General features: G+C 75.3%; 50 protein-coding genes (1 of these 50 running past the window's edge). 20 read left to right on the forward strand and 30 right to left on the reverse strand.

Annotation, left to right across the window (positions count from 1 at the left end; genetic code table 11):
- Positions 1–107: 107 nt before the first annotated feature.
- The 3 genes from ABZ493_RS04355 to mraZ all read right to left on the reverse strand — a co-directional run bounded on the left by ABZ493_RS04355 (position 108) and on the right by mraZ (position 2251).
- Positions 108–542, reverse strand: a complete 435-nt coding sequence (locus ABZ493_RS04355) for a hypothetical protein (protein ID WP_430580958.1) — start codon at positions 540–542, stop codon at positions 108–110.
- Positions 539–1591: a 16S rRNA (cytosine(1402)-N(4))-methyltransferase RsmH gene (gene rsmH / locus ABZ493_RS04360; RefSeq protein ID WP_430580959.1), complete on the reverse strand. Its 1053-nt coding sequence runs from the start codon at positions 1589–1591 to the stop codon at positions 539–541. Before rsmH ends, ABZ493_RS04355 begins: the two co-directional genes overlap by 4 nt.
- A gap of 225 nt (positions 1592–1816) precedes the next feature.
- A complete protein-coding gene (gene mraZ, locus ABZ493_RS04365) occupies positions 1817–2251 on the reverse strand; it encodes a division/cell wall cluster transcriptional repressor MraZ (RefSeq protein WP_429762671.1) in 435 nt (144 codons plus the stop codon).
- 505 nt (positions 2252–2756) lie between these two features.
- On the opposite strand from mraZ, the gene ABZ493_RS04370 reads away from it, so the two are divergent.
- From ABZ493_RS04370 to ABZ493_RS04380, 3 genes are read left to right on the forward strand one after another with little or no spacing between them, the layout of a single operon-like run.
- Positions 2757–3761, forward strand: a complete 1005-nt coding sequence (locus ABZ493_RS04370) for a MoxR family ATPase (RefSeq protein WP_430581129.1) — start codon at positions 2757–2759, stop codon at positions 3759–3761.
- A gap of 8 nt (positions 3762–3769) precedes the next feature.
- Positions 3770–5173, forward strand: a complete 1404-nt coding sequence (locus ABZ493_RS04375) for a DUF58 domain-containing protein (protein WP_430580960.1) — start codon at positions 3770–3772, stop codon at positions 5171–5173.
- Complete coding sequence (locus tag ABZ493_RS04380; RefSeq protein ID WP_430580961.1) at positions 5170–7410, forward strand: transglutaminaseTgpA domain-containing protein; 2241 nt, start codon at positions 5170–5172, stop codon at positions 7408–7410. Before ABZ493_RS04375 ends, ABZ493_RS04380 begins: the two co-directional genes overlap by 4 nt.
- Before the next feature lie 297 nt (positions 7411–7707).
- On the opposite strand, the gene ABZ493_RS04385 is transcribed toward ABZ493_RS04380, so the two are convergent.
- The 3 genes from ABZ493_RS04385 to ABZ493_RS04395 are packed head-to-tail and all read right to left on the reverse strand — an operon-like array spanning position 7708 to position 9955.
- Positions 7708–8136 carry a DUF3040 domain-containing protein gene (locus ABZ493_RS04385; RefSeq protein WP_430580962.1) on the reverse strand — a complete coding sequence of 143 codons (429 nt, stop codon included), beginning with the start codon at positions 8134–8136 and terminating at the stop codon, positions 7708–7710.
- A 38-nt stretch (positions 8137–8174) separates the two neighbouring features.
- Positions 8175–9452 carry a DNA polymerase IV gene (locus tag ABZ493_RS04390; protein WP_430580963.1) on the reverse strand — a complete coding sequence of 426 codons (1278 nt, stop codon included), beginning with the start codon at positions 9450–9452 and terminating at the stop codon, positions 8175–8177.
- A complete protein-coding gene (locus ABZ493_RS04395) occupies positions 9449–9955 on the reverse strand; it encodes an SAV_6107 family HEPN domain-containing protein (RefSeq protein ID WP_430580964.1) in 507 nt (168 codons plus the stop codon). Before ABZ493_RS04395 ends, ABZ493_RS04390 begins: the two co-directional genes overlap by 4 nt.
- Before the next feature lie 268 nt (positions 9956–10223).
- Between ABZ493_RS04395 and ABZ493_RS04400 the strand changes: the two genes are divergently transcribed.
- Complete coding sequence (locus ABZ493_RS04400; protein ID WP_430580965.1) at positions 10224–11063, forward strand: fused MFS/spermidine synthase; 840 nt, start codon at positions 10224–10226, stop codon at positions 11061–11063.
- 86 nt (positions 11064–11149) lie between these two features.
- On the opposite strand, the gene ABZ493_RS04405 is transcribed toward ABZ493_RS04400, so the two are convergent.
- The 5 genes from ABZ493_RS04405 to ABZ493_RS04425 all read right to left on the reverse strand — a co-directional run bounded on the left by ABZ493_RS04405 (position 11150) and on the right by ABZ493_RS04425 (position 15811).
- Positions 11150–11353 carry a cold-shock protein gene (locus ABZ493_RS04405; RefSeq protein WP_380327144.1) on the reverse strand — a complete coding sequence of 68 codons (204 nt, stop codon included), beginning with the start codon at positions 11351–11353 and terminating at the stop codon, positions 11150–11152.
- A 246-nt stretch (positions 11354–11599) separates the two neighbouring features.
- Positions 11600–12538, reverse strand: a complete 939-nt coding sequence (locus tag ABZ493_RS04410; protein WP_430580966.1) for a PAC2 family protein — start codon at positions 12536–12538, stop codon at positions 11600–11602.
- A 102-nt stretch (positions 12539–12640) separates the two neighbouring features.
- Entirely contained in the window at positions 12641–13081 is a 441-nt protein-coding gene (locus tag ABZ493_RS04415) for a response regulator (RefSeq protein WP_430580967.1), read from the reverse strand.
- 94 nt (positions 13082–13175) lie between these two features.
- Positions 13176–14387 carry an ATP-binding protein gene (locus ABZ493_RS04420; RefSeq protein WP_430580968.1) on the reverse strand — a complete coding sequence of 404 codons (1212 nt, stop codon included), beginning with the start codon at positions 14385–14387 and terminating at the stop codon, positions 13176–13178.
- Positions 14384–15811 carry a SpoIIE family protein phosphatase gene (locus ABZ493_RS04425; RefSeq protein ID WP_430580969.1) on the reverse strand — a complete coding sequence of 476 codons (1428 nt, stop codon included), beginning with the start codon at positions 15809–15811 and terminating at the stop codon, positions 14384–14386. Before ABZ493_RS04425 ends, ABZ493_RS04420 begins: the two co-directional genes overlap by 4 nt.
- A 170-nt stretch (positions 15812–15981) precedes the next feature.
- Here ABZ493_RS04425 and ABZ493_RS04430 point away from each other — a divergent pair, with 170 nt between their 5' ends.
- Positions 15982–18291 carry an AAA family ATPase gene (locus tag ABZ493_RS04430; protein ID WP_430580970.1) on the forward strand — a complete coding sequence of 770 codons (2310 nt, stop codon included), beginning with the start codon at positions 15982–15984 and terminating at the stop codon, positions 18289–18291.
- A gap of 122 nt (positions 18292–18413) precedes the next feature.
- The gene (serA, locus tag ABZ493_RS04435) at positions 18414–19652 is read left to right on the forward strand and encodes a phosphoglycerate dehydrogenase (RefSeq protein WP_430580971.1); all 1239 of its coding nucleotides are present in this window, start codon (positions 18414–18416) and stop codon (positions 19650–19652) included.
- A gap of 77 nt (positions 19653–19729) precedes the next feature.
- Here the strand turns inward: serA and ABZ493_RS04440 are convergent, their stop codons facing one another.
- The 3 genes from ABZ493_RS04440 to ABZ493_RS04450 form a co-directional block, all read right to left on the reverse strand.
- Complete coding sequence (locus tag ABZ493_RS04440; RefSeq protein ID WP_430580972.1) at positions 19730–19912, reverse strand: DUF5302 domain-containing protein; 183 nt, start codon at positions 19910–19912, stop codon at positions 19730–19732.
- A 123-nt stretch (positions 19913–20035) separates the two neighbouring features.
- Complete coding sequence (gene nrdR, locus ABZ493_RS04445) at positions 20036–20518, reverse strand: transcriptional regulator NrdR (RefSeq protein WP_430580973.1); 483 nt, start codon at positions 20516–20518, stop codon at positions 20036–20038.
- A 102-nt stretch (positions 20519–20620) separates the two neighbouring features.
- A complete protein-coding gene (locus ABZ493_RS04450) occupies positions 20621–20959 on the reverse strand; it encodes a LysM peptidoglycan-binding domain-containing protein (RefSeq protein ID WP_430580974.1) in 339 nt (112 codons plus the stop codon).
- A 231-nt stretch (positions 20960–21190) separates the two neighbouring features.
- Here ABZ493_RS04450 and lexA point away from each other — a divergent pair, with 231 nt between their 5' ends.
- Positions 21191–22024 (forward strand): transcriptional repressor LexA, encoded by an 834-nt coding sequence (lexA, locus tag ABZ493_RS04455; RefSeq protein WP_430580975.1) that lies wholly within the window; start codon positions 21191–21193, stop codon positions 22022–22024.
- Between the two features lie 48 nt (positions 22025–22072).
- On the opposite strand, the gene ABZ493_RS04460 is transcribed toward lexA, so the two are convergent.
- From ABZ493_RS04460 to hflX, 3 genes are all read right to left on the reverse strand, one after another.
- A complete protein-coding gene (locus tag ABZ493_RS04460; RefSeq protein WP_430580976.1) occupies positions 22073–23032 on the reverse strand; it encodes an L-lactate dehydrogenase in 960 nt (319 codons plus the stop codon).
- Between the two features lie 9 nt (positions 23033–23041).
- Positions 23042–25111, reverse strand: a complete 2070-nt coding sequence (locus ABZ493_RS04465) for an ATP-dependent DNA helicase (RefSeq protein ID WP_430580977.1) — start codon at positions 25109–25111, stop codon at positions 23042–23044.
- A gap of 94 nt (positions 25112–25205) precedes the next feature.
- Positions 25206–26666: a GTPase HflX gene (hflX, locus tag ABZ493_RS04470; protein ID WP_430581130.1), complete on the reverse strand. Its 1461-nt coding sequence runs from the start codon at positions 26664–26666 to the stop codon at positions 25206–25208.
- 307 nt (positions 26667–26973) lie between these two features.
- Here hflX and ABZ493_RS04475 point away from each other — a divergent pair, with 307 nt between their 5' ends.
- A complete protein-coding gene (locus ABZ493_RS04475; protein WP_430580978.1) occupies positions 26974–27576 on the forward strand; it encodes a methyltransferase in 603 nt (200 codons plus the stop codon).
- A gap of 23 nt (positions 27577–27599) precedes the next feature.
- On the opposite strand, the gene dapF is transcribed toward ABZ493_RS04475, so the two are convergent.
- Together dapF and miaA are read right to left on the reverse strand one after the other, a co-directional pair.
- On the reverse strand, positions 27600–28535 hold the full coding sequence (gene dapF / locus ABZ493_RS04480) for a diaminopimelate epimerase (protein WP_430580979.1): 936 nt from the start codon (positions 28533–28535) through the stop codon (positions 27600–27602).
- On the reverse strand, positions 28532–29605 hold the full coding sequence (miaA, locus tag ABZ493_RS04485) for a tRNA (adenosine(37)-N6)-dimethylallyltransferase MiaA (RefSeq protein ID WP_430580980.1): 1074 nt from the start codon (positions 29603–29605) through the stop codon (positions 28532–28534). Before miaA ends, dapF begins: the two co-directional genes overlap by 4 nt.
- A gap of 118 nt (positions 29606–29723) precedes the next feature.
- On the opposite strand from miaA, the gene ABZ493_RS04490 reads away from it, so the two are divergent.
- Genes ABZ493_RS04490 through ABZ493_RS04500 form a run of 3 tightly spaced genes read left to right on the forward strand, consistent with a single transcriptional unit; the run spans position 29724 to position 34185 of the window.
- Positions 29724–30224, forward strand: coding sequence for a YbjN domain-containing protein (locus ABZ493_RS04490; protein WP_430580981.1), 501 nt, complete (start codon positions 29724–29726; stop codon positions 30222–30224).
- The gene (locus tag ABZ493_RS04495) at positions 30221–32182 is read left to right on the forward strand and encodes an HSP90 family protein (protein ID WP_430580982.1); all 1962 of its coding nucleotides are present in this window, start codon (positions 30221–30223) and stop codon (positions 32180–32182) included. The genes ABZ493_RS04490 and ABZ493_RS04495 overlap by 4 nt, the downstream gene beginning before the upstream one ends.
- Positions 32179–34185, forward strand: coding sequence for a hypothetical protein (locus tag ABZ493_RS04500; RefSeq protein ID WP_430580983.1), 2007 nt, complete (start codon positions 32179–32181; stop codon positions 34183–34185). The genes ABZ493_RS04495 and ABZ493_RS04500 overlap by 4 nt, the downstream gene beginning before the upstream one ends.
- A 56-nt stretch (positions 34186–34241) precedes the next feature.
- Here ABZ493_RS04500 and ABZ493_RS04505 read toward each other — a convergent pair whose 3' ends face one another.
- On the reverse strand, positions 34242–34931 hold the full coding sequence (locus tag ABZ493_RS04505) for a hypothetical protein (protein ID WP_430580984.1): 690 nt from the start codon (positions 34929–34931) through the stop codon (positions 34242–34244).
- 142 nt (positions 34932–35073) lie between these two features.
- Between ABZ493_RS04505 and ABZ493_RS04510 the strand changes: the two genes are divergently transcribed.
- The gene (locus tag ABZ493_RS04510) at positions 35074–35649 is read left to right on the forward strand and encodes a YbjN domain-containing protein (RefSeq protein WP_430580985.1); all 576 of its coding nucleotides are present in this window, start codon (positions 35074–35076) and stop codon (positions 35647–35649) included.
- Positions 35650–35762: 113 nt separating this feature from the next.
- On the forward strand, positions 35763–36239 hold the full coding sequence (locus ABZ493_RS04515; RefSeq protein ID WP_430581131.1) for a YbjN domain-containing protein: 477 nt from the start codon (positions 35763–35765) through the stop codon (positions 36237–36239).
- Between the two features lie 19 nt (positions 36240–36258).
- Here ABZ493_RS04515 and miaB read toward each other — a convergent pair whose 3' ends face one another.
- The gene (gene miaB / locus ABZ493_RS04520; RefSeq protein ID WP_430580986.1) at positions 36259–37926 is read right to left on the reverse strand and encodes a tRNA (N6-isopentenyl adenosine(37)-C2)-methylthiotransferase MiaB; all 1668 of its coding nucleotides are present in this window, start codon (positions 37924–37926) and stop codon (positions 36259–36261) included.
- A gap of 235 nt (positions 37927–38161) precedes the next feature.
- Between miaB and ABZ493_RS04525 the strand changes: the two genes are divergently transcribed.
- From ABZ493_RS04525 to ABZ493_RS04540, 4 genes are all read left to right on the forward strand, one after another.
- Positions 38162–38956 (forward strand): amino acid ABC transporter ATP-binding protein, encoded by a 795-nt coding sequence (locus tag ABZ493_RS04525; protein ID WP_430580987.1) that lies wholly within the window; start codon positions 38162–38164, stop codon positions 38954–38956.
- 128 nt (positions 38957–39084) lie between these two features.
- Positions 39085–39939: a glutamate ABC transporter substrate-binding protein gene (locus ABZ493_RS04530; RefSeq protein WP_430580988.1), complete on the forward strand. Its 855-nt coding sequence runs from the start codon at positions 39085–39087 to the stop codon at positions 39937–39939.
- Between the two features lie 125 nt (positions 39940–40064).
- A complete protein-coding gene (locus tag ABZ493_RS04535; protein ID WP_430580989.1) occupies positions 40065–40754 on the forward strand; it encodes an amino acid ABC transporter permease in 690 nt (229 codons plus the stop codon).
- Positions 40751–41683, forward strand: coding sequence for an amino acid ABC transporter permease (locus ABZ493_RS04540; RefSeq protein WP_430580990.1), 933 nt, complete (start codon positions 40751–40753; stop codon positions 41681–41683). Before ABZ493_RS04535 ends, ABZ493_RS04540 begins: the two co-directional genes overlap by 4 nt.
- 155 nt (positions 41684–41838) lie before the next feature.
- On the opposite strand, the gene ABZ493_RS04545 is transcribed toward ABZ493_RS04540, so the two are convergent.
- From ABZ493_RS04545 to ABZ493_RS04565, 5 genes are all read right to left on the reverse strand, one after another.
- Entirely contained in the window at positions 41839–42516 is a 678-nt protein-coding gene (locus ABZ493_RS04545; protein ID WP_430580991.1) for a regulatory protein RecX, read from the reverse strand.
- Positions 42517–42652: 136 nt separating this feature from the next.
- Positions 42653–43771 carry a recombinase RecA gene (recA, locus tag ABZ493_RS04550; RefSeq protein WP_430580992.1) on the reverse strand — a complete coding sequence of 373 codons (1119 nt, stop codon included), beginning with the start codon at positions 43769–43771 and terminating at the stop codon, positions 42653–42655.
- Between the two features lie 158 nt (positions 43772–43929).
- Positions 43930–44832 carry an MBL fold metallo-hydrolase gene (locus ABZ493_RS04555; RefSeq protein WP_430580993.1) on the reverse strand — a complete coding sequence of 301 codons (903 nt, stop codon included), beginning with the start codon at positions 44830–44832 and terminating at the stop codon, positions 43930–43932.
- Entirely contained in the window at positions 44829–46892 is a 2064-nt protein-coding gene (locus tag ABZ493_RS04560; protein ID WP_430580994.1) for a phosphodiesterase, read from the reverse strand. The genes ABZ493_RS04555 and ABZ493_RS04560 overlap by 4 nt, the downstream gene beginning before the upstream one ends.
- A 48-nt stretch (positions 46893–46940) precedes the next feature.
- Positions 46941–47174, reverse strand: coding sequence for a DUF3046 domain-containing protein (locus ABZ493_RS04565; RefSeq protein WP_430580995.1), 234 nt, complete (start codon positions 47172–47174; stop codon positions 46941–46943).
- 93 nt (positions 47175–47267) lie between these two features.
- On the opposite strand from ABZ493_RS04565, the gene ABZ493_RS04570 reads away from it, so the two are divergent.
- Both ABZ493_RS04570 and ABZ493_RS04575 read left to right on the forward strand, forming a co-directional pair.
- Complete coding sequence (locus ABZ493_RS04570; protein ID WP_430580996.1) at positions 47268–52295, forward strand: DEAD/DEAH box helicase; 5028 nt, start codon at positions 47268–47270, stop codon at positions 52293–52295.
- Positions 52296–52326: 31 nt separating this feature from the next.
- Positions 52327–53133, forward strand: coding sequence for a DNA-formamidopyrimidine glycosylase family protein (locus ABZ493_RS04575; RefSeq protein WP_430580997.1), 807 nt, complete (start codon positions 52327–52329; stop codon positions 53131–53133).
- Between the two features lie 103 nt (positions 53134–53236).
- Here ABZ493_RS04575 and ABZ493_RS04580 read toward each other — a convergent pair whose 3' ends face one another.
- The 3 genes from ABZ493_RS04580 to pgsA all read right to left on the reverse strand — a co-directional run bounded on the left by ABZ493_RS04580 (position 53237) and on the right by pgsA (position 54987).
- On the reverse strand, positions 53237–53584 hold the full coding sequence (locus ABZ493_RS04580; RefSeq protein ID WP_429762229.1) for a helix-turn-helix domain-containing protein: 348 nt from the start codon (positions 53582–53584) through the stop codon (positions 53237–53239).
- A 258-nt stretch (positions 53585–53842) separates the two neighbouring features.
- Positions 53843–54388 (reverse strand): CinA family protein, encoded by a 546-nt coding sequence (locus ABZ493_RS04585; RefSeq protein ID WP_430580998.1) that lies wholly within the window; start codon positions 54386–54388, stop codon positions 53843–53845.
- Complete coding sequence (gene pgsA, locus ABZ493_RS04590; RefSeq protein WP_430580999.1) at positions 54385–54987, reverse strand: CDP-diacylglycerol--glycerol-3-phosphate 3-phosphatidyltransferase; 603 nt, start codon at positions 54985–54987, stop codon at positions 54385–54387. The genes ABZ493_RS04585 and pgsA overlap by 4 nt, the downstream gene beginning before the upstream one ends.
- A gap of 106 nt (positions 54988–55093) precedes the next feature.
- Between pgsA and ABZ493_RS04595 the strand changes: the two genes are divergently transcribed.
- Positions 55094–56404 carry a CapA family protein gene (locus tag ABZ493_RS04595; RefSeq protein ID WP_430581000.1) on the forward strand — a complete coding sequence of 437 codons (1311 nt, stop codon included), beginning with the start codon at positions 55094–55096 and terminating at the stop codon, positions 56402–56404.
- A 41-nt stretch (positions 56405–56445) separates the two neighbouring features.
- Here the strand turns inward: ABZ493_RS04595 and ABZ493_RS04600 are convergent, their stop codons facing one another.
- Positions 56446–57671, reverse strand: the final stretch of a protein-coding gene (locus ABZ493_RS04600) for a DNA translocase FtsK 4TM domain-containing protein (RefSeq protein ID WP_430581001.1). The gene runs 1579 nt beyond the window's last position; 1226 of the gene's 2805 nt are visible here — the last part of the coding sequence; the start codon falls outside the window, past its right edge — the gene reads right to left on this strand; the stop codon is at positions 56446–56448.

Genomic DNA, 57671 nt, shown 5'->3' on the forward strand with positions numbered 1-57671 from the left:
CGACGCGATCGATGCGGCGCTGCCGGATCCGCTCCTTCTGGTCGTCGGACAGACCGCCCGCCGACGAGGCCCTCCGCTTCTCGGCCTCGAGCTGGGCGCCCGCCCGGTCACGGCGTCTCCGTGTCGCCGATCCCGACCTTCGCGCGCTTCTCGACGCTGATCATCGTCGGGTCCTCGGCGGGGACCATGCCGAGCTTCGTCGCGCGCTCCGCCAGCGACGACTCCGCCGAACGGAGCTTCTCCTGCTGGGTCTGGACGTCCTGCGCCACCTGGCCGACCTCGGCCTGCAGCCGCGACGCCTCGTACGAGCCCCGCGCCATCGACGTGTTGAGGAGCAGCGCGGCGAGCAGGGCGCCGACGAGGATCACGGCGCACAGGACGAGGAACGGGACGCCCGACGTCGCCTGGAGGGGCGCGCGGACCGCGTCGAGACGCCGGCCACGGTCGGCGGCGCCGCCCGGCAGCGAGGTCAGCGGGGCACGGCGGGGGGCCGCCGCGGGGCGGCGGGTCCCGGGGCTGGCGGGGGCACGCAGGGCGCTCATCGGCGGTCCTCCTTGTTCTGCGGGCGGGTGTGCGGGCTGGCGTGCGGGCGAGGTGTGGTGGGTCGCATGTGGTCAGGGGTGGGACGCAGGCGCCGGGCGGCCCGCAACCGGACGGACGCGGCCCGCGGGTTGCGCTCGAGCTCCGCCGCGTCCGCGTCCTCGGCGCCCCGCGTCAGGGCCTCGAGGTAGGGCTTGTGCGTCTCCGGCTCGACGGGCAGGCCCGCCGGGGCGCTCGACGTCGTCCCCCGGGCGATGGCCCGCTTGACGATGCGGTCCTCCAGCGACTGGTAGGACTCGACGACGATCCGACCGCCGACGGCCAGCACCTCGATCGCGGCGGGCACGGCACGCTCGAGCACCTCGAGCTCGCCGTTCACCTCGATCCGCAGCGCCTGGAACGTCCGCTTGGACGGGTTGCCGCCGGTCTTGCGGGCGGCGGCCGGGATGGACGCGCGCACCAGGTCCGCGAGCTCGCCCGTCCGCTCCCAGGGCCGCTCCTCGCGGCGCCGCACGATCGCCCGGGCGATGCGCGGGGCGAACCGCTCCTCCCCGTACTCGCGCAGCACGCGGGCCAGCGCGCGCTCGTCGTACGTGTTGAGGACGTCGGCCGCGGTGGCGCCGCGCGTCTGGTCCATGCGCATGTCGAGCGGGGCGTCCTGCGCGTACGCGAAGCCGCGGTCCGCCTCGTCGAGCTGCAGCGACGAGACCCCGAGGTCCATGAGCACGCCCTGGACGCCGTCCAGGCCGAGCTCGGCGACGACGTCGCCGATCTCGTCGTACACCGCGTGCACCGGGGTGAACCGGTCGCCGAAGCGGGCGAGCCGCTCGCCGGCGAGCCGCAGCGCCTCCGTGTCGCGATCGATCCCCACGACGCGGGCCGTCGGGACCTGGTCGAGCACCGCCTCCGTGTGACCGCCCATGCCGAGCGTGCAGTCGACCAGCACGCTGCCCGGCTCACCGAGCGCGGGCGCGAGGAGGTCGACGCACCGCTGCAGCAGCACAGGCAGGTGTCGGTCGCCCGCGCGTCGCGCGTCGTCCGGTGTGCTCATCGGTGCTCCTCCTCTCGTTCCGTGCCGCGCCTCCCGCCGGTTCGTGCCGGCGGCGGGCTCGCCTGGTGCGTGTCGCCGGGGCCCCGCCCGGCCAGGTCTCCCTCCGCGCCGTTCTGGCGCCGGGGAAGTGCGCCAGACCCTCGCGGGAGGAGGCCTCATCGTGCGGGGCCCGCTGCTGCTCGTCTGCTGTGCGGTTGTCGGTGGTGCGAACTGGCTCGAGCTGCTTCAGAACTGCAGGTCCGGGAAGATCTGCTCGGACGTCTCGGAGTACGACGACTCCTGCTCGGCCAGGTAGGTCTCCCAGGTGGTGCGGTCCCAGACCTCCACGCGGGTGCCGGCGCCGATCACGGCGACGTCCCGGTCGAGGCCGGCGTACGCGCGCAGGGCGGCCGGGATGACGACCCGCCCCTGCTTGTCCGGCAGCTCGTCGCTGGCACCCGACAGGAACACGCGCAGGTAGTCGCGCGCCTGCCGGCTGGTCACGGGAGCCTGCCGCACCTGCTCGTACATGCGACCGAACTCGTCCATCGGGAGGAGGAAGAGGCAGCGCTCCTGTCCCCTCGTCATGACGAGGCCGGGAGCGAGTCGGGCGCGGAACTTCGCCGGGAGGATGAGCCGGCCCTTCTCGTCGAGCTTGGGGGTGTAGGTGCCGAGCAGCAGCCCGGCCCCCGGAAACGTGTCCTCCAGACCTGCCACGGCTCGCACCTCCCCTCGCGCTCCCGCAGCCTCCAAACTACTCCACTTTCCTCCACCGGGCGCGGTCAACCATGGGGAGTTCTCCCCATCTCACCCCTTCCCCCCACAGTCCGCTCACATCGCCGCAGGTCACGACGTCGGCGCCCGATGAGCCGCGGCGTGGAGGACGGTGGAGGGGCGCCGCCCGGCGCGTGTCGCGCGACGCCCCGACCGGGCCCCTAGAACGGGTCGGCCGGCGCACACCGCGCGCGGGCACCGCCGCGGGGTGCGGCGTGGAGCGAGGTGGAGCGGGTGATCGTCGTCACGTCGCGCCCCGATTCCACTAGGCTGCGAGAACCGTCACGAGCACGTGAACCGGAGGTCACCCGTGCACCCAGAACCCGTCTCCCCCACGCTGGCCGGCGCGCGCACGGAGACGGAGGACCGCAGGGACCGCACCTCCCCCTCCGCCGGCACCGGCGTCGACGCCCTGACCCGCGACCTCGACGAGCTCGTCACCGCCACCACGCGGGTGCGGCAGGCGATCGACTCGGTGGTGTCGGGGCGCTCCGGCCTCGCCGAGGTCACCGTCGCCGTCCTGCTGGCCGAGGGTCACCTGTTGATCGAGGACGTCCCCGGGGTCGGCAAGACGACGCTGGCGAAGGCCCTCGCCCGCAGCATCGACTGCCGCGTCGGCCGCATCCAGTTCACGCCCGACCTCCTGCCGAGCGACCTCACCGGCGTCAACATCTTCCGCACCGCCACGCACGACTTCGAGTTCCGGCCCGGTCCCGTGTTCAACAACGTGGTGATCGGCGACGAGATCAACCGCGCCTCGCCGAAGACGCAGTCCGCGCTCCTCGAGTGCATGGAGGAGGGGCAGACGACGATCGACGGCACCACCCACACGCTGCCGCGGCCGTTCCTCGTCGTCGCGACGCAGAACCCGGTGGAGATGGAGGGCACGTACCCGCTGCCCGAGGCGCAGCGCGACCGCTTCATGGCCCGCCTCACCGTCGGCTACCCGGACACCGCCGCCGAGCTGCAGATGCTGGACCGGCAGGAGTCCGCCGACCCCCTCGACCACCTCTCCCCCGTCACCACGGGCGCGGACATGGTGCGGTACGCCCAGGCGGTGCGCGCCGTCTACGCGGCGGGACCCGTCAAGCAGTACGTGCTCGATCTCGTCGGCGCGACACGGCAGCACGAGGGCGTCCGGCTCGGCGCGTCGCCGAGGGCCTCGCTCCAGCTGCTCCGAGCAGCCAAGGCCGCGGCCGCCATGGCGGGCCGCGAGCACGTGCTGCCCGACGACGTGCAGTCCCTCGCCGTCCCGGTCCTGGCCCACCGCCTGATCCTCAGCACGGAGTCCCGGCTCGGCGGCGTGACTCCCGAGGACGTGATCTCCGAGATCGTCCAGCGCACCGTCGTGCCCGGTGGCCGTGTCGCCGTCGCCCCGGCGCCCGGGTCGTTCGCGCGGCCCGACCGCGGTCGGTAGTGCCGGCGATGTCCGGTGACGACGAGTCCGGCGCGGCCCCTGCAGCCACCGAGCGCGGGGCCGGGCAGGCCCGCGCGAGGGAGGCCGGCCACCCGGCGCTGCGGCGCCTCGTCCGCGTCCGGCCCACCCGCCGCGGCCTCGCCCTGCTCGTCGCGGGCCTCGTGCTGGTCACGCTCGGCGTGCTGCTCGAGCTGCCCGACGTCGTAGGCCTCGGCGCCGCCGCCGTGCTGGCCGTCCTCGTCGCCTGGGTGCTCATGGGCGTGCAACGGCTCGACGCCGGCCGCGGCGCGCTCGTGGTCTCGCGCGAGCTCACGCCGAACCCCGTGGTGCGGGACCAGACGGCCGCCGTCCGCCTGGTCGTCGGCGCCCGCGCGCGCACCGGCGCGGCGTACGAGCGGCTCGCCCGGCTGCGGCTGTCCGAGCAGGCTGCGCACGAGCTCGCCGGGCCGCACGGCATCCGCGCGCGGGTGACGGCGCACGCGGACCGCATCGCCGTGTCCTATGCGCTCACCCCGGCCCGCCGGGGGCGTTGGGCCCTCGGACCGCTGCTCACCACGCGCACCGACGCCTTCGGGCTGGTCCGCACGACGCAGCCGCTCGGCGCCGCGACGCGCGTCGCCGTGTGGCCGCGCACCGTCGCGCTGCCGACGCGCACGCGGGTCCTCGGCGACGTCGAGCGAGCGGCCACGGGCGCGCGGCTCGCGTCCACGGACGACTCCGTCCTGCGCGAGTACGTCTCCGGCGACGACCCCCGCCGGGTGCACTGGGCGGGGTCGGCACGCCAGGGACGGCTCATGGTCCGGGCCGACGAGAGCGCGGGAGTGCGACCGGTGACCGTGCTGTTCGACCGGTCCCTGCTGCCACCGCCCGTCGACCCCCGCACCGGGGTCTGGCCCTCCACCCGCGGCGCGCGCACCCACGCGGAGGGCGAGCTCGCCGTCGAGCTCGCGGCGTCGGTGGCGACGTCGTTCCTCGACGCCGGCCACCCCGCTCGCCTGGTGCCCTCCGGCTCGGGCCCGGCGCCCGTGCCGTTCGCCGCCGGGGCGCGCACCGGCCGGGCGACGGTCCTCGACCAGACGGTCGACCTGCGCGGGCACCGGGGGGCCGCCGACGCCGAGCGGGCCGTCCTGCAGACGGTCCGCGCCCTGCGCGCCTCGCGCTCGCAGGAGGAGATCGTCGTCGCGGTGCTCGGGCCGCAGCCGGAGACCGCGCTGCGCGAGATGGCCGAGCTCGGCGTGGAGGGCACCTGCTGGGCGCTCGTCGTCGCGCCGGGCGACGCCCCGGGCGCCGGCCCGACGCCGGCAGCCGACACCGTGGGCGCCCTGCGGGCCGCCGGGTGGCGGGTGGCCACCTGCCGCCCCGGCACCGCACCCGACCACGCGTGGGCGCTGCTCGCGGAGGGGGCCGCATGATCCCGGCCCACGCCGGCCCCACGGCCCGCACCGTCGCCTCCGGGGTCCTGGTCGCCGTCGCGGTCGCCGCGTCGATGCTCTCGCTGACGAGCATCGTGGTCCCCGGGGCGTGGACGCGCGCCGGCCTCCTCGGCATCCTCCTCGTCAGCGCGACGACGGTCACGTCCCGGGTGATGATCGGGCGGCGCGCCCGCGCCCGCGGCCTGCGCGCCAAGGAGTCGGGCTCCGCGTGGCCCAGCGTGCTCGGCGCCGTCGTCGCCGCCTGGTTCGTCCTCGCGCGGTACGGCGGTCCCACCGCCGACCCCACGGTCGTCATCACCCCGGAGCACGTGTCGCGCGTCGTGGCGCGGCTCGGCGAGGCCGGCGAGATCGCGCGGTCGGAGGTCGCGCCGGTGACCGGGAGCGTCCCGATCGGCCTGCTCACCGTGGGCGGCACCCTGCTCGTGCTGCTGCTCGCCGACGCGCTCGCCGGCGCCCTCCGCCGGCCCGCCCTGGTCGGCCTGCCGCTCCTCGCGCTCTGGGCCCCGCCGCTCGTGCTCACGGGCCGCGTCCCGTGGGGCGTCTTCGTCGTGACCGTCACGGCGCTGCTGCTGCTGCTCACCCTCGACGGCCCGCTCGTCGCGCGAGCCCGGCGGGCCGAGCGCACGCCCGCGCCCGTGCGACGCGCCGAACGGTCCCGCGCCGTCGCGACGACCGCCGGCGCGGTGGTCCTCGCCGTCGTCGCCGGGCTGGTCGGGACCGCGTCGGCCGCGCTCCCCGGCGGGCCCGCGGGCTGGTACCGGACCTTCACCACGACGGGCGACACCATCCGCCTCGCCGAGGACCTCGACATCCTGCGGAGCCTGACCGAACGGTCCAGCTCGGTCGTGCTGTCCTACGACACCGGCTCCGACGCCGACGTCGGGCCCCTGCGCAGCTACACCGCCACGGCCTTCGACGGGCGCCGGTGGCAGCGCGGCGAGGAGCGCGGGGGCCGGGAGTTCGCCGAGCGCGACGTCCTGTGGCCCGAGGACCTGCCGCCCGGCGCGCAGGCGACCCGCAAGGTCGCGTTCGAGGTCGGCGAGCTCCGCGACGACAAGCTGCCGATCAGCATCGATCCTCGCCAGGTGTCCACCGACGCCGGCGGGTGGGGTTACGACCCGGCCCGGGACGAGGTGGTCGGCGGGCTCACCGACACGGGCGACGCGTACACCCTGACCGTGCACGAGCGCGACCTCGACCCGGACGTCCTCCGGGAGGCGCCCGCGGCCGACCTCGACGAGGTCTACACCCAGGTGCCCGAGAGCGCGCACGCGGCCGACGTCGAGGCCGCCGCGCGTGAGGTCGTGGGCGACGCCGACACCGTCTACGACCAGGCGGTCGACCTCCAGCGCTGGCTGCGCGACCCCACCCGGTTCACCTACTCGACCACCATCCCCCGCGGTGGCACGGGCGACCCCGTCTGGGACTTCCTGCAGCACCGCACGGGCTACTGCATCCAGTTCGCGACGACCATGGTGGTGATGGCGCGGTCGCTCGGCATCCCCGCGCGCCTCGCGGTCGGGTACCTGCCCGGCGACCGCACGGGTGAGACCACCTGGCGGATCACCGGTCAGGACTCGCACGCGTGGCCCGAGATCTACTTCCCCGGCACCGGGTGGGTGCGTTTCGAGCCCACGCCCGCGCAGCAGACCGGGAGCCCGCCCGCCTACACGACGGCGCTCGCCCAGGGCGGCCCGACCGCGGTTCCCACGGCCGCGTCCGACCTGGGCGAGCGCCGCCCCACCGCGGGGAGCACCCCGACCGACGACGCGGCGACCCCCTCGGCCTCGACGGCCGCCTCGCTCACCCCGGTCGTCGACACGGGGCTCCCGGCGTGGGTCTGGATCACCGCGGGCAGCCTCGTCGTCGTCCTCGTGGGCGGTCTGGTGCTGCTGCTCGCCCGCCGACGGCGCGCCTCGCAGGAGCTCGACCCCGAGCTCGCCTGGGAGCAGGTGCTCGCCGCGCTCGCCGCCGAGGGTGTCCGCCTGCCCCCGGCCACCACGCTGCGGCGCGCCCCGGACGCCATCGCGGCGGCGGTGACCACCCGGTCCGGTCGTGAGCTCACGCCCGAGGTGCGCGAGGACCTTGCCTCGCTCGCGCGGGCGGCCGAGATGCACCGGTACGCGCGCGAGCCCCTGGCGCCCGAGGCCGACGAGCTCGAGCGCCTCGCGACGGCCGTGACGTCCGGGCTGGGCGAGTCCCTGTCGACACGGTGACGCTGTCGACGCGTGACGCTGTCGACGCGTGACGCTGTCGACGCGGTGACACCCACCCCGCGAGAGGTGCGGCCGCACGCCCGGCGCGCGAGGCCCCTCGACCTGAGGCACCTCATCCGGAGCGTCGCCCGTCCTGATCTTGCCCGGACGAGCGACGAGCCCGCCCGTCCTGGAGGACGAGCGGGCTCGGTGCGTTCCATGATGGAGCGGCCGTTCCGCTGAGGCGGGACAGCGCCGGTCGTGCCCGGGCGGGCGCGACGAGAGCGCGGTCGGGCCGCGGGCCCGGACCGCGACGGTTCAGCGGCCCTGGTCGCGCCGCCGCTCCCAGCGTTCCTCGAGGCGGGCGAGGAAGCCCTCCTTCTTCGCCGCCGGTGCCGGCCGCGGCGCCGCGCTGCCCGGGCGTGCCCGGTCAGGGTTGGTGACGGGGTCGACCGTGCCGTCGGGTCGGACCACTCCCGTGGGGCCCGAACGACGCGGGGCGGCGAACGCGTACGCCACGCCGGCGAACATGAGGACGAAGCCGACGACGCCGACCCACGCCTGCGACGACGCAGCGCCGACCACGAGCAGCAGCAACCCCGCGACGACTCCGACGCCGGCCAGGACAAAACGCAGGGGCGACCGGCGGCGCGCCTGCTGCAGGGTGTTGGCCAGACGGGGATCGTCGCTGCTCAGCGCGCGCTCCATCTGCTCCAGCACACGCTGCTCGTACTCGGACAGAGGCATCGAGTCCCCCCGGGTCTCGCGGTGGAACGGTAACCCCCTCAGGATATGCCCGCGCCGCCCGGCACGGTAGTCGGCGGGGGTGAACCTCGCCGACGACCGGTCGCCGCGCCGAGGCTGATCGCGGATCGGCCGAAGCGCTCGCGCACCGCGTCGAGCGCGAGCTCGGCCTCGCGACGGGCCTCCTGGCGCGGATCCACGGCCTCCTCGAGGGTCACCTGCTCGGCAAGACCCTCCCTGACCTGCAGGTTCTCCCCACGGACGCCGACCAGCCGCACGGGCAGCCCCCGCAGGTCCGCCGCGCCCAGCAGCTCGCGCGCGACGAGGAAGATGGCGCGCGCCACGTCGGTCGGGCCGTCGAGCGTGCGCGACCGGGTCAGGGTGCGGAAGTCGCTGGTGCGTACCTTGATGGAGACCGTCCGTGCGACGACGCCCTGGTGCCGCAGCCGGGCCGCGACCCGGTCCGCGAGCTCGAGGACACGCTGCTCCACCGCGCCGAGGTCCCACAGGTCGCGCTCGAACGTCGTCTCCGCCCCGACGCTGCGCTCCTCGTGCCCGGGCACGACCGGCCGCGGGTCGCGCCCCCACGCGAGGTCGTGCAGGTGCGCCCCGGAGACCGACCCCACCGCCGCCTGCAGCGTCGGCACGTCGGTGTCCGCGAGCTGGGCGACGGTCGTGATGCCCCAGCGTGCGAGCGCCGCCTCCGTCTTCTCCCCCACGCCCCAGAGCGCCCCGACGGGAAGCGTCCGCAGGAACGGCACGGTCGCGTCGGCCGGCACCAGCATCATCCCGTCCGGCTTGGCGTGGGTGGAGGCCAGCTTGGCCACGAACTTGTTCCGCGCGATCCCGACGGAGCACGTGATCCCGTGCTCGGCGTGGACCTGCTCGCGCAGCCGGGCCCCGATCGTCGTCGGCGCGCCCAGCCGCCGGCGGGCGCCGCTCACGTCGAGGAAAGCCTCGTCGACCGAGATCCGTTCCACCAGCGGGGTGATCGTGGCGAGGATCGCCATCACGGACTCGGACACCTCGTGATACAGCGTGTGGTCGGGCGGCACCACGACGGCCTGCGGGCACAGCCGCAGGCCTGCCGCCATCGACATCGCGGAACGGACTCCGAACGCGCGGGCCTCGTACGTCGCCGCGAGCACGACTCCCCGCTCGCGTCCTCCGACGATCACCGGGCGGCCCCGCAGCTCGGGCCGGCGGGCCAGCTCGCACGACGCGAAGAAGGCGTCCATGTCGACGTGCAGCACGGAGGTGCCGGACTCGTCGCCGCCCCAGTCGCGGAACGCCTCGGCCGACCGCGGGCCGCGGCTCACGACGCCGCCGGCGCCACGGCGAGCGGCCGCGCGAAACCGGCGCGCGGGTCGACGAGGAGACCGACCTCGTCGCGGAAGTCCTCCGCGCACGCCACGAGCTCCGCCGCCCGGCGGGCGTCCACGTCGGGCTCGAGCCCGGCCTCGACCGCCGCCCGGACGCGGGCGCCGGAGGCGAAGTACCCCGACCACGCGGCGAGGTCCGGCTCCACGAGCGCCAGCATGTCCCACACCGAGCGGGCCCGGGTCCGCGTGGACGGCCGGCCCCGCAGCGCGACGACGGCGGCCGCAGCGCGCAGCGCCGCCAGGTGGGCGTGCACGAAACGCTCCGCCGGGTCGGTCTCCGTCGCGGCCGCCGCGAGCTCGGCGTCGGAACGGTCCAGCAACCGGGTCACCTCGGGGCTCGGGGGCAGCACCGCGCCCGCGCCGACATGGCCGACCGCGGCGACGTGGCCTGCCTGGCCACGACCGCCCGTCGCGCCGGCAGATCTCGTGCGAGCCGACATCCTGCACCTCCCGTGCTCCGCGGTCCCCCGCGCCCGTCCAGTGTCGAACACCTGTTCGAACCTGTCAACCATGGCCGGTGCCCGTCCTGCCCGCCGGAGCGGGGACACTGGTCGCATGTCCCGTTCCTCCCGAGGCGGATCGCGCCCCGAGCGCCGGTCCGGTCGACGCACCCCAGCATCCTCCGACGCACCGACACTCCCCGACGACGAGGTCCCGATCGACACCGGCACGGCACGCGTCGAACGGGACCCGGACCACCCCGACCGGGTGACGCTGCACGTCAACGGCGTGCCGAGCTCCGCGCTCGACCTCGCCGACCCCGGGTTCCTCGCCTTCGAGTACATGCAGCAGATGGCCGCGGTGCTGGCCGGCATGCCCGACGGCCCGCTCCGGGTGCTGCACCTCGGGGCGGCGGGGTGCGCGCTCGCGCGGCACGTCGAGCACGAGCGCCCCGACTCGCGCCAGCTGGGCGTCGACGTCGACGCGCGCCTGCTGGAGCTCGTGCGGACCTGGTTCGCGCTGCCACGCTCGCCCCGGCTGCGGCTGCGGGCCGACGACGCCGGCCACGCCCTCGCGTCACTGGCCGCCGGCTCCTTCGACGTCGTCGTCCGCGACGTCTTCGCCGGCGACCGGACTCCCGACCACCTGGCCGACGCCGGGTTCGCGGCGGCCGCGCACCGGGTGCTGCGCCCCGGCGGCGTCCTGCTCGCCAACTGCGCGGACCGGCCCCCGCTGTCGCTCGCACGCCGGGAGACCACGACCCTCGCCGCCGCCTTCGGGCCGGGCGCGGCCGCCGACGGCCGGCTCGGTGTGATCGCGGAGCACGCCGTGCTCAAGGGCCGCCGGTACGGCAACGTGGTGCTCGTCGCCGTGCGAGGCGTGCCCGACGACGACGAGCAACAGCCGGCGCACGCCGCGGACGTCGCCCCCGACGACGCCGCCGCCCCCGACGACGCCGCGGATCGACCAGGCGCCCCCGGCCCGGACGACCTCGACCTGCACGCTCTCGACCTGCACGACGCCGGGCTCGCACGACGGCTGCGCAGCCTCCCCGTCCCGGCACGCCTCCTGGTCGGCGACGAGCTGGTGCGGTTCGCCGGGGCCTGAGAGCCGGGCGTCGTGCCGGCGGTGCCTGGCACGACGACGGCCGCGCCCCCGCCGGGGACGCGGCCGTCGTCAGGCGAGCGAGGTGCTCAGAGCGGCACGACCTGCTCCGCCTGCGGCCCCTTGGGGCCCTGGGTGATCTCGAACTCGACCCGCTGGGCCTCGTCGAGGCTGCGGTATCCCTGACTCTGGATCGCGGAGTAGTGCACGAAGACGTCGGCCCCGCCGTCGTCCTGCGCGATGAAGCCGTAGCCCTTCTCCGAGTTGAACCACTTCACAGAACCTTGCGCCATGCTGATCCTTCGACCTTCCGTCACAACGGGCACGAGCGGGCCGGGCGGCCACCCGTCGCTGCAGGCCGCACCGCCGGTTCGTGCGAAGGAGCGCCTCTGCAACGCGGTCAGTGTGGCACGGACCACACCGACGTGCCACGGATATGCCGCGGAAGCCGCGCATCGGCCATTGCGGACGGCACCGCGGTTCCCACCCGGACGGGTCGCGCCCAGCGGTGCCACGTCCGTCGTCGGGCCAGCGTCAGGTCAGTCGTCGTCCTGCTGCGCCAGGAAGCGCTCGAACTCCGCGCCGAGCTCGTCGGCGGTGGGCAGCGGCGCCTGCTCCGCCAGGAGGCTCGGCCGCCCGACGGACCGAGTGAACGCGTCGTACTGCTCCTCGAGGGCCTTGACGACGGCCTTCACCTCGCCCGACTCACCCACCTGCTTCTCGACCTCGATGGTCGCGTCGGCCGCCGCCTCCGCAAGGAGGCCCGTCGCGAGGTCCAGGCCCGTGGCGCGCTCGACGTGCCGCAGTGCGACGACCGCCGCGGGAGCGTAGCGGGACTGCGCGAGGTAGTGCGGCACGTGCACGGTGAAGCCGATCGCGTCGTGCCCCGCCTCGCCGAGCCGGTACTCCAGGAGAGCGGCGAGCGAGCCGGGCACCCGCACCGTGCCGAAGAACGACGTGTAGTCGTCCACCAGGCCGGGACGCGTGCCGTGCGCGGTGAGCGAGAGCGGACGCGTGTGCGGCACCCCCATGGGGATCCCGTGGAAGCCGACCGTCAGGGAGACGTCGAAGCGCTCGACCAGGCCCTTCACCGCCACCACGACGCGCTCCCACTGCAGGTCGGGCTCCGAGCCGTGCAGCAGGAGGAACCCGGTGCCCTCGCGGTCCGCGACGTGGTCGATCGCGAGGTAGGGCTCGTCGTAGGCGGACCAGCGGTCGGCGTCGAACGTCATCCCGACCCGCTTCGAGCGGTAGTCGAGGAGCTGGTCGACGTCGAAGGTCACGAGCCGCGTGGTGGTCAGCTCCTCGGTGACGTGCTCCACGGCGATCTCCCCCGCGGAGCCCGCGTCCACGAACCCGTCGAGCGCGTGCAGCAGCACGGGCCCGGTGCCGGTCGGCGCCGCGTCGGGCCCCGGGTGGGGCAGGACGCGCTCGACGGCGGCCTCGTCGACCTCGTAGATGCTCTGCGGGTCCAGCAAGGGTCTCCTCCTCGGTTCACCGGCACGTGCCGACGGGCTCGCGCCCGCAGGAGTGACAACCGTGCCGCGCCCCGGATCCTTCCCGCCCCGTGTCCGCGGCGCTCAGTGGTGCGGGAGCCGCACCACGGTGACGAAGAAGTCGTCGATCTGCCGCACCACCTGGATGAACCGGTCGAAGTCCACGGGCTTGGTCACGTAGGCGTTCGCGTGCAGCGAGTAGGACCGCAGCACGTCCTCCTCCGCCTCGGACGTCGTGAGCACGACCACGGGGATGTGCTTGAGGCGCTCGTCGGCCTTGACCGCCGCGAGCACCTCGCGGCCGTCCATGCGCGGCAGGTTGAGGTCGAGCAGGATGAGGTCCGGCGTCGGCGCCTGCGCATGCTCGCCCTCCTTGCGCAGGAAGGCCATCGCGCTCACGCCGTCCGCCACCACGGACAGCCGGTTGGCGACCTTGTGCTCGTCGAACGCCTCGCGCGTCATGAGCACGTCGCCCGGGTCGTCCTCGACGAGGAGGACCTCGATACCCGCCTGCTGGTCCGTCATACCCGCTCCCTCGTAGCCCGGTCGGGGCGTACCCCTGGCGTTCCTTCTGCCACCCCTCGGCGACATCGTCGCAGGTCAGCGACGTGCACCGAGCCTAACCGACGATGCCGTCAGTCGCCTCGTCGCGGTCGGGGAGGGTCCAGCGCACCGAGGTGCCGCCGCTCGGCGCCGGCTCCAGCCACACCCGCCCGCCGTGGTGCTCGACGACCCGCTTGACCAGGGCGAGGCCGATGCCGGTGCCCGAGTAGACGTCCTTGGGGTGCAGCCGCTGGAAGATGACGAAGACGCGTTCGGCGTACTGCGGGTCGATGCCGATCCCGTTGTCGGTGCACGACAGCTCCCAGCCGGGCTCCGCCCCCTCGACCCGTCGCGCCGACAGGTGCACGCGCGGCGGGCGCGCGGGGTCCCGGAACTTCACGGCGTTCCCCACGACGTTCGCCAGCAGCATCGTCAGCAGCGCCTTCTCCCCCCGGACGACCGGCAGCGGGTCGTGCGTGATCTCGGCGCCGGCCTCGGCGATCCGGCCCTCCTGGTCGTGCCGCACCTGCTCGAGGGCCCGCTCGAGGTCGACGTCCTCGGGCTCGCTGCCGGACCGCCCGACGCGCGAGAAGCTCAGCAGGTCCTGGATGAGCCGCTGCATGCGCCGCGCGCCGTCGACGGCGAAGGCGATGTACTGGTCCGCGCGCTCGTCGAGCTGGTCGCCGTAGCGCTTCTGGAGCAGCTGGGTGAAGCTCGCGACCTTGCGCAGCGGCTCCTGCAGGTCGTGGGAGGCGACGTAGGCGAACTGCTCGAGGTCGCGGTTCGAGCGCTCCAGCTCCTGGTTGGAGCGGGCCAGCTCGCGCGCCTGCTCCGCGAGCTGGGCGTGCGTGCGCTCGGTCTCGGCGTGCGACGCGCGCACCTCAGCCACCTGCTGCACCAGCTCACGGCGCATGTGCTCGACGTCGGCCGCGAGCGCCGCGACCTCGCCGGTGCCCTCGACCCTGATCTCGTGCTCGTGCTCCCCCGTGCTGGCGGCGCGCACCGAGACCGCCAGCCGAGCCAGCGGACGGGTGACGCCGCGCTGCAGGGCGCGCCACATGAACAGGCCCATGACGACCACGAGCAGGACGAGCACGATCACCACGACCAGCAGCGTGAGGTTCCACGCGTGGGCCGCGTCCATGGCCTCGTCCCCGGCCCCGACGCGCAGCAGCACCAGCGAGCGCTGGATCGCGACCAGCGCGACGGCGAGCGCGAGCAGCAGCACCGCGCCGACGATCAGCAGCAGCCGCAGGACGACGTCGTGCAGCGGGCGCTCGCGCCTCACGGGCGCGCCCACTCGGCCGAGTCCGCGAGGGTCGACGACCGCTCCCCCAGGTACGGCGTGTCGTGCCCGGTCCATCCGACGACGAGCAGCGCCGCGTCGTCTGTGAGGGGGCCGCCGTGCAGCGTGCGCACGCGGCGCAGCACGCGTTCGACCACGCCGACGATCCCGTGCCGCTCGAGATCCTCGCGCACCAGGTCGTGCAGCCCGGACTGCCCCAGGCGCGGTGTCCGACGGCGCAGCGGGCCCACGCGCGCGGGCCGCTCGCCGCGCAGCGCGACGAGGCCGAGGGCGTCCCGGCCCAGCCCGTCCAGCTCCGGGCCGGTCGCGGGACCCGTCGCGTGGCCGAGGGCCGGCGCGACCCGGCCCACCTCGGCCTCCACGAGCCCGTCGGTGTACAGCATGAGCGCGAACGGGCCGTCGAGGTCGATCCGCCGCGGCTCCCACCCGCCGTCGACGGGGACCCCGAGCGCCCGCCCCCGGCCCGTGGGCGGCAGCAGGTCGCAGCGCAGGCCCCCCACGGGGCCGGTGATGAGCAGCGGGGGCAGGTGGCCCGCCAGGTAGAGGTCGACGCGCCCGCGGTCGGGGGCGACCACCACCTGGCAGAGCGTGACGAACACCTCCGGCCGGGCCCGCTCGGTCAGCAGCACCCGCTCCAGGTGCTCCAGGATGCGCTCGGGCGGCGTGCCGGTGAGGACGAGGGTGCGCCAGGCGGTACGCAGGGTCGCGCCGAGCGCCGCCTCGTCGGGGCCGTGGCCGGCGACGTCGCCCACCACGGACAGCACGGACCCGTCCGGCCGCTCCACGGTGTCGAAGAAGTCGCCGCCCAGCAGTCCCCCGCCGCCCGGCAGGTAGCCGACCATCACGGAGATGCGCTCGTCGCCCACGAGGGGCTTGGGGAGCAGCGCGCGCTCGAGCCGCGCGGTCTCCTCCGCGCGCACCGCGCTGCGGTACAGCGCGCGCTGCTGGGCCGCGGACCGGCGCCGCTGGAGCGCGTAGCGCAGTGACCGGCCGAGGAGCCCGGAGTCCGTCTCGCCCTTGACGAGGTAGTCGTCGGCCCCGGCGGCCACCGCCTGCAACCCCTGGTCGCCGCCGGTCAGGCCCGTGAGCACCACGAGGGCCGGGACGTCATGCACGCGCTCGGCGACCTCGCGCAACCGCGACACGGCCGTCAGGCCCACCGCGTCCGGCAGCCCGAGGTCGAGCAGCACGCAGTCGACCCCCGGTGCGCCGCCCGGCCGGGAGAGGGCGTCGACGGCCTCCGCGACGGACCGCGCGCGCCGCAGCACGACCGTGACCTCGGCGTCCTCGAGCAGCTCCGTGACGAGCATCGCGTCCCCGTCGTCGTCCTCGACGAGCAGGACGGTGGCGGTCGCGTCCTCGGCGGGTCCGTCGGACCCGTCTCGCAGGACGTCGCCGCTGCTCATGGGCCTGATCCTAGCCCCGGCCCTCTGCTCCGGGCAGGTGTCGGAGGCTCGGCGCGTCGCCGCCCGGCGCCGGACGGTGCCCGCAGGCGCCCCCGGCATCTGCAATGATGGTCCGCCGCCAGGGCCGCACCGTCGTGAGAGCGCGGCCCGAAGGACGCTGGGGAGGATGCGTGGCAGGCAGGCAGGACGAGCTGGCACGCGAGCAGGAGGTCGTCGACGGCCTCTACGCCCGACTGGACGAGCTGCGACGCGCGACGCGCGACCGGCTCGCGGAGGTCCGGCGCTCGGGGCCGTCGGGGTCGCCGCAGAACCGGAGCGAGCGGGACGCGTTCGCCACCCTCTACGAGGACCGCGTGGCCCAGCTGGACGCCGTCGAGGACCGGCTCGCGTTCGGTCGCCTCGACCTCGACGACGGCGACACCCGCTACGTGGGCCGGCTCGGGCTCGCCGACGCCGAGCACAGGTCGCTCCTCACGGACTGGCGGGCGCCCGCCGCGACGCCCTTCTACCGGGCCACCGCCCTGCACCCGGCGGGCGTCCGCCGCCGCCGGCACCTCGTGACCACGGGGCGCACGGTCACCGGCCTCGAGGACGAGGTGCTCGACCTCGACGCCCTGGCGGACGGGTCCGACGGCGATGACGGCTCCCTCGCCGCGTCGACGCTCTCCGGCGAGGGCGCGCTCCTCGCCTCGCTGGCAGCGCGCCGCACGGGCCGCATGACCGACATCGTCGCGACGATCCAGTCCGAGCAGGACCGCATCATCCGCGCGGACCTCGCCGGCGCGCTCGTCGTGCAGGGCGGCCCCGGCACCGGCAAGACGGCGGTGGCGCTGCACCGCGCCGCCTACCTCCTGTACGCCCACCGGCGCGTGCTCGAGCGCAGCGGCGTCCTCCTGGTGGGCCCGAGCCGCGCGTTCCTGCGCTATATCGACCAGGTGCTGCCCTCCCTCGGCGAGACGGGCGTCGTCGCGACCACCGTCGGGGAGCTGCTGCCCGGTGTCCGGGCCGACATCGCCGACACCCCCGCCGCCACCGAGATCAAGGGGCGGCTGCTCTGGCGGGACGTCGTGCGCCGCGCCGTGCGCGCCCGCGAGCGCGTCCCGGAGCGCGACGTCCGCTTCCGGCTCGAGGGGTACGACCTCGTGGTGCGCCGCCGGGACGTGCGCGACGCGATCGGCCGCGCGCGCCGGACCCACAAGCCGCACAACGAGGCCCGCGCCGCCTTCGTCCGTGACATGCTCGCGCGCCTCGTGGACCAGTACCGCGCTGCGGCCGACGCCGACCTCGCCCCCGAGGACGTCGCGATGGTCACCGAGGACCTGCGCTCGCACCGGGACGTGCGCGTCGCCCTCAACCTCGCCTGGTTCCCGATCACGCCCGAGAAGCTCGTGGCCGACCTCTTCGCCAAGCCGCACCGGCTCGCGGAGGCGGCGCCCGAGCTGTCCGCGAGCGAGCGGGCGGCGCTGCGGCGCGACCCGGACGCCCCCTGGACCGAGGCCGACGTGCCGCTGCTCGACGAGGCCGCCGAGCTGCTCGGCGAGGACGGCTCCATCGCCCGCGCCGAGGCCCGGGCGCGCGCCGCCGAGCGTGCCGCGGAGCTGGAGTACGCCCGCTCCGTGCTCGAGTCCACCGGCGCGGGCGGAGGCCTGGTCGACGCCGAGACGCTGGCCTCCCGGTTCGAGTCCACGGGGCCGCGGCTGACGACGGCGGAGCGCGCCGCGGAGGACCGCACCTGGACGTACGGCCACGTGGTCGTCGACGAGGCGCAGGAGCTGTCGCCCATGGCGTGGCGGATGCTGGTGCGCCGGGTGCCCACGCGATCCATGACGATCGTCGGGGACGTCGCGCAGACGTCGTCCCCCGCGGGCGCCCGGTCGTGGGCCCGCGCGCTGGACCCGGTGCTCGGCGACTCCTGGCGCCTGGAGGAGCTGACGGTCTCCTACCGCACCCCGGCCGCGGTCGCGGACGCGGCGCAGCGGATGGCGGCCGAGGCCGCGCTCCCGGTGTCGCCCCTCACCGCCGCCCGGCAGGTCGACGGCGCGCTCGAGCTCACCCGGGTCACGCCGTCGGGCCCCGCCCGACCGGTGCTCGTCCAGGAGGTCCTGGACCAGGTCGCCGTGCTGGCGGGCAACTTCGTCGGGACCGACGGCGCGGGCCGCGTGGCCGTGATCGCGTCCGCCGACCAGGTCGACGCGCTGCGCGAGGCCGTGGAGTCCGACCTGCCCGGGGCGTTGGGCGCCGAGGAGGCCGCGCGCCTGCTCGGCCAGCGCCCGGAGGACGCCCAGGTGAGCGTGCTCGACCCGCGCGCGGCCAAGGGGCTGGAGTTCGACGCCGTCGTGCTCGTCGAGCCGGCGGCCGTCGCCGCGGGCCCGGGCGGGGCGTCGGACCTGTACGTCGCGATGACCCGCCCCACCCAGCGGCTCGTCGTCGTGCACGAGCAGGCGTTGCCCGCAGGCGTCGTGGAGCTCGCCGCCGCGTGAGGCACGGTGCGACGTGACACCGGACGTGGCACCGGACATAGCACCGGACATGGCACCGGACGTGGCACCGCAACGGTGAGACGCGTTTGTGGGCGCGGCCCCGCACGGCGCACCATGGCCTCGTGCTGCGAGCCCTCCTTCTCGAGAACGTCCACCCCGTCGCTGCCCAGAATCTTCGTGATGCGGGCATCGAGGTCGTCACGCGCCCCGGCGCGCTCGACGAGTCCGAGCTGATCGAGTCCCTCGCGGACTTCCAGATCCTCGGCATCCGGTCCAAGACCACCGTGTCCCGCAAGGTCCTGGAGAGCGTCCCCGGTCTGCAGGCCGTCGGCACCTTCTCCATCGGCACCAACCAGATCGACCTGGACGCCGCCGCCGCCCACGGCGTCGCCGTCTTCAACGCGCCCTACTCCAACACCCGCTCGGTCGTGGAGCTCGCGATCTCCGAGATCATCGCCCTGACGCGCCGCCTCACCGTGCGCGACAAGGCGTTGCACGACGGCGTCTGGGACAAGACCGCGGAGGGCTCGCACGAGGTGCGCGGCCGCACGCTGGGCATCATCGGGTACGGGAACATCGGCTCCCAGCTCTCGGTGCTCGCCGAGAACCTCGGCATGCGGGTCGTCTTCTACGACACCGCCGAGAAGCTCGCCCTCGGCAACGCGCACCGGGTCGAGACGATCGAGGAGCTGCTCGCCGAGGCCGACGCGGTGACGATCCACGTGGACGGCCGACCGGGCAACGCGGGCCTGTTCGGCGCCGACCTGTTCGCCGGCATGAAGCCCGGCGCGGTCTTCCTCAACCTCTCGCGCGGCTTCGTCGTGGACGTCGAGGCCCTGCGGGAGCACATCCTGTCCGGCCACCTCGGCGGCGCGGCCGTGGACGTCTTCCCGACCGAGCCCAAGAAGCGCGGCGACGGCTTCACCTCTCCCCTGCGCGGGCTGCCGAACGTCATCCTCACGCCGCACGTCGGCGGCTCGACGGAGGAGGCCCAGGAGGCGATCGGCGAGTTCGTGTCCAAGAAGCTGCGGGACTTCGTGGCGACGGGCTCCACGACGCTCTCCGTGAACCTCCCCAACCTCCAGCTCGCCAGCACGGGCGTCGGGCGCATCATGCTCCTGCACCGCAACGTGCCCGGGGTCCTCGCGCGCGTGAACCAGGTCTTCGCCGACCACGGCGCGAACATCGAGGCGCAGATGCTCGCCACGCGCGGCGAGATCGGCTACGTGGTGACCGACATCTCCGACGTCACGCAGCGCGGCGCCTCCGCCAAGCTGCAGGCCATGGACTCGACCATCCGGCTGCGCATCCGCGACGCGTTCGAGCGGCCGGAGTTCCCGCCCGGGCCCGCGGCCGGCTGACCGGCACGACGCCTGCTGCCGACGCACGAAGGGCGGCCCCGGATCCCGGGGCCGCCCTTCGCGGTTCGGTCGGTCGTTCAGCCCGACTTGCGGCGGAACATCTTCTGCACCGGCCCGGACGTCTCGGAACCGTGCACCTGGCCGGTGTTGCCGTCCTTGCCGGCGGTCGGGTGGCTGGCGGCGTTCTTCTTCTCCAGCGCTTCCCGGAAGCGCGCCTTCGTGTCCTCGGTGGGCTTTGCTGCCCTGGAGTCGTCCGTCATCGCGGTCACCTCGTCCGTCGGGGTGGGTGTGCGCGTGCGGTCGACCGCACGGCACCTGGTGCCGTCCAGCATGCCGTGCCCCGCCACGCCCCGCCAGGGCATTTCGCCCGGACCGGGCGCGGCTCAGGCCGTCGTGCCGTGCCCGGCGGTGGCGCGCTCGTCGCGCTCGGCCCGGAGCGAGGTGATCGCCGACTCGAAGTCCTCGAGGGACTCGAACGACTGGTAGACGCTGGCGAACCGCAGGTACGCGACCTCGTCCAGCTCCCGCAGAGGGCCGAGGATCGCCAGCCCCACCTCGTTCGCCTCGATCTCGGGACGACCGGACGCGCGCAGCGTCTCCTCGACCTTCTGGGCGAGGACGGCGAGGTCGTCGGAGCTCACGGGCCGGCCCTGGCAGGCCTTGCGGACCCCGGCCACGACCTTGTCCCGGCTGAACGGCTCGGTCACCCCGGACCGCTTGGCCACCGACAGGCTGGCGGTCTCGATCGTGGTGAACCGGCGCTGGCACGCGGGGCACTGGCGCCGGCGACGGATGGACGCGCCGTCGTCAGAGGTCCGCGAGTCGACGACTCGTGAGTCCGCGTGGCGGCAGAACGGGCAGTGCATCGCTGGTCTCCTGCGCTCGGCTCCGGACCGGCGCCCGGCTGCCCGACAAGGTAAGCGGCGGGCGACCGTCCGCGCAAGCAGGATCCTCTCGGCCGCGTGCCGTCAGTCGAGCGGGAGCACCACGACCTGCCCGGTCTGGAGCTCCGCCGACGTCAGCCCGTTGAGGTCACGAAGCTCGGCCACCACGTCGCGCAGGTCTTCGCCGGTGTCCCGCACCTGCTGCGCGTACTGCCAGAGCGTGTCGCCCGGCGCCACCGTCTGGAGCCGCACCTCGACGCCCGCACCTGGGGACTCCGCCACGGCGCGCTGGCCGACCAGCCCGGCGCCGACGAGCACCAGGAGGACGAGCGCCGCGACCACCGCCCGGCCCCGACGGGTGAGCCTGAGGCCCCCGAGCCCGAGGAACCCGTGAGCATCGCTCGTGCTGCGCGCGTCTTGCATCGTCCTGCCTCCGTCCACGTGGTGCCGTCCGTCGAACACTCGTTCGTCGAACACCTGTACGTCGAACTGCTGTACTAGGTGTACCACGTCGGGGCGACACGGTCGAGGCCTGATCGAACAGATGTTTGATGTCGGACGGGAACTGGCCTAGAGTGGCGGCAGCGCGATGGAAGGTTTGTCGGATTTCATCGGCCCGCCCGCGGGCCGCGCCCCTGGAGGACGGAGTACGCGATGACCAGCGGACGGGACCAGGCCCCGGCGTCCACGACGACGGCGACGTCATGGGCGACCCAGGACGAGACCCCCGAGGACGCGGCCGTGCCGGTGACGGCAGCCGGCACCTCGACGACCGCGCTGGCGTCGGTGAGCGAGCTCTCGCCGTCGTCCGACCGGCTCACGCCGCGCCAGCGGCGCGTGCTCGAGACCATCCGCAGCTCGGTCGAGGCGCGTGGCTACCCGCCCACCATGCGTGAGATCGGCGAGGCCGTCGGCCTGGCGAGCCCCTCCTCCGTCAAGCACCAGCTCACCACGCTCGAGCGCAAGGGCTACCTGCGCCGCGACCCCAACCGGCCCCGCGCGATCGAGGTCGTCGACCCCGAGGCGCCCGCGACCGTCGAGTCCGCGGGCGGCGACGGGGCGCCCGGCTTCGTCGCGGGGTCGCTCGCCGCGTCCGACGCGCAGCCGGCCCAGGCGCCGTCCTACGTCCCGCTGGTCGGCCGCATCGCCGCCGGCGGGCCCATCCTCGCCGAGCAGGTCGTCGAGGACGTCTTCCCGCTCCCCCGGCAGGTCGTCGGCGACGGCGACCTGTTCCTGCTCAAGGTCGCCGGCGACTCGATGGTCGACGCCGCCATCTGCGACGGCGACTGGGTCGTCGTGCGCAGCCAGCCCGTCGCGGAGAACGGCGAGGTCGTCGCCGCGATGATCGACGGCGAGGCCACGGTCAAGACGTTCAAGCAGGCCGACGGGCACACCTGGCTGCTGCCGCAGAACGCCGCCTACTCCCCCATCCAGGGCGACGAGGCACAGGTGCTCGGCCGGGTCGTGGCCGTGCTGCGCAGCCTCTGATCTGGCACGGCCCGCCCGGTGGGCCGCGCCAGGTCGTGACGGGTCGGGTCAGAAGCCGAGCCGGTGCTGCACGGCCCGCATGCTCTCGGCCGACGCGCGCAGGCCGGCGATCTCGTCGTCCGACAGCGGCGTGTCGATCGTCTCGGCCACGCCTCGTCGGCCGACGAGGGACGGCACCGACAGGCAGACGTCGCTGATGCCGTAGAAGTCGTCGAGGCGCGAGGACACGTTCATCACGCGGTGCTCGTCGTTGAGGACCGCCTCGATGATCCGGGTCGCCGCCAGGCCGACCGCGTAGTTGGTCGCCCCCTTGCCTGCGATGACCCGGTAGGCGGACTCGACGACGTCGGTCGCGATGCGCTCCCGGGCGGGGGTGTCGAGCGCCGGGTGGCCCCGGAAGGGCCGCCAGTCCAGCAGGGGCACGCCGGCGATCGTGGCCGAGCTCCACAGCACGATCTCGGAGTCGCCGTGCTCGCCCGCGATGCTCGCGTGCACGTTGCCCACGGCGACCCCGCAGTGGCGGGCCAGCGCGTCGCGCAGCCGCGACGAGTCGAGGACGGTGCCGCTGCCGAACACCCGGCCCCGCGGCAGGCCGCTGATCTCCTGGGCGGCGTACGTGACGACGTCCACGGGGTTGGTGACCATGAGGAACACTGCGTCGGGGGCCACCTCGAGGAGGCCCGGCAGGATCGACCGCGTGAGGCCGACGGTCGCCTCGGCCAGGTCGAGGCGGCTCTGTCCCGGCTTCTGCTTGGCCCCCGCCGTCACCGCGACGATGTCGGCGCCGCGGCACACCTCGACGTCGTCGGACCCGTCGATCTCGGCCTGGGGGATGAACATGCCCCCGTGCCGGAGGTCGAGCACCTCGGCCTCCACCTTCGCGCGGTTGACGTCCAGAAGCGCGACGGACCGGGCCGCTCCCCGGGCCAGCGCCGCGTACGCGAGGGTGGAACCCACTGCGCCCGCTCCGACGATCGCGAGCTTGGTCGTCCTGCGTGTCTCGTCCACGGCCACACGCTATGTGTCGAGCCGCCGGAGCGCAGCGCGGACGAGGTCCCCGTCGGTGGTCGGCCAGAAGTCCGGCATGGAGCGGGTGAGGAAGGAGCCGTAGCGGGCGGTCGCGAGCCGGGGGTCGAGGACGGCGACGACGCCGCGGTCCTCCCCCGTGCGCACGAGCCTGCCGGCGCCCTGCGCCAGCAGCAGGGCGGCGTGCGTGGCAGAGACCTGCATGAACCCGTTGCCGCCTGCCTGCTCCACGGAGCGGGCGCGGGCCGCCTTCACCGGGTCGTCCGGACGGGGGAACGGGATCCGGTCCACGAGCACCAGCTGGCAGCTCGGCCCCGGGACGTCCACGCCCTGCCACAGGGAGAGCGTGCCGAACAGGCAGGTCGCCGGGTCGTCGGCGAACGCCTTGACGAGCGTCGGAAGCTGGTCGTCGCCCTGGCACAGCACGGGCACGTCCAGCCGCTCGCGCATCGCCTCCGCCGCGGCCTGGGCCGCCCGGCGGGAGGAGAACAGCCCGAGGGTCCGCCCTCCGGCGGCCTCGATCAGTCCGGCGATCTCGTCGAGCTGGGCGTCCGTGGTCGGCTCCCGCCCCGGCGCGGGCAGGTGCCGCGCGACGTAGAGGATTCCCTGGCGCGGGTAGTCGAAGGGGCTGCCGACGTCCAGCCCGGACCAGTCCGCCGTCTCGTCGGAACCACCCGAGCCGGCGAGGCCGAGCGACCGCGCCACCGGGTCGAACGTGCCGCCGAGCGTGAGGGTGGCCGACGTGAACACACCGGTCGCCTCGCCCAGCAGGTGGGCGCGGATGAGCCCCGCCACCGCCAGCGGCGCGGCGTGCAGGCGCGTGACGCCGTCACCGGCCCACGGCGCGTTCTCCGGCGGGCGCGAGCACCACAGCACGTCCGCCGTCGTGTCCTCGGCCGCCATCCGCTCCGCGACCTCGAAGAGCTGCAGGACGGCGGACTGCGCCATCTTCATGCCGGCGTCCGGCGCCTCCTGGCCCTTGGCCCCGCCCTGAGGCTTGAGCCGCGTGAGGAGCTCGCGCGCGGCGTCCCGCACGGCGCCCACGGCGGCGCGCAGCTCGTCCGGGAGGCCGAGCGGGAACCGCTCCGCGGGCGCGGTGGCGAGCAGGCTGCCCAGCCGCTGGGAGGCGGCGTCGAGCGCCTCGGTCTCGGTGCCGCCGTGCCGGCGCGCGAGGCGGGCCGCGTGCTCCACCACCGTCAGCGACAGGTCGACGGTGGCGGCGGCCGTCACCCGCTCGGCCAGCTCGTGCGCCTCGTCGACGACGACGGCGTCGTGCTCGGGCAGGACGCCCGGGTTCCCGGAGACGGCGATGCCGAGCATGGCGTGGTTGGTGACGACGACGTCGGCGTCGCGTGCCGCGGCGCGGGCCCGCTCGGGGAAGCACTCCGCGAGGAGCGGGCAACGCTGGCCGAGGCACTCCAGGGCGGTCACGGACACCTGGCGCCAGGCCTTGTCGGGGACGCCGGGCACGAGGTCGTCCCGGTCTCCGGTGTCGGTCTCGTCGGCCCAGGAGTGCAGGCGGCGCACGTGGTCGGCCAGCGTCGCGGTGTCGTCCGCCCGCCCGCCGCGCCGGGGAGGCCCGGGCGGGCCCGGAGGCGCCGGGTGCTGCTCGGCTCCCGCCCCCTCGCCGGGTCCGGGGTCGGCGGGCAGGTCGAAGAGCGTCGCGCCCTCGACCGGGTAGCCGCCGGTCACCTTGTGCTTGCACAGGTAGTTGTGCCAGCCCTTGAGGAGGGCCACCTTGGGCGCGCGGGGCAGCTTCGGCCCCACGGTCTCGGCGACCAGCGGCAGGTCGCGCGTCACCACCTGGCGCTGCAGGGCGAGCGTGGCGGTGGAGACGATGACCCGCTTGCCGTCGACGACCGCGTGCCGCACGGCCGGGACGAGGTAGGCGAGCGACTTGCCGGTCCCCGTACCCGCCTGGACCAGGAGGTGCCGGCCGTCGTCGACCGCCTCCGCCACGGCCTCGGCCATGCGGCGCTGGCCCTCCCGGCGTCCACCGCCGAGGGCCCCCACCGCCAGGTCGAGGAGCTGCGGGGCGTCGGGGGCGTCGGCGGAGGTCACCCGTCGATCCTAGGGCGCGTCACCGACCCTCCCCGGCGTCCGCCCACAGCCCGCTCCGGCGGCGACCCGCCGGCGCACGGCGCCGCCACGGGCGTCAGCCCGCGACAGCGGCCGCCTTGAGGTCGGCCGCGAGCGCCTCGTCCACGCGACCGCGCAGACGGGTGCCCTCGGCGAGGTGCTCCTCTGCCACGTTGCCTCCCGCCTCGTGCACGCGGTGCACCAGGTCGCCGCGGGAGTACGGGACGACCAGGTCGATCTCGACGTGCGGCTGCGGCAGCTCGGCCGCGATGAGCTCCCGCAGCTCGGCCATGCCCTCGCCGGAGTGCGCGGACACGACGACGCTGCGCCGCTCGCGGCGCTGCACCCGGCCGACCACGGCCGGGTCGGCGACGTCGGCCTTGTTGAGCACGACGACCTCGGGCACGTCCGCGATCCCGGGGATCTCGGCGAGCACCTCGCGCACCGCCGCGATCTGGCCCTCGGGGTCCGGGTGGGAGACGTCGACCACGTGCAGCAGCAGCGCGGCGTCGCCCACCTCCTCCAGCGTGGACCGGAACGCCTCGACGAGCTGGTGCGGCAGGTGCCGCACGAACCCGACGGTGTCCGTGAAGGTGTACGGCCGGCCGTCCTCCGTGCGGGCCTTGCGGACGGTCGGGTCCAGCGTGGCGAACAGGGCGTTCTCGACGAGGACGCCCGCGTCGGTGAGCGCGTTCAGCAGCGACGACTTGCCCGCATTCGTGTAGCCGGCGATCGCCACGTTCGGCACGCCGTGCCGCTTGCGGTCCAGACGCTTGGTCTCGCGGCCCGGCGCCATGGCCGCGATCTCGCGGCGCAGCTTGGCCATCCGGTTGCGGATCCGGCGGCGGTCCAGCTCGATCTTCGTCTCGCCGGGGCCGCGGGAGCCCATGCCGGCGCCCTGGCCGCCCACCTGGCCACCGGCCTGGCGGGACATCGAGTCGCCCCAGCCGCGCAGGCGCGGCAGCAGGTACTCGAGCTGGGCGAGCTCGACCTGGGCCTTGCCCTCCCGCGACTTGGCGTGCTGGGCGAAGATGTCGAGGATCAGCGCGGTGCGGTCGACCACCTTGACCTTGACGATGTCCTCCAGCGCGCGGCGCTGGGAGGGAGCCAGCTCGGTGTCGGCGACGACGGTGTCCGCGCCGACGGACGCGACGACCTCCGCCAGCTCAGCCGCCTTGCCGGACCCGAGGTACGTGCCCGGGTCGGGCTTCTGGCGACGCTGCAGCAGCCCGTCGAGGACCTGCGAGCCGGCGGTCTCGGCGAGCGCGGCGAGCTCGCGCAGCGAGACCTCGGCCTCGCGCGCCGCGGCCTCGCCGCCGGAGTACAGGCCGACGAGCACCACGCGCTCCAGGCGGAGCTGGCGGTACTCGACCTCGGTGACGTCCTCGAGCTCGGTGGACAGCCCGGCGACGCGGCGCAGGGAGATGCGCTCCTCGAGGTCGAGCTGGTCACCGTCGTGGGAGGTGTGCACCGTGGCGCCCTCGGACCGCGCCGTCCCGGCCCGTGCGAGCACCCGGGCGACGACGTCCTGCGCGATCGCCTGGGCGTCGCGCTCGGCCTCGCGGCGCGCGTCCGCCGAGGTCTCGGCGCCGGCGCCCCCGGCGGTCTCGTCGGCCTGCGGGGTGTCGGGGTTGGTCGGGGTGTGGGTCAAGGTGTGCCTCTCGGGTCGGGGTCGGCGGTCCGGCCGCCGTAGGAGTACAACAAGGGTCCCACGCGAGATCGTCCCGGCGGAGAGTTTTTCCCTGGGCGGACAGCGGGCGGACGGCGGGCCGACGGCGGGAGGGACGGTGCGGAGGGACGGTGCGGAGGACGACGGCGCGGCGGGCGCGACCTAGGATCGCCGGGTGAGCGAGGAGCCCGACCACTACTTCACCGCACAGCCGGCCTCGGCCGCCGAGCGCCGTCGCGCCGTCGTGGAGCTCGCCGGCCGGGAGGTCGAGGTGGACGTCGCCTCCGGCGTCTTCTCCCCCGGCGGCGTCGACAAGGGGACCCGCGTGCTGCTGCGCGAGGTGCCGGCCCCGCCCGCCGAGGGCGACCTGCTCGACCTCGGCTGCGGCTGGGGGCCGATCGCGCTCTCGATGGCGCTCGCGTCCCCTGGCGCCACCGTGTGGGCCGTGGACGTCAACGAGCGCGCCCTCGACCTGCTGCGCTCGACGGCGGCGCGCCTCGGGCTGGAGAACGTGCGCGCCGTGCGCGCCGAGGAGGTGCCGGACGACGTGCGGTTCGCCGCGATCTGGTCGAACCCGCCGATCCGGGTCGGGAAGGCGGTGCTGCACGACCTGCTGCGCGCCTGGCTCCCCCGGCTCGCGGCAGGGAGCGAGGCGTGGCTGGTGGTGCAGAAGAACCTGGGCTCGGACTCGCTCGCGCGCTGGATCGAGGGCGAGCTGGGCCGCGGCGTCGAGCGCACGGCGTCGTCCAAGGGATTCCGCGTGCTCCGGGTCGACTGACGCCGGCGCGTCGAGCGCCCCGGTCAGAGCTCCGCGAGCTCCGTCTCGCCGCTGAACACCAGCTCCGCCGGGCCGGCGAGCTCCACGTGCCCGCCGTCGAGCAGGCGGACGCGGACCAGGCCTCCGGGCACCTCGACCTCCCACACGTCCGGCACCGGGCCCTCGGCGCCCGCCGCAGCCCACGTCCGGACCGCGAGCGCCGCGGCGCACGCCCCGGTGCCGCAGGACTGCGTCTCGCCCACGCCGCGCTCGTGCACGCGCATCCGCACGTGCCCGACCGCCCGCCCGTCGGGGTCCACCGTCTCGGCGAGCGGGACCACCAGCTCGACGTTCGTCCCCTCGGGGGGCAGCGGGTCGACCTCGGGCGCCCGCGTCAGGTCGGCCTCCGCCAGCTCCGACGCCCGTGCGAGGGCGACCACCGTGTGCGGGTTGCCCATGTCCACCCTCAGCGCAGGGCGCGGTGCGTCCCAGCCGTGCACCAGCACGGCGGCATCGGCGCCGCGGGCCGCGGCCTCCTCTCCGCCGGGCAGGGCCCACGGGCCCATGTCGACCGCGTACCAGCCGCCGGGCTCCTTGCGGACCCGGCGCACGCCGGCACGGGTGCCGAGCGCGAGCTCCTGCCCGTCGTCGAGGTCCGCGAGGCCGAGCTGCTCGGCGAACGCGGTGAAGACGCGCACGCCGTTCCCGCACATCTGCGCGACGGAGCCGTCGGCGTTGCGGTAGTCCATGAACCAGATCGCGGCGGGCTCCTCGGCGAGCACCCGGTCGGCGACGGCCTCGCCCGCGCGGGCGACGGCCGCGGTGGGCGCGAGCCGGATGACGCCGTCGCCACCGATGCCGGCGCGCCGGTCGGCCAGGCGCCGCACCTGGTCGGGGGTCAGCTCGAGATCGCCCCGGGTGTCGGCCAGCAGCACGAAGTCGTTCTGGGTGCCGTGACCCTTGGTGAAGCGCAGCGTCATGAGCCCAGACTACGGCGCACGGGCGCGATCCCCGGCTCGGGCAGCCGCCCCGCGTCGGCGGCGCGCACCGCCGCGAGCGCCTCGTCGAGCAGGTCGGGCGAGCCCGCGTCGAGCCAGCGCACGCGCGGGTCCCGGCCGAACCAGCCCATCTGCTTGCGCGCCAGGCGGCGCGTGTTCGCGACGATCGCCTCGCGCGCGGCGTCGAGCGTGAGGTCCCCCCGCCAGCAGGCGAGCAGCTCGGCATAGCCGACCGCGCGGGCCGCCGTCGTGCCCAGGCCCGCGCCCGTGCCGCCCTGTTCCGGGGAGGCGAGCGACCGCACCTCGTCGACGAGGCCTTCCTCCCACATCCGGTCCACCCGCCCCGCCACGCGCGCGTCGAGCGCCTCGCGGTCGCAGTCGAGCCCGATCTGGACGGTCGGGCGGACGTGCTCCTGGCGGGGCAGGTTGGCGGTGTACGGGCGGCCGGTGAGCTCGATGACCTCGAGCGCGCGGACGATCCGGCGCGTGTTGTGCGGCCCGATCGACGCCGCGGCGTCGGGGTCGAGACGGGCGAGCTCGTCGTGCAGCGCCCGCCGTCCCTCCTGCTCGGCGCGGTCCTCGAGGCGCGCCCGCACGACCGGGTCCGTGCCGGGGAAGTCCAGGTGGTCGAGCAGCGCGCGCACGTACAGGCCGGAGCCCCCGACGACGACTGCCCGCGCCCCGCGCCCCGCGATCGCGTCCAGGTCGGCGCGCGCCGCGCTCTGGTACCGCGCCACGGACGCGTCCTCGCGCGGGTCCAGGACGTCGAGCTGGTGGTGCGCGACCCCGCGCCGCTCGGCGACCGGTACCTTCGCCGTCCCGACGTCCATGCCGCGGTAGAGCTGGAACGCGTCCGCGTTGACGATCTCGGCGTCGGCGGTCCCCCGCAGGACGTCGTGCGCACCGGCTCCGGACGGCGACAGGGCCCGCGCCAGGTCGAGCGCCAGGTCCGACTTGCCCGTCGCCGTCGGACCGACGACGGCGACGACCACGGCGGCGGGGCCCGGGGAGGGTGCCGGGATGGGTGCCGGGGTGGGTGATGGTGCGCTCACGCGCACGACCCTAGCCCGCCGCCGCCGGCCTGTCGGACGTGCTCGTTAGAGTGTCCTTCGCCACCCCACGATGCCCGGATAGCACGCGCGCGCCGGGATCCCGGACAGACGAGGACCCATGGCCTTCTTCACCAAGCCCACCGACACGGCGCCCGCCGCCCCCGCTCCGCTCTCCCAGGACCGCCTCGCGGCGTTGATGACGCGCCGCGAGTGGTACTTCGGGATCGACGACGACGGCGACCTCGGCGGGGTCTGGGACGAGAACACCTTCTACTTCCTGCTCGTGGGCGAGCCGCAGGGGATCCTGCAGATCCGGGGCCGGTGGAGCCGCACGATCCCGGTCTCCGAGCTCGGGCCGCTGACCGCGCTCCTCAACGAGTGGAACGTCGGGCGCATCTGGCCGAAGGTCTTCGCCCGCCCGGAGGACGACGGGTCGGGCGTGGTGGTGTTCGCGGAGGTGGCCACCGACCTGCGCAGCGGGGTGAACGACGAGCAGCTCGAGCGCATCGTCGACTGCGGGCTCGCCACCGGCCTGTCGTTCTTCGAGATGCTGGACGAGCGCTACCCGGCGGCAGAGACCGACGCCGAGGCCGGGGCCGCGGCGGGCGACGCCCGGTGACCAGCGGCACCGACGCCTTCCAGGTCGACCTGCGCGGCCTGGTCGAGCTGCTGAGCCGGCACCTGTACTCCAGCCCGCGCGTCTACCTGCGCGAGCTGCTGCAGAACGGCGTCGACGCGATCACCGCGCGCCGCGCCCTGGACGCCGGCGCTCCCGCGCGCGTCCTGCTCCGCCCGCTCGACGACGGCGGTCTCGAGGTGCACGACACGGGCGTCGGGCTCACCGTCGACGAGGCCCGCGACCTGCTGGCCACCATCGGGCGCAGCTCGAAGCGCGACGCCGACCCGCTCGCCGGCGCGCTCGGCGCGGGCTTCGGGGGCGGGCGGGCGGAGTTCCTCGGCCAGTTCGGGATCGGCCTGCTGTCGGCGTTCATGGTGGCCGACGAGATCGACCTCGTGTCCCGCTCGGCGCGCGACCCGCAGGCGCCGCCGGTGCGCTGGCGCGGGTTCGCCGACGGCCGGTACGAGCTCACGGAGCTCGACCCCGCCGACCCGGGCGCGCCCGCCGGGCCCGGCAGCATCGTGCGGCTGCGCCCGCTGCGGGACGCCGAGCACTGGCTCGAGCCCGACACGGTGGCGGCCCTCGCGTCCGACTTCGGCGGGCTGCTGCCCGTGGACGTGTCGGTCGAGGTGCGTCTCGAGGACGGCGGATCGGTGCGGCGTCGCCTCAGCGGCGGCGAGCTGCCCTGGCGGGCGACGTTCGCGGACGACGCCGAGCGCGCGCGGGCCCTGGCGGGGTACTGCGAGCGCACCCTCGGCTTCACGCCCTTGGCGCACATCGACCTCGACCTGCCGGTCGCGGGCCTCACCGGCGTCGCGTTCGTGCTCCCCGCCGCCGTGGCTCCCACGACGGCGGCGCACCACCGGGTGTCGCTCAAGCGCATGCTGCTCGGCACGGGCGTCGAGAGCCTCCTGCCCGAGTGGGCGTTCTTCGTCCGCTGCGTCGTCGACACGTCGGCCCTACGGCCGACGGCGTCGCGCGAGGGCCTGTTCGAGGACGACGTCCTCTTCGCCACCCGCGAGGCCCTCGGCGAGCGGGTGCGCGCCTGGACCCTCGAGACGCTGGCCGAGCCGTCGCCGCTGGCGCGGTCCTTCCTGGCCACGCACCACCTCGCCGTCCGCGCCCTGGCGGTGCAGGACGACGCGATGCTCGACCTGGCCGCCCGGGTGCTGCCGTTCGAGACGACCCTCGGCACGCGCACCCTCGCCGACCTGGCCGAGCCCGTGGACGGCGAGGCGCCCGCGCGGGTGCTGTGGACCACGAGCGTCGAGGAGTACCGGCGGGTGGCCGCGGTCGCCGCCGCCCAGGGGCTCCCGGTGCTCAACGCCGGGTACGTCTACGACGCCGACCTGCTGGCGCGCGTCGCGCGGCGTCGGCCGCGGTGGCACCTCGCGCCCGTCGCGCCCGGGGACCTCGAAGCCGTGCTGGGCGAGGTGGCACCCCTGCGCGAGCTCGAGGTCACCGACGCGCTCGCCGCGCTGGGCGACGACCTCGCCGACCAGGACTGCGACGTGCAGCTGCGCGTCTTCTCCCCCGCCGAGGTGCCGGCCATGCTGCTCACCGACCGGGACGGGGAGCACGCGCGCCAGGCCCGCGACGCGGCCGCGCCGGTCGGGGACGCCACCGACGTGTGGGGCGCGGTGCTGGCCGGCCTGGCCGGCCCGGCCCGCGCCCGCCGGCTCGTGCTGAACGACGCCAACCCGACGGTGCGGGCGCTGCTCGCCGCCGGCGACGCGCCCGTCCGTGCCGCCGGCGCGCGCTCGTTGTACGTCACCGCGCTGCTCGCCTCCGGCCGGCCGCTGGCCGGCGCCGAGGCGGGCCTGCTCGACGACGCCCTGCGCACGCTGCTCGAGCGCGCTCTGCCCGCCCCCCGTACGACCGACCCCCGTACCGCCGAGCCCCGTACAGCCGAGCCCGGGACTCCCGCCGGGCGAGAGACCGAGGACGACGCCCGATGACCCGCACCCTGGACGAGGCGAACCGCGCCGTCTCGACGATCATGAGCATGCCGTACGGCGTCGCGCGCAGCGCCGCCGCGGAGCAGGAGGTCGCCCGCATCACGACGGAGGGGCCGGACGAGGCCCGCGCCTACGCCCTGTTCACGCTGGTGGACTCCTACACCTCCACCCCCGAGGCGGAGAAGGCGTTCCTGCCCTTCACCCAGCTGCTGCGGTGGTGGGACGAGCACCCCGAGCTGTTCGACGGCAGCGACACGCACTCGCTGTTCTGGTCGTTCAAGTGGATGGTCGGCCTGCTCGCCCGCTTCCCCGCCGTGCCCACCGCACAGCTCGACGCGACGCTCGACGACATGGAGCGCCGGTACGCGCTCGCCGGGAACGGGACCAGCGCGGTGGCCGGCGAGCGGTTCGCCTGGCTGCGCGCCCAGGGCGCCCCCGGCACCGAGGAGGCCTATCGCACCTGGATCACCACGCCACGGGACTCGTTCTCCGACTGCGGCGCCTGCCTGCCTGCCGGCCAGGCGGAGTACCTCGCGGAGACGGGCCGCGTGCGGGAGGCGGCCGACGTCGTGAGCGCCGCCGTCGCGTCGGGCGCCACCTGCGGCGACGAGCCCGCGGGGATGGAGTCCCTGCTCGAGCTGCTGCTGCTGGACCTGGGGGACGCCGCGGGCGCCGCCGCGGTGCACCGCAGCGCGATGAGCCACCTCGAGGCCGCGGTCTCGAAGGAGATCGCCGTGTCCCGCCACGTGGAGTTCCTCGCCCGCACCGGGCACGCGGACCGCGCACTGCGTCTCCTGCACGCCTACCCCGACCACCTCACGGTGTCCGACTCGCCGGGCGAGCGGCTCGCCGTCCTCACCCACGTCGCGGTCGCCACGGGCGCGCTGTGCGAGACGCACGGCGACACGCCCGTCTCGCTCGCGGGCGTCCCCGCGCGCACGGTCGCCGAGCTCGACGCCTGGGCCCGCGCCGAGCTCGCGCCGATCGCCCGCGCCTTCGACGCCCGGCACGGCACGGACCGCCACGCCCGTCTGCTCGACGCCGCGTGGGCGCGACAGGCCAAGCGCCTGCCCGTCGAGCTCGGCGTGCTCGCCGCCGCCGAGCGAGCCGCCGCCGGCGCCGCCGCGTCGGACGCGACCGCGCCGGGCACGGCCCCCGGGGCCGTGCCCCTGTCCCTCGCGGGGTCGGACGCCTCCTCCCCGGCCGGGGTCGACCTCTCCGGGCTGACGGACGACGGCCCGGACACCGACCCGGTCGCGGCCGCCCTCGTGCGGGCGGAGGTCGAGCCGGACCCCGTCGAGGCCTCCGCGGCCTACCTCACGGCCGCCCGCCTGGCCGAGGAGGCCGGCCGTCTCGAGGACGCGGGCTTCGCCCTGGCGGAGGCCGCGCAGGTGGCCGCCCTCCTGGGCGACGACGAGGGCGCCGTGCCCGCGTTCCTGCGGGCCGTCGGCCTGCTCCGGGCCGCGGGCACGGACCCCGCCTACGTCGGCCCCGTCGTGCGCGCCGCCGCCGCGGTCCAGGCCCGTACCGGCGACGTCGAGCCCGCCCTCACGGCCGTCGAGCGGGTGCTGGGCGATCTCGCGCGGCCGGCGGGCGACGCCCCCGCCGCGCCGACCCCCGCGTCGACCGAAGAGCTCGGCGCCCGCCGCGCCGCGTTCGTCGCCGCCGAGCAGCGGCAGCTGCGGGACGTGCGGGCGCGCCTCGTCGCGACGGCCGGACAGCACGCCGAGGCGGCACGACAGGCGGAGGCCGTGGCCGAGGAGTTCGGCCGGGCGGGCCTACCCTTCGACGCCGCGCACGCGTTCTGGCTCGCGGGCAGCGCGCTGCGGGCCGCAGGCGACGCGGCCGCGGCCGTCGACCCGCTGCGGGCCGCCCTCGAGGGCCTCGCGGCAGCGGGCGCGCCGGCGGACCTGGCGACCGTCGCCGACCACCTGGTCGACACCCTGCGGGGCCTGGGCCGCACCGAGGAGGCGGACGCCGTCGCCGCGTCGCTCGTCCCCTGACGCACAGGCGCGACCCGCGCCGGCCCTTCGTCGGCCGGCTCGGTCGGCCGGGCCGGTCAGCCGGCGACGCCCTCGGCGACCCCGTAGGACGCCGGAAGGTGCTCGTGACCGCCCGGGACGGTCGTGACACGCCAGGACCACCGACCCGGTGCGACGGCGGCACCCAGGAGGGCCGACACTGCCGGGGCGAGGAGCACCGGGTCGGCCGCACGGTCGCCGGGCGCAGGGTCGGGGACCGCGGCGGCGCCGGGTGTCCCGGGCGGGGCGCCGCCCGCGACGACGACCGCGGCGGCGCGGCTCAGCGCGGCGACGCCGTCGGCCGGTGGTTCGACGGCGTCGGACACCTCGAGGACGGCGAAGGGCGAGGCGTCCACGCCCGCCCGCAGCAGCGCGCCCCGCAGCGCGACGAGCGCCACCGAGGCAGGCAGGTGCGCGGCCGGGACGAGCGCCCCGTGGGCTCGCGGCCATGCGACGACGTCAGGCACCCAGCGGTCGACGACGCCCGCCCCGGCGAGGGACGGCCGCCGGAGGCCGAAGCCGCCCGCCGCGCCGCGAGGCACCGGAGCCAGCACGACGAGAGGTGCGTCACGGCCACCGTCCGCGGAGGACGCCGCCACGGCCGCGGCCACGAGACGGTCGAGCGCCGCGTCGACGACGCGCCGCACGTCGCCGAGGCGGTCGGCGCCCCCGCCGGCACCGGGCACGAGCAGGGACGTTCCGGGCAGGACGACGGCGCGGGCTGGCACGCGACCAACCTACCCGCGCCGCAGCCCGGGGCCGGCTCGTGGACGGCTCGGCCGCGGCAACCGGGCTCCGGGCCCGCCCGCGACGCCGCCCGCGCCTGGACGCGCGAGGCCCTCCGTGGGCGCCGACGTGTAGCGTGGACGGGTGAGGTTCTTCGGTTCACGCCGGGCAAGCAAGATCCGGCCGACCTCCGCCGGCCGGGAGGACGAGCTCGTGGGCGACCTTCGGGACGACGAGCTCCACGACCGGATCGAGGGTCTGCTCGCCGATGAGGTCGGCGGCGACGACGCGATGGCCCCGCTGTCGCGCGACCGCGTCACGGACTGGCTGGAACGGTCCGGGTTCTCCTACTTCGTCGACTCCGACGGTGACGTGGGTGGCCTGTGGCACGGCTGGTTGTTCTACTTCCTCGTGCTGGGCGAGCGGTCGGAGGTGCTCCAGGTGCGCGGCCAGTGGCACCGCGACCTCAGCATCGACCGGCTCGGGGAGATCCTCGAGGTCTGCAACGAGTGGAACGCCGAGCGGATCTGGCCCAAGACGTACGTCCGCGTGCGGGACGACGGCTCCGTCGTCGTGTGCGCGGAGGTCACGGTGGACGTCGGCAGCGCGGTGGGCGAGGCCCAGCTCGACCAGCTGTTGCAGTGCGGCCTCAGCACGGGGTCGATGTTCTTCGAGCACCTCGACACCACGTTCCGCGACCCGCTGCGGGACGCGTCGTGAGCGCCCCGGGCCGGTCCGCCGGCGTCGGCCGTCGCCTGCTCGGCGGTGTCCGGCGTGCCGCGGACGCGGTCGGCCGCGTCGTCCAGGAGGCCGTGCAGGATGCGGGCGCGCGCGTGGCCGCACGGGCGGACCGCCCGGCGGGCCGCGCACGCGGCACCGTGCCGAGGCCGCTTTCGCGCACCCGCGTGGCCGACGACCTGACCCGCCGCGGCTACCGGTTCCGCACTGACGACGACGGCGACGTCACGGGGACCTGGGACGGCAACCGGTTCTGGTTCCTGCTGCTCGGCGACCACGACGAGATCCTGCAGGTGCGGGGCCGCTGGGCCGGGACCGTGCCCGAGGGCGCCCGCCTCGCGGTGCTCCAGGCCGTGAACGACTGGAACCGCGAACGGGTGTGGCCCAAGGTGTACGCACGGCCGGAGGGCGAGGGGCTCGCGCTCTACGCCGAGGTGTCCGCGGACTTCGAGCACGGCGCGACGGACGAGCAGCTCGCCGCCACCGTGTCCTGCGGGCTCGTCACCTCGTCGCAGTTCTTCAGCACCGTGGGCGCGATGACGCCGGGCGGTCCGGGGCTCGACGACTCCTGAGCCGCCGCCGCGCGCCGGGTCAGCCCCGCAGCGACGGCATCCCGAGCACGACCGGGCCCGAGGAGGGCGCCGCCCCGCCGTGGGAGTGCTCGTCCTCGCCCCCGCCGAGCCGCGCCGTCTCCCGCTGCGCCCACGCGTCGCCCGAACGCGTCCGGCGCACGGCGTACGCGCCGCCGTCGAGCACCGCGTCCGCGACGAGGAAGTGCGGCGCCGACCGCGTGACGCCCACGGTCACGACGTCCCCCGGGCGCGGCAGGCGAGGGTCCAGGGCCACGGCGTCCGCGAGGCGCGGGTCGTCGAGGGACGTGGGCGCGCCGGCAAGGCGCTCGGCCCCTGCGGCCACCTGAGAATCGATGTCGCCGAGCAGGTCGGCGGGCAGCGCGAGGTGCACGAGGCGGTTGTCGGGGGCGCGGCCGGACAGCCGATGGGTGGCGCCGTCCTTCTTGCCCGCCCCCTCGGAGACGAGGACGTCGAGCGTGCGGCCGACCTGGCGCGCGGCCTCCTCGCCGGCGATGCGCTCCTGCAGGGCCATCAGTCGCTCGAACCGCTCCTGCACGACCTCCTTGGGCAGCTGCTCGTCCATGGTCGCGGCCGGGGTCCCGGGGCGCGGCGAGTACTGGAACATGAACGCCGAGCTGAACCGCGAGGCCTCCACGACGCGCAGCGTCTCGCGGAAGTCCTCCTCGGTCTCGCCCGGGAAGCCCACGATGATGTCGGTGGTGATCGCGGCGTCCGGCATCGCGGCCCGCACGCGGTCGAGGATCCCGAGGAACTTCGCCGACCGGTACGAGCGGCGCATGGCGCGCAGCACGCGGTCGGAGCCCGACTGCAGCGGCATGTGCAGGCTGGGCATGACGTTCGGCGTCTCGGCCATGGCGTCGATGACGTCGTCGGTGAACGCGGCGGGGTGCGGGGAGGTGAAGCGGACCCGCTCGAGCCCCTCGATGGTGCCGCAGGCGCGCAGCAGCTTCGCGAACGCGCCGCGGTCGCCGAACTCGACGCCGTAGCTGTTGACGTTCTGGCCCAGCAGCGTCACCTCGACCGCGCCGGCGGCCACGAGCGCCTCCACCTCGGCCAGGACCTCCCCCGGACGGCGGTCGCGCTCCTTGCCGCGCAGGTGCGGCACGATGCAGAACGTGCAGGTGTTGTTGCAGCCCACGGAGATCGACACCCAGCCCGCGTAGACGGACTCGCGCCGCGTCGGCAGCGTGGACGGGAAGACCTGCAGCGACTCCGCGATCTCCACCTGGGCCTCGGCGTTGTGCCGCGCACGCTCGAGGAGCACGGGCAGGGCGTCGAGGTTGTGCGTGCCGAAGACGACGTCCACCCACGGGGCCTTGGACACGATCTCGCCGCGGTCCTTCTGCGCGAGGCAGCCGCCCACGGCGATCTGCATCCCGGGCCGGTCCGCCTTGATCCCGGCGAGCTGCCCGAGGTTGCCGTAGAGCCGCGTCGCGGCGTTCTCACGCACGGCGCAGGTGTTGATCACGACGACGTCGGCGCGGCTCGCCGCCTCGTCCTCTGCGGCGGCGCGCGAGTATCCGGCCTGCTCGAGCATGCCGGCCATGTGCTCCGAGTCGTGCACGTTCATCTGGCAGCCCAGGGTGCGCACGAGATAGGTGCGCTGGCCGGACGGCGCGTCCGTGGGACGGGCCGACACGGCGGGGCTCTGCGTGGTACTGGACATCGCATCTAGGGTACGGTGCCGGACGGCCGGGCCCCGACGAGGCGACCCACCCCATCGCTCGACAGCGCTGCTCGACGACGCCACCCCGCGACGTCCGAGGCACGACGCGCGAGCCGGGCGGTCGCCGCCGCCGGGACTCGGACCACGCGCACGGCGCGTGCACTGTTACTGAACCGTTGCGGAACCGGACAACCCGGTGCTGGTCGCGGAAACACCGAGTGGATAGGTTCGAGAGATGGATCACGGCGATGCGACCACGACGACCGACCCTGCCGAGGCGTCGGCCTCCCTCGGTGCCCCGCTCGTCGAGCTGAAGAACGTCAACAAGCACTTCGGCGAGCTGCACGTCCTGCAGGACATCGACCTCACCGTGCGCCGGGGCGAGGTGCTCGTGGTCATCGGCCCGTCCGGCTCTGGGAAGTCGACCCTGTGCCGGGCGATCAACCGGCTCGAGACGATCGACTCCGGGGAGATCCACATCGACGGTCAGCCCCTGCCCGAGGAGGGCAAGGCCCTCGCGAAGCTGCGGGCCGACGTCGGCATGGTGTTCCAGGCGTTCAACCTCTTCGCGCACAAGACGATCCTGGAGAACGTCACGCTCGGGCCGGTCAAGGTCCGCAAGGAGCGCTCGGGTGCCGCGAAGGAGCGCGCCCTCGAGCTGCTCGACCGGGTCGGGGTGAAGAACCAGGCCCAGAAGATGCCCGCCCAGCTCTCGGGCGGGCAGCAGCAGCGTGTCGCGATCGCCCGGGCCCTGGCGATGAAGCCCAAGGTGATGCTGTTCGACGAGCCCACCTCGGCGCTCGACCCGGAGATGATCAACGAGGTCCTCGACGTCATGGTCGCGCTCGCGAAGGAGGGCATGACGATGATCGTCGTGACGCACGAGATGGGCTTCGCCCGCAAAGCCGCGAACCGCGTCGTCTTCATGGCGGACGGCCAGATCGTCGAGGAGGCCACCCCCGAGGAGTTCTTCACCGCGCCGAAGAGCGACCGCGCCAAGGACTTCCTGTCGAAGATCCTCTCCCACTGACCGCCCACGACCTGACCCACCCAAGACCACAGCCACGCAAGGGCGGGAACCCCCGCCGGCCGCGCGGTCCGGGACCTGACATCGGCGTCCCCGGCCCGTCCGGGCGACCACAACGAAGGGTAAGAACGATGCGCACACGACACGCAGGGGCCGCCACGCTCGCCGCACTGACCGCTCTCACGCTCGCCGCATGCGGCGGCGGTGAGGTCGGCGGTGATGGCGGCGAGGAGACCGGGGGCTCCGGGGGCGGCGACACCATCAAGATCGGCATCAAGTTCGACCAGCCGGGCCTGGGCTACCAGGACGGCAGCGAGTACACGGGCTTCGACACCGACGTCGCCCGCTACGTGGCGGAGAAGCTCGGCTACTCCGAGGACCAGATCGAGTGGGTCGAGGCGCCGTCGGCCAACCGCGAGACGATGCTGCAGACCGGCCAGGTCGACATGATCTTCGCGACCTACTCCATCACCGACGAGCGCAAGGAGCAGGTCGCGTTCGCCGGCCCGTACTTCATCGCCGGCCAGGACCTCCTCGTCGCCGAGGACAACACCGACATCACCGGCCCCGAGACGCTCGAGGGCAAGAACCTCTGCTCGGTGACCGGCTCCACGTCGGCGCAGCGCATCAAGGACGAGTACGCCGAGGGCGTGCAGCTCGTCGAGCGTCCGGGCTACGCCGAGTGCGTCACCGCGCTCACGGCCGGCCAGGTCGACGCCGTGACGACCGACGACATCATCCTCGCCGGCCTCGCCGCGCAGGACGCCAACAAGGGCAAGGTGAAGGTCGTCGGCGCCCCGTTCTCCGAGGAGAACTACGGCGTCGGGCTGCCGCAGGACAACGACACCTGCGAGGACATCAACGCCGCGATCACGGAGATGATCGAGGACGGGTCGTGGGAGGAGGCCGTGACCTCGAACACCGAGGGCACCGGCTACACGCCGAACGCCGACCTCAACCCGCCGACGCCGGACGCCTGCGCCTGACGAGGTCGTCCGACCGCCCGATCGGCACGAGGGGGGCGGCGCCGCCGCGCCGCCCCCCTCGTTCGTCGACACTCGTCCGTCCACCGCGGTTCCCGCCGCACCACCCCCCGGGAGGCTGACACACCGTGGGTGACTTCCTGTCCCAGTTCGGCGCCCTGTTCGCCGAGTACCCCGTCGTGAGCGCGTTCTGGGTCAACATCCAGCTGACGTTCTGGGCCGCGATCGGCTCCCTGATCCTCGGCACGATCCTGGCCCTCATGCGGATCTCGCCCATCGCGAGCCTGCAGTGGGCCGGCGCGGCGTACGTGAACATCCTGCGCAACACGCCGCTCACCGTCATCATGACGTTCCTGTTCCTGGCGGTCTGGACGCAGCTGCAGATCACGTTGTCCGACGACTTCGCGCAGAACTTCTTCCGGTTCGGCGTGATCGGCCTGACCGTGTACCACGCGGCGTTCGTGTGCGAGGCGATCCGCTCGGGCGTCAACACCGTGCCGCTGGGCCAGGCGGAGGCCGCCCGCGCGATCGGCCTGTCGTTCCTGCCCGCCGCCCGACTGATCATCCTGCCGCAGGCGTTCCGCGGCGCGATCGCGCCCCTCGGCAACACCCTGATCGCGCTGCTCAAGAACTCGACGGTCGCCGTGGCGGTGAGCGTCTCCACGGAGACCTCGACCCTCATGCGGGAGATGATCGAGAGCAACGCGAACTACATCTACGCGATCTTCATGATCTTCGCGATCGGCTTCGCGGTGCTCGTGATCCCCATCGGCCTGCTCACCACCTACCTCTCCAACCGACTGGCGGTGCGCCGATGAGCTCTCAGCAGTCCGTCCTCTTCGACGCCCCGGGGCCCCGCGCCCGGCGGTGGATCGTGCTCGGCAACGTCCTGGGCGCGCTCGTCGTGCTGGGCATCGCAGCGCTCGTCGTGGTGCAGCTCGCCGCCAAGGGTCAGTTCGCCGCGGCACTGTGGGAGCCGATCTTCACGTCCAGCGCCTGGCAGAACTACTTCATCCCCGGCCTGCAGAACACGCTGCGGGCCGCCGGGTACGCGATCGTGGGCGCCGTTATCTTCGGGCTCGTCTTCGGCTCCGGGCGGCTCGCGCGCGTCCGGGCCGTCCGCTGGCTCAGCGGCGTGGTCGTGGAGTTCTTCCGCGCCGTGCCGGTACTGCTCATGATGGTCTTCTTCTGGCTGCTGTTCGGGTTCAACCGGATCAGCGACGACCCCGCGTTCCTTGCCGTCGTGATTGCCCTCATCCTCTACAACGGCTCCGTCATCGCGGAGCTGGTGCGGGCGGGCGTCGGCAACCTGCCGAAGGGACAGTCCGAAGCCGGCCTCGCCGTCGGGCTCACCGGCGGGCAGGTGCTGCGATCGATCCAGCTCCCCCAGGCCCTCATCGCGATGCTCCCCGCCCTCGTGTCGCAGCTGGTGGTCGTGCTCAAGGACACCGCGCTCGGCCAGATCATCACCTACAACGAGCTGCTGCGCGCGGCGCAGATCTTCGGCAACGGCAACAGCAACAACCTCCAGACACTGACCGTCGCGGCACTGATCTTCATCGTCATCAACTGGGCGCTGACCGCCGTGGCCCGCTGGCTGTCGCGGTACCTCAGCGGTCGGACCGCCGGTCAGACGGCGGCCGGACCGGGCATCGGCAACCCCGTGGCGATCGCGGGGAAGGGCCCCGGTGCGCCCCCGGTCACCGCCGGCGACCCCGGCGGCGGTGGAGGCGGCAGCGTCCTCTGACCTGCACGGCTCGTGACGAAGGGCTCCGGACGACAGTGTCGTCCGGAGCCCTTCGTACGTGCCACCGGCTCTCGATGGTCGTCAGACGCGCCAGGCACAGAGCCGTGCGCCGAACCGTGCGCCGAACAGTCAGGCCGCGACGTTCTCCGCGGTGCTCAGCCGATCCCTCCGGCCTCGTCGTCGACGGCGAAGTCGTCGTCGATACCGTCCTCGCCCTCCTCCGCCAGCGCGTCGCGGACGGCGCCGAAGGAGACACCCGGCGCGTAGCCCTTGCGCCCGAGCGCCCCGACGGCCCGGCGGACGCGCACGTCACGGTCCAGCCCGCGCGTGCGGGCCACGTGCTTGCGCGCCAGCGCGAGCGCCGCCGCGCGCTCGTCGTCGGGGTCGACCTGCTCGAGCGCGTCGGCGGCGGTGTCCTCGGCGATGCCACGTCGACGCAGCTCCATCGCGAGCGCACGGCGCGACAGCCCACGCTCGGCGTGCCGGGTGCGGACCAGCATGTCGGCGTACGCGGCGTCGTCGACCAGCCCCACCTCGTCGAACCGGTCCAGCACCGGGCCCACGACGGACTCGGGGTAGCCCTTGCGGGCGAGCGACTGCTCGAGCTCGGCGCGGCTCTTGGGCGCCGCCGTGAGGACCCGCAGCAGCGTCTCGCGCGCCTTCTCCGTGGCGTCCTCGACGGTCAGCTCGCCGGCCTCGAGCCGCTCGGCCACGGTGCGTCGCGGCTGTCGTGCCCGCGCCGTGCCGCCGTCCTCCGGGCCGTCCGGCGAGCTCTCGGCCCAGCCGGCGGCTCCCCGTGAGGAGCCCTGACGGCGGCCGCGACGCTTCCCCACGCCGCGACCGCCCGAGGCAGTATCCCCCGAAGTCACGCGAGCCCTCCCCCGCCGACCGCGACGAACGTCGTGTCGGCGGGGACGACGCCCGCCGGCACGTCCGCGACCGGGACGGCGCCGGACCGGTCGGCGCCCGTCAGAACGGCGCCTTCTTGCCCTTGGCGCCCGCCTTGACGGCCGGCGCCGGATCGACGGTCAACCCGGTCGCGGAGCCCGCGGCACCCTCGGCGGGGGCCGCCGCCGCGGGCGCGTCGAGCTTGGCGCCGACGCCGAGCTTCTCCTTGATCCGCTTCTCGATCTCGTTCGCGAGGTCAGGGTTGTCCCGCAGGAACGCGCGGGCGTTCTCCTTGCCCTGGCCGAGCTGGTCGCCCTCGTAGGTGAACCACGAACCCGACTTGCGCACGAAGCCGTGCTCCACGCCCATGTCGATGAGCCCGCCCTCGCGGGAGATGCCCACCCCGTAGAGGATGTCGAACTCCGCCTGCTTGAACGGCGGGGCCATCTTGTTCTTGACGACCTTGACGCGGGTGCGGTTGCCGACCGGCTCCGTGCCCTCCTTGAGGGTCTCGATGCGGCGGATGTCCATGCGCACGGAGGCGTAGAACTTCAGGGCCTTGCCACCGGTGGTGGTCTCCGGCGAGCCGAAGAACACGCCGATCTTCTCGCGGAGCTGGTTGATGAAGATCGCGGTGGTGCCCGACGCGCTCAGGGCGCCGGTGATCTTGCGCAGCGCCTGCGACATCAGGCGGGCCTGGAGACCGACGTGGCTGTCGCCCATCTCGCCCTCGATCTCGGCCTTCGGCACCAGCGCCGCGACCGAGTCGATGACGATGATGTCCAGCGCGCCCGAGCGGATCAGCATGTCCGTGATCTCCAGGGCCTGCTCGCCGGTGTCCGGCTGCGAGACCAGCAGGGCGTCGGTGTCGACGCCGAGCTTCTTGGCGTACTCCGGGTCCAGGGCGTGCTCGGCGTCGACGAACGCCGCGATGCCGCCGGCCCGCTGGGCGCTGGCCACGGCGTGCAGCGCGACCGTCGTCTTGCCGGAGGACTCCGGGCCGTAGATCTCGACGACCCGACCGCGCGGGAGCCCGCCGATGCCGAGCGCCACGTCGAGCGCGATCGAGCCGGTGGGGATGACCTCGACGGGCGCGCGGCCCTCGTCGCCGAGGCGCATGACCGAGCCCTTGCCGAAGCTGCGGTCGATCTGGGCGAGCGCGGCCTCGAGTGCCTTCTCGCGGTCTGCCGGTGCTGGCATGTCGGTCACCTTTGCGTTCTGGGCGCGGCGGCTGCGCGCCTGCGTTCGTGGCTGCGTGCTCATGTTGTCGTCGACCGTACGTGCCGCCACCGACATGCTCGGGGCGCCCCGTCGCGGCTGTGGAGGACGACGTCCGAGGACCCTCCTGGGGGCAGACTCTACCCGAACACGTGTTCGAGGCCGTCGTCATCCTCGGGAGTGTCGCCGGGCGTGTCGCGCCACTGGCCGCCGGGCGGCAGGACCACCACGCGCACGTCGGGCGCCAGCCGCCGGCAGGCGGCGGCGAAGGCCGCGCCGGCGCGGTCCATCCAGCCGCGCGGCAGGTGCTGCCCGCCGGGCACGTGCAAGGTGCCCCAGTGCACCGGCACCGCCACCCGCGGCCCGACCTCCGCGCACACCTCCGCGGCGCCGCGCGGGCCGAGGTGACCGCCCGAGAGCCGCGGGCCCCAGCCGGACACGGGCACCAGGGCGACGTCCACCCGCCCGCCGGCCAGCTCCCGCACGCGCCCCATGCCCGGGTGGTGCTCGGTGTCCCCGACCGCCCAGACCGTCGCGCCGTGCCCGCGCACCAGGTGCCCGCTCGCGGCGTTCGGACGGTGCGGCATCGGCCGGTCGCCGTGCACCGCGGCGGTCAGGCGCACCTGCACCCCGGCGACCTCGCGCCAGCCGGTGTGCTGCTGCGCATGGAGCTGCCCATGGTGCGCGACGTCGCGGGCGGGCGGCAGGTCGAGGCCCACGCCGCGCAGGCCCTTGCCGCGCAGCCAGCGGGCGTTGGCGGGCGCCGTGAGCACCGGCACGTCGCCGAGCAGCCGCAGCGAGCCCAGCTCGGCGTGGTCGTGGTGCAGGTGCGACAGCAGGGCCGCGTCGGCGCCCCGCCACGCCTCGGCGTCGGGCCGGTCGCCCCGACGCCGCAGGACCCCGGCGTGCCGCCGCAGCAGCGGGTCGGTGACGAGCCGGGCGACGCCGCCGTCCGCGCGGGGGACGTCGAGGACGACGGTCGAGTGCCCGATCCAGGTCACCCGGAGCCCCGTGGCGGGGGCACGCTCGCCCGGCGCGGTCACGCGCCCTCCCGCAGGCCGAGCCCGGCGAGCCAGGCGACGAGCCGCCGGTGCACCGCCTCCGCGCCCACCAGCATGCGGGCCCCGTCCACGTCCTCGCGCTCGTCGTCGGGCACCGGGAGGTCCGTGGGGTGCAGCAGCAGCGCCTCGCTCTGCGCGCCCCCGAGCCCGCCGTGCGAGCCGACGAGCCCCTCGAAGGCGTGCACCCGCCCCATCGGGCCGACCGCGGACACGACCACGAGATCGCCCGCGTCCTCCAGCCCGGCGACGCGCAGGAGGTCGGCCCGGGCCCGCGACCCGTACGCGACCAGGGGGTCGCGGCCCGTCACCCGACCGGTCGCCAGGTCGTGGGACCCGAGCCGTCCGCGCGCCACCGGCCCCTGCGCGCCGTGCACCACGACGCACCCCACGGCGGGTGACTCCAGCAGCCCTGGCACGAGGGCGGGCCACCGGCCGGCGACGTCCGCGGCGGACAGCCGGCGCGGCTCGCGGCAGAACCAGACCATCCCGAGGTTCCCCGAGCCGATGACCTCCACCTCGGGCAGGCCCGCGCGCCTCGTGTCGCGGTCCGGACCGACCAGGAGCCTGCCCGCGGCGTCGCCGTCCTTGCGCAGCGCGTGCAGCGCGGTGTTCGCCGGGCCCCACGCCTCGCCGTCAGGATGCTCGCCGCGCGCCGGGACGGGGAGCGCCATGAGCCGGTGCACCTCGTCGGCGAACGACCGCCCCACGACCTGCTCGAACGTCGCGCCGAGGGACTGCCCGTGGTCCGAGACGACGATCGTGCGGTAGTCGCGCGGGGCGCCGCGCGCGATCTCCTCCCACAGCCCGAGGACACGGTCGAGCCCCTCCAGCGCGCGCAGCGACTCGGGGCGCAGCGGCCCTGCGTGGTGCGCGATCTCGTCGTAGTCGACGAGGTCCACGCACACCACGGGTGCCCCGCGCACGAGCTGCTCCGCCACGAGCGAGGTGTTGAGGTCACGCAGCAGGACGTTCGTCACCGCCCGCAGCACCGGGTACCAGCCGCGCCGCGGCACGCGCGGGCTGACCCCGCGCACCACCTGCTGCCAGCCCTGGTACACCTCCTTCAGCGCCTCCCCGACGGTGCCGACCACCGCCCGCACCAGCACGAACGGGCTGGAGAAGAAGCGCACGAACAGCTGGCCGGGGCCGAGCCCTTCCGCCGCTCGGCTCATCACGAGCAGGCTGGTCGGGGCGTCGCCGGAGAACATCGTCGAGACCGCGACCCCGCCGTCGGCGAGCAGGCCGCGGCCGTCGGAGGCCGACCGCTCCACCTCGGCGGCGTCCGCCGGACGGTTCGTCACGACCAGGCGCCCGAGCCGCCGCGACCACCACCGGAACGCCGGCACCGCGTCGGTGGTGCCGTGCAGCAGGCCGAGCGTGCTGGCGGGGGTGGTGCACGGGACGCGGGCCCACCACGACTCGAGCCGGTGGCCGCCCGAGCCCAGCCACCGCTCCATCGTGGGCACGAGCCCCGCCTCCAGCGCGTGGTCGAGCGTCGGGCGGGCGACGCCGTCGAGCATGACGACGAGCACGCCCGGGGGCCGGCCGTCGGCCCTGTCGTCCGCCCCGCCACCGCCGGCGCCGTCGCGGGCGGGACGGCGCGGCACCCCGGCACGACGGCGGGAGCGGCGCAGCAGGTCGCCGACGACGTACGCGTTGTCCCGCGCGCCGACCACCCAGCGCCCGCACGCCATCACCACCGCCGCGACGAGGAGCACGGCGAGCACGTCCGCCCACGAGTCGCTCGTCACGCCCGGGAGGAACGACAGCGCGGCCCAGACGACCAGGACCTGCGCCGCCAGGCCGAGCAGCAGCGCCACGACCGCACCCCCGGCGCGCGCGAGACGACGCAGCGGCGCCCGCAGCAGCGCGTCGCCGAGGCCCACCACGAGCGCCGCGAGGAGCACGTGCCACGGGGAGGCCACGCGCACACCGTCGACGAGGACGATCGCGACCCCGAGCCCGGCGGCCGTCGAGGCCAGGGACCAGAGGGCGGCGCGGACGTCGACCACCGTCACGAGCGGGGGACGGTGGCGGCGCATGGCGCCATGATGCCGCGCGGGGACGACGTCGGCGCGGGCGATGGTCCGTCAGCGGGCGGGCGGGGCCTGGCGACGGTCGTCGCGGCCCCAGCGGTCCGGCTCGGGGACGTCGAGCGCGTCGCACAGCGCGTGCCACACGTCCCGCGGCTCGACGCCCGCCTCGAGCGCCTCGGCAGGCGTGCGGCCGTCGAGGCGCGGCAGCACCTGCTCCCGCACGAGGGCGCGCCCGTAGGCGGGCCCGAAGACCTCGTCGACCAGCTCGGCGAACTCGCGATAGCGCACGACACCAGCCTCGCACGGCCCGGAGCGTGCTCGGCGCGGTCCCCGAGGCCGCTCGTCCTGCGGGCTGTCGGTGGCCCCTGCCAGGATGACGAGGTGGTCGTCCCCCCGCCCGGCTCCCCCGTCGCCAGCCCCGACGGCGTGCTCGCGCGGTTCGGCCCCGCCACCCGCGCCTGGTTCGCCGGGGCCTTCGCGGCGCCGACGGCGGCACAGACCGGCGCCTGGGACGCGATCAGCTCGGACCGGCACGCGCTCGTCGTCGCCCCGACCGGCTCCGGCAAGACGCTCGCCGCCTTCCTCTGGGCGATCGACCGGCTCACCACCGAGCCCCCGCCCGAGCGCGCGCGCCGCTGCCGGGTGCTCTACGTCTCCCCCCTCAAGGCGCTCGCCGCCGACGTGCAGCGGAACCTGCGCTCCCCGCTCGCCGGCATCCGGCAGGCCGCCGCCCGCGAGGGCCTCTCGGTCGAGGAGGTGACCGTCGGCGCGCGCACGGGCGACACCCCTGCCTCCGAGCGCCGCGCGTTCGCCACCCGCCCGCCGGACGTGCTGGTCACCACCCCCGAGTCGCTGTTCCTGGTGCTCACGTCGCAGGCCCGCGCCGGGCTGGCGGGCGTCGAGACCGTGGTCCTGGACGAGATCCACGCCGTGGCGGGCACCAAGCGCGGCGCCCACCTGGCGCTGAGCCTCGAGCGGCTCGACGAGCTGCTCGACCGGCCGGCGCAGCGCATCGGCCTGTCCGCCACGGTGCGCCCCGTCGAGACCGTGGCCGGGTTCCTGGCCGGGCACCGCGCGCCGTCCGACGGCGGCCGCGAGATCGTCGTCGTGCAGCCCGAGGCCACCAAGAAGTGGGCGATCGACGTCGTCGTGCCCGTGCCCGACCTCGCAGACCTCGACTCCGCCGGCGTGCCCGACCCGACCTCGCCGCCCGCCCCGCCGCCCGAGACCGCCGGCGCCGGGCTCGGCGACGAGGAGCTGGACCTCAGCGGCGACGCGGCGTCACCGCTGCGACGCGCGTCCGTGTGGCCGCACGTCGAGGAACGGGTCGTGGACCTCGTCGCCGACCACCGCTCGACGCTGGTCTTCACGAACTCCCGCCGGGGCGCGGAGCGTCTCACGGCGCGGATGAACGAGATCTGGACCGAGCGCTCGGGGGTCGACCTGCCGGACGCCGGCACGCAGTGGCCGGCGCAGACGCAGGCGCAGTCGGGCGCCTCGGTGGGCCTGCCCGACGGCGCCACGGTGCTCGCGCGCGCCCATCACGGCTCCATGAGCCGCGTCGAGCGCACCCGGACCGAGTCCGACCTCAAGGCGGGCCGGCTGCCGGCCGTCGTCGCGACGTCGTCCCTCGAGCTCGGCATCGACATGGGAGCCGTCGACCTGGTGGTGCAGGTCGGGGCGCCACCTTCGGTCGCGAGCGGGCTGCAGCGCATCGGGCGCGCCGGGCACCAGGTGGGCGCGGTCTCGCACGGCGTCGTCTTCCCGACCTTCCGCGGCGACCTCGTGCCGGCCACCGTGGTGGCGCAGCGGATGCGCGCGGGTGAGATCGAGCACCTGCACGTGCCGGCCAACCCGCTGGACGTGCTCGCCCAGCAGGTGGTCGCGGCGCTCGCGACCGACGACTGGCAGGCCGACGACCTCCTCGCCACCTTCCGCAGGTCGCACCCGTTCCGCTCGCTCGGGGACGCGACGTGGCGGGCCGTGCTCGACATGCTCGCCGGCCGCTACCCCAGCGAGGAGTTCGCGGAGCTGCGCGCCCGGATCGTGTGGGACCGCGCCACCGGCCGGCTGTCGGGGCGGCCGGGCGCCCTGCGGCTCGCCGCGACCAGCGGCGGCACGATCCCCGACCGCGGGCTGTACGGCGTCTACCTCGCCACGGAGGCCCCCACCGCCGGGTCGCCGGCGGACGGCGCGGGTGCGACCGACCGGCCCCGCGGCGGCAAGCGCGTCGGCGAGCTCGACGAGGAGATGGTCTACGAGTCGCGCGTCGGCGACACGTTCACGCTGGGCTCGTCGACGTGGCGGATCGAGGAGATCACCCCGGACCGCGTGCTGGTGACGCCGGCGCCCGGGCTGCCCGGCCGTCTCCCGTTCTGGAAGGGCGACTCCCCCGGCCGCCCCGCCGAGCTGGGCCGCGCCGTCGGGGCGTTCGTGCGCGAGACCGACGCGCTGCTGGCGGACGACGAGGAGCGCGGCACCGGGCGCGGCCGGGAGGTGCTGCGCGACGCCGGGCTGGATACGTGGGCCGCGGACAACCTCGCCGCCTACCTGGGCGAGCAGCGCCGGGCGACGGGACGGCTGCCCGACGACCGCACCGTCGTCGTCGAACGGTTCCGCGACGAGCTGGGCGACTGGCGCGTCGTGATCCACTCCCCGTTCGGGGCGCCCGTGCACGCGCCGTGGGCGCTGGTCGTCGCCGCGCGCCTGCGGGCGCGGTACGGCACCGACGTCGCAGCGATGCACGCCGACGACGGGATCGTGCTGCGGCTGCCCGACGCCGGCGACTCCGGCTGGGACCTGGGCGGGCCGGGCTGGGGCGCCGGCGGGCCCGACGGCGCCCTGGGCCACGGCGACGCCCCCGCCGTCACGACCGAGGACCTGCTCGTCGACCCGGACGAGGTGCTCGACGCGGTGCGGGAGGAGCTCGGCGGCTCGGTGATGTTCGCCGCCCGCTTCCGCGAGGCCGCGGCGCGGGCGCTGCTCCTGCCGCGACGCCGCCCGGACCGGCGGCAGCCGCTCTGGCAGCAGCGGCAGCGGGCGTCGCAGCTGCTGCAGGTGGCGTCGCAGTTCCCGGACTTCCCGATCATGCTCGAGGCCGCCCGCGAGTGCCTCCGCGACGACTTCGACGTCGCCGCGCTCACCGAGCTCATGCGCGACCTGCAGGGTGGCCGGGTGCGGCTGGTCGAGGTGACCACGTCCACGCCGTCCCCCTTCGCGCAGGCGTTGCTGTTCGGCTACACCGCCCAGTTCCTGTACGACGGCGACGCGCCGCTCGCGGAGCGGCGCGCGGCCGCGCTGTCGCTCGACCCCGACCTGCTGACGGAGCTGCTCGGCGAGCAGGGCGCCACCCCGCTCGCCGACCTCCTCGACCCGGGCGCCGTGGAGCGCACCGAGGCGGAGCTCCAGGCCCTGGCCCCGGACCGGCAGGCCCGCGACGCGGAAGGGCTGTGGGACGTGCTGCGGCGCACCGGGCCGCACCCGCTCGCCGCCCTGCGGGCCCGGACCCGCGAGGGCTCTCGCGACCTGGTCGACGGCTGGCTGACCGACCTGGAGGGCGCTCGCCGCGTCATCCGGGTCCGGCTCGGCGGGCACGAGGCGGGCGAGGACACCGAGCAGTGGGCCGTGGTGGAGGACGCCGGTCGGCTGCGCGACGCGCTCGGCGTGGCGCTGCCCGTGGGAGTGCCCGAGACGTTCACCGAGCCGGTGCCCGACCCCCTCGGCGACCTCGTGCGACGCCATGCCAGGACGCACGGCCCGTTCCCCGCCGCGGACGTCGCGCGCCGGTTCGGGCTCGGCATCGCGGTCGTGGCCCAGGTGCTGGCCCGGCTGGAGACGGCGGGCGCGGTGGCCCGCGGGGCGCTGCGGCCATCGTCGCTGGGCGGCACGGGCGACGAGTGGTGCGACCCGGAGGTGCTGCGCACGCTGCGGCGCCGGTCGCTGGCCGCGCTGCGCGCCGAGGTCGAGCCTGTGGAGCCCGAGTCGCTCGGGGTGTTCCTCCCGCGCTGGCAGGGGATCGGGGCGCGCGTGGGCGGCGCCGGGTCGGGCGGCGGGACGCTGCGCGGCGCGGACGGGGTGCTGCGGGCGGTGGAGCAGCTCTCCGGGGCCGCGGTGCCGGCGTCGGCGCTCGAGACGCTGGTGCTGCCCGCCCGGGTCTCCGACTACGCCCCCGCCGTGCTCGACGAGCTCACCACGGCCGGCGAGGTGCTGTGGTGCGGCCACGGCCGGCTGCCCGGCTCGGGCGGCGGCGACGGCATGGTGAGCCTGCACCTGGCCGACGGCGCGCCGCTCACGCTGCGCGACCCGGAGCCGGTCGACGAGGGCGGGCCGCTCGACACGGACCTCCACCGGGCGGTGCTCGACCTGCTCACCGGCTCGGGCGGGTACTTCCTGCCCCGCCTCGCGGAGCTCGCGGACGCGAGCCAGGCGGCCACCCTCGACGCGCTGTGGGACCTGGTGTGGGCCGGCTGGGTGACGAACGACCGCCTCGGTCCGCTGCGCGAGTCGCTCGGCGGATCGTCCCGGCGCGGCGGCGGGACGCACCGCGCACCGGCCGCTCCGGGCCGGGCCCGGCCGGTGCGGCCGTCCCGCTTCGGCCTCGCCCGCCCGACGTCGTCGGCCGTGGTGCCGCGGACCGGGGGCGGCCGCTGGTCGGCGCTGCCGGCCGTGGAGCAGGACCCGACCGTGCGCGCGCACGCCCTCACCCAGGTGCTGCTGGAGCGGCACGGCGTCCTGACCCGCGCGGCGGCGCCCGCGGAGGGGGTGACCTCCCGCTTCCGCGACGTGTACCGCGTGCTCCGCCTGCTCGAGGAGCGCGGGGCCGTGCGCCGCGGCTACTTCGTCGAAGGCCTGGGCGGCTCGCAGTTCGCGCTGCCCGGCGCGGTCGACCAGCTGCGCACCGACGCCGCGGACCGCGCCCGCGCCCGGGACGCGCTCGCCGAGGGCGACGGCGGTTTCGGCGGGGCCGGGGCCGGCCGGGCCGAGCCGGGCGCCGTGCTGCTCGCCGCGACCGACCCGGCCAACCCGTACGGGGCGGCCGTCGCCTGGCCGCGTGGGGCGTCGTCCGACGCCCGCGCGGGGTCGGGTGACGACGGCGCGGGCGCGCACCGACCGGGGCGCAAGGCCGGGGCCGTCGTCGTGCTCGTCGACGGGGAGCTGGTGCTGTTCGTCGAGCGCGGCGGGCGCACGGTGCTGTCCTTCGTCCGCGGCGACGCGGGCGACGACCCCCGCCTCGCCGCCGCGGCCCGGCTGCTCGTGACGGAGACGCGCGCCGACCGGCTCGGGCGCGTCACCGTGCAGCGCGTCGACGGCGTCCCCGCGCTCACCGCCGCCCGTGACCGGATCCCGGCCGCGGCCGCGCTGCTCGACGCCGGCTTCGGCGTGACGCCGCGCGGCCTGCGCCCGGCGTGACCCGGGCTGGACCAGGACCAGGAGGCGTCCCGTGCCCGAGGGAGACGTGCTGCGGCTCACCGCCGGACGGCTCGGCGTCGCGCTGCGCGGCGCCCCGCTGGTGCGCGCGGAGCTGCGCTGGCCGTCGGCGGCGGGCGTGGACCTCGTCGGCGCCACCGCACGCGAGACGGTGGCATACGGCAAGCACCTGCTCACCCGGTTCGACGACGGCCGCACCCTGCACACCCACCTGCGGATGGACGGCTACTGGCGGGTGCACCGCACGGGCGCCCGGGAGGCGGCCGGCCGCTCCCCCGCCGTCCGCGCCGTCCTGGCGACGGAGACCTGGACGTGCCTCGGGTGGCACCTCGGCATGCTCGACGTGCTGCGCACCCGGGACGAGCCCCGCCTGCTGGGCCACCTCGGCCCCGACGTCCTCGGCGACGACTTCCCGGAGCGGCTCGACGAGGGCGCGCGCCGCCTCGTCACCGATGCCGATCGACCGCTCTGCGCGGCCCTGCTCGACCAGCGCGGGGTGGCCGGCCTCGGCACGATCTGGACGGCCGAGTCGCTCTTCGTCACCCGACGGTGGCCCTGGACCCCGGTCGGTGCCCTCGACGACGACGAGCGCCGGACCCTGCTGGTGGCGGCGCGCCGGCTCATGGGCCGCAGCGTCGAGGTGGGGCGACGCTCCGGCCTGGGGGCCGTGGAGCTCGCCGTGCACGGGCGCCACCGCAAGCCGTGCCGCCGCTGCGGGACGCCCGTCGCGCTGGGCAGCACCGCCGGCCCCGGGCGGCGGCCCGACGCCGGCGAGCGGGCGATCTACTGGTGCCCGACCTGCCAGCGTGCGCCGAGATAGAGAACCCGGACCCGCGAGACAGCGAGGCCGGGACGACACCGCAACGGTCTGCGGTGTCGTCCCGGCCTCGCTGTCTCGTGGGTCCGGGTTCTCTGTCCCGGTCTCAGCCGACCGGTGCGAGGTCTCCTCGCACCGACTCGGCGTCGCGCGACTCGCCGGCACGGCTGAGCAGCCCGGCGTAGACGTCCGCCGGGATCGTGTCGGGGATGTGCAGGCCCTCGGCGACCGCGATCCGGTCGCTGACCTCACGCAGCACGAGGGACATCGGTACGTCGAGCGCCTCGCAGATCGACGCCAGCAGCTCCGACGACGCCTCCTTCTGCCCGCGCTCGACCTCGCTCAGATAGCCGAGCGAGACCCTCGCTGCGGACGACACCTCACGCAGGGTGCGCCCCTGGCGCTGCCGCGCGTCGCGCAGCACGTCGCCGATCTCACGTCGCAGTACGACCATCTCGCGCCCCCTCTCCGTGCCCGAATCCCTGTCCGATCGTCCCGGCACCGGACCGGTCGTGACCGGGTTCCTCGTCCGTCCTGTCGTTCCCCTGGCTCCAGGGGTGGCACTACCGTACCGCGCGCGCGGCATGCCCGGCCTGGTGTGGCGTGCATCGAGACGGCTTCGTGCCCTGTCGGTCATCACACCCTTCGCAACGCGGGTACCCGGGGGCTTGTTCCCGCGGTCACGACCCGCGACACGCTCGTCACGCACCCTTCACACCCCGCCGACCGACGGGCCGCCGCCGTCGGGTGCCGTGCCGCCGCACGCCTCGAGCGCCAGGGCCAGGACGGCCCGCACCACCGCCGCCCGCACCTCGGCGCGGGTGCCGTCGAGGTCGAGGCGCCGCACCCGGTCGCCCGCCGGGGTGCTCACCGCGACGTACGCCTCCCCCGGGGGGTGCCCGTCCTGCGGGTCGGGCCCGGCGACGCCGGTCGTGGCCAGGCCGACGTCCGCGCCCAGCGCGCGACGCACGCCGGTCGCCATCTGACCGGCGACCTCGGGGTCCACAGGCCCGCGCAGCGCCAGGAGTTCCGGGTCGACGCCGAGCGCCGTGGCCTTGAGGTCGGTCGCGTACGCGACGACGCCGCCGCGCACGACGGCGGACGCCCCGGGTACGTCCACGAGGACGGCCACGACGAGCCCGCCGGTGAGCGACTCCGCCGCGGCCAGCGTCCAGCCTCGGGAGCGGGCGCCGTCGAGCACCGCCCGCGCGAGCGTGCCCGGCGTCCCGGCCCCCGTGCCGGCGGCGTCCGACGTCACGCGGCGGGCCGGGGCCCGGCCTCGCGCCGCCCGGCGGCGAGCAGCCGCGCCCCCTGCACGAAGTAGTCGACACCCGTCACGACCGTCACCGCGATCGCGGCCCACAGCACGATCCACGCCACGACGTGGACCGCGCCCGGGAGCGCCGCCAGCGGCAGCAGGAAGAGCGTGATCGCGACGGCCTGCAGCACCGTCTTCAGCTTGCCGCCCCGCGACGCCGGCATCACGGCGTACCGCAGCACGACCATCCGCAGGACGGTGACGGCCAGCTCGCGCGCGAGGATGACCGTCGGTACCCACCACGGCAGCTCGCCCAGCGGCCAGCAGAGCAGGATCAGGGCGGCGCCCACGAGCGCCTTGTCCGCGATGGGGTCGAGGATCTTCCCGAGGTCGGTCACGAGGTTGCGCGACCGGGCGAGATAGCCGTCGACGCGGTCGCTCACCGCGGCGACCACGAACACCCCGGTCGCCACGAGGCGCCAGGCGACCGAGTCCCCGCCGTCCTGAAGCAACGCCCAGGCGAACACGGGTACGAGCGCGATGCGCACGAGGGTCACCGCGTTGGCGACGTTCCAGGGCGAGGGCGCTTCGTTGACCACCGGACCACCCTAGCGGCGTCCCGGGCCCTCGCGTCCCCTGCGATTCACCCGCTGCCCCCGGCGGGCGCCCCCGCCGGGACGCCGTCCAGGGCAGTACCCTCCTCGCGTGGCACGGCACGCGTCCGACGACGGACGACCCGCCCGATGGCCCTATGCCGTCGCCGCCCTGGCCGCCGCGGCCGCGGGCGCCGCCGTCGCGCTCGCATGGAACGGCCCGACGTCCGGCGTCGGGGCACCCGCCGGCGCCGCACCGACGTCCGCGACGAGCGGCCGCTCCGGCTCCCCCGCCGCGTCGCCGAGCCCGAGCCCGTCACCGAGCCCGTCAGCGAGCCCCGCGGCGTTCACGCTGCTCGCCGCGGGCGACTTGCTCACGCACAACCCGGTCGTCCGGTCCGCCGGCGGCTCCCAGGACCCCGACTTCACGCCGCTGCTCGCCGGGCTGGACCCGTGGGTGCAGGGCGCCGACCTGGCCCTGTGCCACCTCGAGGTGCCGATCGCGCCGAAGGGCACGGAGCCCAGCGGATACCCGCTCTTCGGCGCGCCCGCGGGGCTGGTGCGCGACCTCGACGAGCAGGGCTGGGACGGCTGCTCCACCGCCTCCAACCACTCCGTCGACCGGGGGTACGACGGCGTCACCGCCACGATCCGGAGGCTGGCCGACGCCGGGATGGGGTACGTGGGCACCTCCCGCAGCGACGCCGAGCAGGAGGAGCCGCAGCGGTACACCCTGACGCGCGAGGGCCGGGAGATCACGGTCGCTCACCTGGCCGCGACCTACGGCCTCAACGGGCTCCCGATGCCCGCGGACGCGCCGTGGGCGGTCGACCTCATCGACGCCGACCGCCTCGTGCGCCAGGCCCGCGAGGCACGGGAGGACGGCGCCGACGTCGTCGTCGTGAGCCTGCACGCCGGCGTCGAGTACACCGAGGTGCTGACCGACCAGCAGGAGGACGTGGTGCGGCGGCTCGCCCGGTCCGGCGAGGTCGACCTGGTGATCGGGCACCACGCGCACGTGCCCCAGCGGATCGACCGCGTCGGCAAGGGCCCCGACGGCGAGGGGATGTGGGTCGCCTACGGGCTCGGCAACCTGCTGTCGAACCAGAGCTCCGCCTGCTGCGACGCGCGCACCAGCAACGGCGTCCTGCTCTCCGCCACGTTCGTCCAGGACGCCCCGGACGAGCCCACGCGCGTGACGGACGTGACCTGGACCGGCACCACGGTGGACATCGGCGGTGGGCACCGGGTGCTCGCCCTGCCCGACGGGCTCGCCGACCCCGGCGCGACCACCCTGTCGGCCGCGGAGCTCGATGCCCGCGAGGACCGGGTCGCCGAGGCCGTGGGCGCCGTCGCCCCGGAACGTCAGGAACCGCCCGAGGCGACCGGCCCCCCGCCCGAGGTGCTCCCCCGCGACGACTGACCGGCGACCGGCCCGGGAACCTCCCGGACCTCCCGGGAAGCTCAGCGCCAGCCGTTCTCCGGGTCGGTGTCGGCGTCGTCGTGGTAGTCCGTCGCCACGGGCGGGGCGTGCCCGTCGGTGCCGTCCGCGTACGGGTCCGACGGGCCGCCTCCCGCGGACCCGCCGTCGGCGTCCTGGTCGTACGCCTGCGGCGTCTCCCCGCGGATGAGGGCGAGCGCGGACGGCAGGTCGTCGGGGGTCACCAGCACCTCGCGCGCCTTCGAGCCCTCGGACGGGCCGACGATCTCGCGCGACTCGAGCAGGTCCATGAGCCGGCCCGCCTTGGCGAAGCCCACCCGCAGCTTGCGCTGCAGCATCGACGTGGAGCCGAACTGCGTGGTCACCACGAGCTCGGTGGCCTGGAGGAGCAGGTCGAGGTCGTCGCCGATGTCCTCGTCCACCTGCTTCTTGGCCGCCGCCGGCGCGGTGACGTCCTCGCGGTAGACGGGCTTGAGCTGCGCCTTCACGTGCTCGACGACGGAGTGCACCTCGGACTCGGTGACCCAGGCGCCCTGCACGCGCATGGGCTTGGCCGCGCCCATGGGCAGGAAGAGGGCGTCACCCTGGCCGATGAGCTTCTCGGCGCCCGGCTGGTCGAGCACGACGCGCGAGTCGGCCAGCGACGAGGTCGCGAACGCGAGCCGGGACGGCACGTTCGCCTTGATCAGGCCGGTGACGACGTCCACCGACGGACGCTGCGTGGCGAGCACCAGGTGGATGCCGGCGGCGCGGGCGAGCTGCGTGATCCGCTGGATCGAGGCCTCGACGTCGCGCGGCGCGACCATCATGAGGTCCGCGAGCTCGTCCACCACGACCAGGAGGTACGGGTACGGCGCGATCTTGCGCTCCGAGCCCGGCAGCGGCTTCACCTTGCCCGCCCGGACGGCGGAGTTGAAGTCGTCCACGTGCTTGTAGCCGAACGTGGCGAGGTCGTCGTAGCGGGCGTCCATCTCGCGCACCACCCAGTCGAGAGCCTCGGCGGCCTTCTTGGGGCTGGTGATGATCGGCGTGATCAGGTGCGGGATGCCCTCGTAGATCGTCAGCTCGACGCGCTTCGGGTCGACGAGGACCAGGCGCACCTGCTCCGGCGTCGCCCGCATGAGGATCGAGGTGATGAGCGAGTTGATGAAGCTGGACTTGCCGGCGCCCGTCGCGCCGGCGACGAGGATGTGCGGCATCTTCGCGAGGTTCGCGACGACGTAGCCGCCCTCGACGTCCTTGCCCACGC

The organism is Isoptericola sp. NPDC019482 (assembly GCF_040632295.1).
Classification (GTDB): domain Bacteria; phylum Actinomycetota; class Actinomycetes; order Actinomycetales; family Cellulomonadaceae; genus Isoptericola.

What these genes read in the sequence shown, in the direction of transcription:
- ABZ493_RS04530 (WP_430580988.1), top strand. Translation starts at nt 39,085, where the DNA reads ATGCGCACACGACACGCAGGGGCCGCCACGCTCGCCGCACTGACCGCT.
- recA (WP_430580992.1), bottom strand. Translation starts at nt 43,771, where the DNA reads ATGCCAGCACCGGCAGACCGCGAGAAGGCACTCGAGGCCGCGCTCGCC.
- nrdR (WP_430580973.1), bottom strand. Translation starts at nt 20,518, where the DNA reads ATGCACTGCCCGTTCTGCCGCCACGCGGACTCACGAGTCGTCGACTCG.
- ABZ493_RS04500 (WP_430580983.1), top strand. Translation starts at nt 32,179, where the DNA reads ATGACCCGCACCCTGGACGAGGCGAACCGCGCCGTCTCGACGATCATG.
- ABZ493_RS04355 (WP_430580958.1), bottom strand. Translation starts at nt 542, where the DNA reads ATGAGCGCCCTGCGTGCCCCCGCCAGCCCCGGGACCCGCCGCCCCGCG.
- ABZ493_RS04425 (WP_430580969.1), bottom strand. Translation starts at nt 15,811, where the DNA reads ATGAGCAGCGGCGACGTCCTGCGAGACGGGTCCGACGGACCCGCCGAG.
- ABZ493_RS04380 (WP_430580961.1), top strand. Translation starts at nt 5,170, where the DNA reads ATGATCCCGGCCCACGCCGGCCCCACGGCCCGCACCGTCGCCTCCGGG.
- ABZ493_RS04540 (WP_430580990.1), top strand. Translation starts at nt 40,751, where the DNA reads ATGAGCTCTCAGCAGTCCGTCCTCTTCGACGCCCCGGGGCCCCGCGCC.
- ABZ493_RS04580 (WP_429762229.1), bottom strand. Translation starts at nt 53,584, where the DNA reads ATGGTCGTACTGCGACGTGAGATCGGCGACGTGCTGCGCGACGCGCGG.
- lexA (WP_430580975.1), top strand. Translation starts at nt 21,191, where the DNA reads ATGACCAGCGGACGGGACCAGGCCCCGGCGTCCACGACGACGGCGACG.
- dapF (WP_430580979.1), bottom strand. Translation starts at nt 28,535, where the DNA reads ATGACGCTGCGCTTCACCAAGGGTCACGGCACCCAGAACGACTTCGTG.
- ABZ493_RS04405 (WP_380327144.1), bottom strand. Translation starts at nt 11,353, where the DNA reads ATGGCGCAAGGTTCTGTGAAGTGGTTCAACTCGGAGAAGGGCTACGGC.
- ABZ493_RS04415 (WP_430580967.1), bottom strand. Translation starts at nt 13,081, where the DNA reads ATGACGGACCAGCAGGCGGGTATCGAGGTCCTCCTCGTCGAGGACGAC.
- miaB (WP_430580986.1), bottom strand. Translation starts at nt 37,926, where the DNA reads ATGTCCAGTACCACGCAGAGCCCCGCCGTGTCGGCCCGTCCCACGGAC.
- ABZ493_RS04395 (WP_430580964.1), bottom strand. Translation starts at nt 9,955, where the DNA reads ATGTCGGCTCGCACGAGATCTGCCGGCGCGACGGGCGGTCGTGGCCAG.
- ABZ493_RS04560 (WP_430580994.1), bottom strand. Translation starts at nt 46,892, where the DNA reads ATGCGCCGCCACCGTCCCCCGCTCGTGACGGTGGTCGACGTCCGCGCC.
- ABZ493_RS04375 (WP_430580960.1), top strand. Translation starts at nt 3,770, where the DNA reads ATGTCCGGTGACGACGAGTCCGGCGCGGCCCCTGCAGCCACCGAGCGC.
- ABZ493_RS04490 (WP_430580981.1), top strand. Translation starts at nt 29,724, where the DNA reads ATGGCCTTCTTCACCAAGCCCACCGACACGGCGCCCGCCGCCCCCGCT.
- ABZ493_RS04450 (WP_430580974.1), bottom strand. Translation starts at nt 20,959, where the DNA reads ATGCAAGACGCGCGCAGCACGAGCGATGCTCACGGGTTCCTCGGGCTC.
- rsmH (WP_430580959.1), bottom strand. Translation starts at nt 1,591, where the DNA reads ATGAGCACACCGGACGACGCGCGACGCGCGGGCGACCGACACCTGCCT.
- ABZ493_RS04440 (WP_430580972.1), bottom strand. Translation starts at nt 19,912, where the DNA reads ATGACGGACGACTCCAGGGCAGCAAAGCCCACCGAGGACACGAAGGCG.
- ABZ493_RS04385 (WP_430580962.1), bottom strand. Translation starts at nt 8,136, where the DNA reads ATGCCTCTGTCCGAGTACGAGCAGCGTGTGCTGGAGCAGATGGAGCGC.
- ABZ493_RS04525 (WP_430580987.1), top strand. Translation starts at nt 38,162, where the DNA reads ATGGATCACGGCGATGCGACCACGACGACCGACCCTGCCGAGGCGTCG.